The sequence below is a fragment of the Pararcticibacter amylolyticus genome (genome assembly GCF_003130405.1).
In the GTDB taxonomy this organism is placed as follows: Bacteria; Bacteroidota; Bacteroidia; order Sphingobacteriales; family Sphingobacteriaceae; genus Arcticibacter; species Arcticibacter amylolyticus.
Genome location: NZ_QEAS01000011.1, coordinates 172,024 through 229,297 on the forward strand (window position 1 = coordinate 172,024; position 57,274 = coordinate 229,297).

Sequence of the window (57,274 nt, forward strand, 5' to 3'; positions counted from 1 at the left end):
CGGTGGCAGGTCCGTTAGAGAGGATACCACTACCACAAGCAACAAATAATGAATACAGATCCAATAGCAGATTATCTTACAAGAGTAAGGAATGCCATTAAGGCCAACCACAGGGTTGTGGAAATTCCTGCATCAAACCTCAAAAAGGAAATCACGAAAGTACTTTTTGATAAAGGTTACATCGCGAACTATAAGTTTGAGGACAACAGTGCACAAGGTACTATCAAGATTGCATTGAAATATCATCCTGTAACTAGAGTTCCTGCTATTCGCACTCTTACACGTGTGAGTAAGCCTGGTTTGAGAAAATATGCAGGTGTAGACAGTATGCCACGTGTACTAAACGGTTTAGGAATTGCTATCATTTCTACTTCAAGAGGAGTAATGACTGATAAGGAAGCCCGCAACCTGAATATTGGTGGCGAAGTATTATGTTATGTACATTAATCAGGAGGATTAAAACATGTCAAGAGTAGGAAAAGCCCCAATAGCAATCCCCGCTGGAGTTACCGTTACTGTATCTGCAGAGAATGTAGTAACAGTTAAGGGTCCAAAGGGAGAATTAACACAGAAATTAGAAGGAGACATCACTATTGCCCAGGAAGACGGCAAAGTAGTTGTTAACCGTCCTTCAGAACAAAAACGTCACAAGGCTCTTCATGGCCTTTACCGTGCACTTATCAATAACATGGTAAAAGGGGTAACAGAAGGGTACAAATTAGAGCAGGAATTAGTTGGGGTAGGTTATCGTGCCTCAAATACCGGTAATACGCTGGATCTTGTGTTAGGATATTCTCACCACTATGTGTTTGAATTACCTAAAGAAATTAAAGTAGCTACAACTGCAGAGAAGGGTAAGAACCCGACAATCATTCTGGAAAGCATTGACAAGCAATTATTAGGACAAGTTGCGGCAAAAATACGTTCACTGCGTGCTCCGGAACCTTACAAAGGAAAGGGTATTAAGTTCGTAGGTGAAGTGTTAAGAAGAAAAGCAGGTAAATCAGCAGCTAAAAAATAATAAGTCATGGCAGGAAGTAAGTTATCTCGCAGAGAGCGAATTAAAAAAGGCATCAGACGTAGGTTGGCTGGTTCTACTGAGCGCCCACGTTTGTCAGTATACAGAAGCAATAAGGGCATTTATGCTCAGGTTATTGATGACACTACAGGTAAAACTCTTGTGGCTGCATCTTCCTTATCAAAGGAGTTTTCAGCAACAGGAAATAAAGTTGAGCAGTCTAAAGCTGTTGGTAAACTTGTAGCAGAAAAGGCTGTTGCTGCCGGTATCACTCAGGTGGTATTTGATAGAAATGGTTATTTGTATCACGGACGCGTTAAATCCCTTGCAGAAGGTGCACGTGAAGGTGGTCTGAATTTTTAATCTGAAGAAATAGATGTCAACGATCAATATAAAAAGAGTAAAATCAAGCGAAATTGAATTAAAAGATCGCTTAGTTAGCATACAACGCGTTGCGAAGGTTACCAAAGGGGGCCGTACATTCAGTTTCTCGGCTATCGTTGTAGTTGGTGATGAAAATGGAGTAGTGGGTTACGGACTTGGAAAGGCTAAAGAAGTAACTGAAGCAATTGCGAAGGGCATTGATGATGCTAAGAAGAACCTGGTAAAAGTTCCTGTAATCAACGGAACAGTACCTCATGAACAATACGGAAAATTTTCAGGTGGTTTTGTGCTTATCAAACCTGCTTCAAACGGTACCGGAGTTATCGCCGGTGGTGCGATGCGTGCAGTACTTGAAAGCGCCGGCGTTCATAACGTGTTAGCAAAATCTAAAGGATCATCTAACCCTCACAACGTAGTGAAGGCAACAGTTGCAGCATTGGCTCAGATGCGTGACGCTTATACTGTAGCTCAGCAGCGTGGTGTGGATCTTAGTAAAGTTTTTAACGGATAAGTATCATGGCGAAAATTAAGATCACTCAGATTAAAAGCGTTATCGACAGAAGCGAGCGCCAGAAGAGAACTATGCAGGCTCTTGGTTTAGGTAAGATAAACCAGGCTGTAGAAGTTGAAGCTACCCCGTCTATAGTCGGGATGGTAAGGAAAGTTAATCATCTAGTAGCAGTAGAAAGTATTTAATCATGAACTTAAGTAATTTGAAACCTGCAGAAGGTTCAACAAAAAATAAGAAACGTATAGGAAGAGGTACCGGTTCGGGCCGTGGTGGTACTTCAACCCGCGGTCATAAAGGTGCGGGTTCACGCTCAGGTACTTCTTCAAAAGTGGGTTTTGAAGGTGGTCAGATGCCTTTACAGCGTCGTGTTCCTAAGGTTGGATTTAAGAATATCAATCGTGTGGAGTATGTGGGTATCAACCTGGATGTTCTGCAAACCCTTGCCGAGAAGTTTAGCCTGACCAGTATCGACTTCAGTACACTCAGAGAACACGGCCTGGTTTCTAAAAATGATCTGGTTAAGATCCTTGGAAGAGGCGAAGTAACAAGTAAACTCGAAGTTACAGCCCATGCTTTTACAGCTTCTGCACAGAAAGCTATTGAAGCTGCTGGTGGTGCTGTTGTTAAAATGTAATTAATGAAGAAGTTATTCACTACCCTTTCCAATATCTGGAAAATTGAAGACTTAAGAGTGCGTATTTTAAACACACTCTTATTTCTTTTAGTTTACCGCGTGGGATCCTTTATTACACTTCCGGGTGTAAATGCAAATGTGCTGGACAACAATGCAAGAGAAGGACTCCTTGGTTTATTAAACATGTTTGCGGGCGGATCTTTCTCGAGGGCTTCTATTTTTGCCCTCGGAGTGATGCCATATATCTCAGCATCTATCGTTGTTCAGCTTTTGGGTATTGCAGTACCAACCTTCCAGAAGATGCAGAAGGAAGGAGAGAGCGGTAGAAAGAAACTGAATCAGATAACGAGATATCTGACGGTAGCCATAACCCTGCTACAGGGGGTTGGATATGTACGGACTCAGATACCTCACGACGCTCAGATGCTGAGCGAACCTCTGTTTTCAATTTCTTCTATGTTCATTCTTACTGCGGGTACACTGTTTGTAATGTGGTTGGGGGAAAAGATAACTGATAAGGGAATTGGAAACGGAATATCACTGATCATCATGGTGGGCATCATCGCCCAGCTTCCGGGTGCTTTTATAGCTGAGCTGGACTCACGTCTTGCGGGCGCCGGAATTATTCCTTTCATTGTTGAATTAATAGCTTTATTCTTCGTTGTAATTTTTACAATTCTTATTGTACAGGGGGTGAGAAAGATTCCGGTGCAATACGCGAAGAAGATTGTTGGAAATAAACAATACGGAGGTGTCAGACAGTATATTCCGTTAAAAGTTAATGCGGCCGGCGTTATGCCGATCATCTTTGCACAGGCGCTCATGTTTATCCCAATGAGTATAGGCCAGTTTTTCCCCGGAGCACAGGGGCCTGTCCTTGCAGCATTGACGAATTACACGTCGCCTGCTTATAACATAACTTTTGCCGTTCTGATTATTGCATTTACATTCTTCTACACGGCAATTACTGTAAATCCGGTTCAAATGTCGGATGATATGAAGAAGAATGGAGGATTTGTTCCCGGGATCAAGCCGGGTAAGGTGACTGGCGATTACATTGATGCTGTTATTTCGAAGATAACACTGCCAGGTTCAATATTTCTTGCAATCATCGCTATCATGCCTTCGCTTGCGATTGTACTGGGAGTGAATAGTAATTTTGCCCATTTTTACGGAGGGACATCGTTGCTTATTCTTGTCGGTGTTGTGCTTGATACATTGCAACAGATTGAGAGTCATTTATTGATGCGTCACTACGACGGATTAATGAAAACCGGCAGGTTGAGAGGACGCACTCCTGTTTCCGGCGGTACTACAGGTCCTGTACTTTAATATTAACATGTCAAAGGTAAATTTTAAGACAGAAGAGGAGATTGGGCTTATAGGGGCCAGTGCTTCACTTCTTTCACAAACCCTGGGCGAATTAGCAAAACTAATTCGCCCAGGTATAAAAACCATAGAAATTAATAACCTGGCGGATACCTATATCAGAGATCATGGCGGTATTCCTGCTTTTCTTAATTTCAATGGTTTTCCTTATTCTGTATGTATTTCAACTAACGACCGGATTGTTCATGGCTTTCCGGGAGACGATGAGCTGAAAGAGGGAGATATCATTTCGGTTGACTGCGGTGTTAAGCTGAATAATTTTGTTAGCGATTCGGCATTTACTTTTGCAGTCGGTGAAATTGCTCCGGAAGTAGCACAACTTTTGAAAGTTACACGTGAGTGCCTTGACCGTGGTGTTGCGAAAGCAGTAGTGGGGATGCGCATTGGCGATATTGCCTATGCTGTTCAGGAGCATGCTGAAAAACATGGTTACGGGGTTGTAAAGGAACTTGTTGGTCATGGTGTGGGATATTCTATCCACGAGAAGCCGGAGGTTCCTAATTATGGTAAAAGAGGCACTGGCATGAAGCTGGAAGAAGGAATGGTGATAGCTATTGAGCCAATGATAAATCTTGGCAGAGCGGGTGTTAAATTCTGGAAGGATGGCTGGACGGTCAGTACGGTTGACGGTAAGCCTTCTGCACATTTTGAGCATACCGTGGCCGTAAGAAAAGGGCAGCCTGAAGTGCTTTCAACTTTCGAGCATATTGACGCAGTATTGAATTCTGCTACTTAATATGCAAATTATCAGAAAAATACGGAAAGAAGATATAAATTAAAATTTTTTATTTAATTTTGCAACCCCAAATGTTGGGGGATAATTAAATAGAAATCAATAAAATATGGCTAAACAAGCCTCTATTGAACAAGACGGTATCATAAAGGAAGCGTTGTCTAATGCAATGTTCAGAGTAGAACTTGAAAACGGGCATGAAATTATTGCTCACATTTCAGGTAAAATGCGGATGCATTATATTAAGATCTTACCTGGTGACAAAGTGAAACTCGAGATGTCTCCTTATGATCTGACCAAAGGCAGAATTACTTACAGATATAAATAAGATGAAAGTTAGAGCATCCATAAAGAAGCGTAGCGCTGATTGCAAAATAATTCGCCGTAAGGGGAAACTTTATGTAATTAACAAGAAGAACCCTAAGTATAAGCAGCGCCAGGGGTAAAATTATTATTGAGGGCTTGCGGTAGCCGTCGTGGAGACAGCCTTCCGCATGTCGGTCAATGAATCAACATTAATTAAAATATGGCAAGAATAGCAGGTATTGATTTACCAAGAAACAAAAGAGGAGAGATCGGCCTTACTTACATTTACGGTGTCGGAAGAGCTACTGCGCAGAGCATATTAGATCAAGCCGGTATCGGATACGATGTGAAAGTACAAGAGTGGACCGATGATCAATTAGCAGCGATCCGTACAATAATCAACGATCAGATCAAGGTTGAAGGTGCATTACGTTCTGAAGTTCAGTTAAACATTAAGCGTTTAATGGATATCGGATGTTATCGTGGTCTTCGTCATCGTAAGGGTTTACCTGTACGCGGACAGAGAACTAAGAACAACACCCGTACCCGTAAAGGAAAACGTAAGACTGTTGCTAACAAGAAGAAGGCTACTAAATAATACCAGATAAGTAATGGCTAAGACTAAAAAAGTAACTAAGAAGCGTATAGTAGTAATCGAGCCGGTAGGTCAGGCGCATATTAACGCAACTTTTAATAATATTATTGTAACTTTAACTAACTCTCAGGGACAGGCGATTTCCTGGTCTTCTGCGGGGAAAATGGGTTTCAAAGGATCAAAGAAGAATACTCCCTATGCTGCATCACAGGCTGCTGCAGATTGTGGAAAGGTTGCCTTTGATTTGGGACTTCGTAAAGTTGAAGTTTTTGTGAAGGGTCCTGGTGCAGGTCGTGAATCTGCGATCCGTACTCTTCAGACTACAGGAATTGAAGTAACTACTATTAAAGATATTACTCCGCTTCCTCACAACGGCTGCCGTCCTCCAAAGAGACGGAGAGTCTAATTAGAAAGCCTAAGGGTTAAAGCTGAGGGCCTTTAAGGCTGATGCTGAAGTCGGTCTATCAGACAGACCACAAAGAAATTAATTATTAAAGATAAGATTCGGCAGCTGAAGGCTGTCTGATACTTTAAAACAGACAACAATGGCAAGATATACTGGCCCAAAATCCAAGATTGCACGTAAGTTCAGGGAACCAATTTTTGGTCCCGATAAAGCATTAGAAAGAAAAAATTATCCTCCCGGAATGCACGGTGTTTCAAAACGTCGTGGAAAACAGTCTGAATATGCTGTTCAGCTCCAGGAGAAACAGAAGGTTAAATATACATACGGGGTTCTTGAGCGTCAGTTCCAGAATTTATTCGACCGCGCTTCCTCTAAGGAAGGTATCACAGGTGAAAACCTTTTGAAATTGCTCGAAGCCCGTTTGGATAATACAGTTTACCGTTTAGGAATTGCTCCAACACGTTCTGCTGCGCGTCAGTTGGTAAGCCATAAGCATATTACCGTTAACGGTGAAGTTGTAAACATTCCTTCTTATTCTTTGCGTGCAGGAGATGTTGTTGCTGTTCGTGAACGTTCTCAGTCACTTGAGGCTGTAACCAATTCTGTTGCTGGCCGCAAGGTGAACAAGTATGCATGGTTAGAGTGGAATGCCGGTGATTTTACAGGTAAGTTCCTTAATTACCCTAACCGTGATGAGATTCCTGAGAACATCAAGGAAAACCTGATCGTCGAGTTATACTCTAAATAATATTTTTACCTGCCAGACTTTGGTCGTCTGGCAGCTTTTACAGTTTAAAAAACTTAACTGAATATAAATGGCAATTTTAGCATTCCAGAAACCTGATAAAGTTATCATGCAGAAATCTACTGATTTCGACGGTACGTTTGAGTTCCGTCCGTTGGAACCAGGTTTCGGTGTTACCATAGGTAATGCTTTACGTCGTATTTTGTTGTCATCCCTGGAGGGTTATGCAATTACGTCAATACGCTTTTCCGGGGTGTCTCATGAGTTTTCTACTATCAGAGGGGTAGTTGAAGACGTAACTGAGATTATCCTTAATCTTAAGCAGGTTCGTTTTAAGAAGACCGGGGAGTCAGGTGATTCGGAGAAGATTTATATAATGATTAACGGTCAGGAACAGTTTAAAGCCGGAGATATTACCAGGTTTTCTACCAACTTTACCGTATTAAATCCTGATATGGTTCTGTGTAATATGGAGCCAACAGTTACGCTGGAAGTGGAACTTACAGTAAATAAGGGTAGGGGATATGTTGCTGCTGAGGAGAACAAGAATCCGGATGCAAATGTAGGTGTCATTGCAATTGATTCTATTTATACTCCGATTAAGAACGTTAAGTATACTATTGAGAACTATCGTGTAGAACAGAAAACGGACTACGAGAAACTCGTTCTTGATATTTCAACTGACGGATCTATACATCCGGAAGATGCACTAAAGGAAGCTGCAAAGATCCTTATTCATCACTTCCTGCTATTCTCTGATGAGAATATCATGCTTGAAGCGCAGGCTAAGGAAGAGACCAAAGAGGTTGATGAAGAGATCCTTCACATGCGTAAGATTTTGAAGACTGAACTTGTAGATCTTGATTTATCTGTTCGTGCCCTCAACTGTCTTAAAGCAGCTGATATCCGCACGCTTGCTGATTTGGTTTCTTACGATGTAGCAGATATGCTGAAGTTCAGGAACTTTGGTAAGAAGTCATTAACCGAAATTCAGGATCTCGTGAAGTCAAAAGGACTTTCATTCGGAATGAACCTGACAAAATACAAACTCGAAGAAGAATAAGCCGCGAGGTTTAAAATAAAAGTAAGCGACATGTTTATAAATCCTCCGCTATTTTAATGGAACGGTATAAGCATGTAAAACAACAACAGAAATGCGACACGGAAAAAAAATCAATCATTTAGGCCGTACTGACAGCCATCGTAAAGCGATGATGGCTAATATGGCTTCTTCGCTTATTAAGCACAAACGTATCACTACTACATTAGCGAAGGCGAAAGCTTTACGTACTTATGTAGAACCTTTGATTACAAAGGCTAAAAATGATACAACTCATTCAAGAAGGACTGTTTTCAGTTACCTTCAAGACAAGGAAATTATCACCGAGCTTTTCAGGGATATTGCAGCTAAAGTTGCTAATCGTCCAGGTGGTTATACCCGTATCATTAAGTTAGTTAATCGTGCTGGTGATAATGCTGAGATGGCTCTTATTGAGCTTGTAGATTATAATACTACTTACAAAGCTGATGCTCCGGCTCAGCCAGAGAAGAAGGCTACACGCAGACGGGGTTCCGGTAAGGCTAAGAAAGCTGATGCAGCTCCTGCTGAGGAAGCTGTAACTTCTGAGACAGCTGTTGCTGAAGAAGCAACTGAGACTGCTGCTCCTGAAACTGAAGAAAAAGAGAAGGGCGAATAATAATCGTCATTTATCCTAATAAAAAAGGCTGTTCTTTCGGGAGCAGCCTTTTTTTATTTAGCTTTTACCAGAGCTTGGACGGATATGTTCCGTTTTCGATCAGATCAGCGAGGCTTTTCTGAACAATTGGCTTATCTTCTTTGTAGGTAACTCCAAACCATTTAGACGATGTCGGGATTACTTTGAAGTTGGCCTGACGTGTTTTTACGAGTTCTTCTGCCATCAAAGGAATGAAGAATTCTGCTTTAGGGTTATTTTCATTTGCCTCAACAAAACGGGTAAACATGGGCTTAGCCTGCTGGAAGATGGCAGGAGTGAAGCCCCAGAAGTTCATAGATGCACGGGCGTCTTCATGAAGCGGGGTAGTAGTTCCGTTCTCATCTTCGTAAACGATCTGTCCGTCTTTTGCATACACTTTTGTACGCTCATTAATCTCCTGTAGGTTGCCTTCCTCATTGACACGGCAAATACCTCTTGATACCGAGCCGTAGTCGGATAAAGTCTTATCGACTTCGTAACCCATAAGTGAGTAGTTATCGTCTCTTACCTCATTGTTAAGAAAGTCGGCCATTTTCTGAAATGCGTCGTAGCCATAGAAGTCGTCAGCATTGATTACACAGAAAGGTTCGTTGATCTGGCCGGCAGCTTCAAGCACTGCGTGTCCGGTTCCCCATGGCTTCTGCCGCTCGATAGTTTTAGTTATTCCGTATTTAGAAAGATCGTAGCTTTGGAAGACGAAGTCGATATCTACTTTACCTTTTAATTTTGGTTCGAAGATAGACTTGAAGCTGTCAAGAAACTCTTCTCTGATAATGAAACTCACTTTCCCAAATCCCGCCCTAATTGCATCATAAATAGAGTAATCAATAATAGTCTCATTATTCGGTCCAAACCCGTCGACCTGTTTCATGCTTCCATAGCGGCTGGCCATGCCTGCGGCTAGAATAAGTAATGTTGGTTTCATGCGGCTAAAATATATAATATGGTATCAAGTAACAACAATTCATCAGTATCCGCTCAGGATTCTTGTTAAAGCGACAATCCATAGGGAGGATTGTTTTACTTTGGGGTAAGTGCACGTTTAAATTCTGCGATAGCACGTTGTCTTGCGAAGGCATGATCCACGATTGGCCTGGGGTAGTTGAGAGAGCCGGCGAATTCAGGCACCCATTTTTTGATATAAACAAGTGCAGGGTCAAACTTCTTTGTTTGCAGTATAGGGTTAAATATCCGGAAATACGGTACAGCATCGTTTCCTGAGCTGGCAGCCCATTGCCAACCTCCGACATTGCTGGCCATATCATAATCAAGCAGAAGCCGTGCGAAATAAGCTTCTCCCCATCGCCAGTCTATCAGTAAATGCTTTGTGAGGAAACTTGCCGTAATCATCCTGAGGCGATTGTGCATCCATCCCGTAGAATTTAGCTGCCGCATGCCTGCATCTACCAGCGGGTAGCCGGTCTTTCCCTGGCACCATGCGCGGAATTCCTCTTCGTTATTCCTCCAGCGGATCTCATCGTAGTTCTTTTTGAATGAGGATTGGGCTGTATGCGGAAAATGCCAAAGGATCATAGCGTAGAAGTCCCTCCAGATCAGTTCATTCAGCCATGTACGGTCTTCCTGTGTGATGCCGTTCCTGGCCAGATCACGAATACTCAGTGTGCCGAAACGGAGATGCACGCCTATTTCTGAAGTACCAGGTATGGACGGAATATCTCTGGTTTTTGAGTAGTTCTTTAATACACCCAGGTATTCTTTATCAGGAAAAGTCAGCTTGTTTTCGGTAAATCCGATCTCTTCCAGAGAAGGTTGAATGACGGGCCTGATGTGGCTAAATTTATTATAGTACTTTTCTGTTGGATAAGACTTTAAGTGAAAAGACCGTATTTTTTCATACCATTTCCTCTGATAGGCCGAGTAAACTGAGTAAGGCTGTCCGTCTTCTTTCACAATCTCACTTTTCTCAAAAATTACATGATCCTTAAAGGAAGAAAAGGATATGTTTTTTTTCGCCAGTAATAAAGAGACTTCAGCATCGCGTTGCGTGGCATATGGTTCATAATCGTTGTTTGTAAATACAGATTTAATGTTGAAGTCCTCTGTCAGAAGTTCCCAGACATCTAAAGGCTTCCCGTGTTTTATGACGAGAGAAGAACCGTGGTTCTCCAGTTCGCTGTTGAGTTCCAAAAGGGACCGGTAAATGAATGTAACACGGGCATCATCTCTGTCAGGGAGCTTGCCGAGTATGGTAGTATCAAAAATAAAAAGTGGAAGTACGGGGAGTCCGGATCTTAATGCGTGGTAGAGACCTGCATTATCATGAAGCCTGAGATCTCTTCTAAACCAAAATATGCTTACCGGGATGGTTTTATCCATAAATATCTTTGAGTGCATCATCAAGGCTACTAAAATTATATTTAAAGCCAGAAAAGGAAATTTTCTCTGAGGAGGTATTGGTGCTGTTCAGAACTACCGCTTTCATCTCACCCAGCAGAATCTGTAAAAACAGCACGGGAACGGAAGGAAGCCATAGCGGCTTCTTTAGGCGGCGCGCAACAGCCGTGACTAATTCTTTGTTGCGCACGGGAGATGGGGCTGCCATATTATATGTTCCTTTACACTGTTCGTTTTTCAATACATGTATGTACATCTGCACTGCATCCTCTATATGGATCCACGGCATCCATTGTTTGCCTGAGCCCAATGCTGCACCAATTCCTAATTTTACAGGTTTGGCGAGCTGAGGCAAAGCCCCTCCGCAGGAACTTAACACAACTCCGGTACGAAGTTTCACCACTCTCAGACCCAGGGTTTCTCCCTCATTGACCGCATTTTCCCAGGCAATGCATGTTTGTGCCAGGAAATCATTGCCTGGCCGACTTTGTTCTGTCAACAACTCGTCTCCACGGTGACCGTAATAACCTACCCCGGATGCCGAAATAATAGTCTTCACCCTGGACGAACTATTATTCCTAATAAGCTTATAGACGAGTTTAATAGATTCGGTGCGGCTCTTAATGATCTTTTGCTTCTGAGCCTTAGTCCAGGGTTTTGCAGTTATAGCTTCCCCCGCAAGGTGGATGACCGCCACTGCGTCATGGATGCAGTTTCTATCTATGATACCTTTTTCAGGATCCCACTGAAAGAATTTAATCCCATCTCTTTCATCGTTTTCACTTCTGCTCAGCGCATGAACGGTATATCCGCCGTCTTGGAGCTGACGGCAGAGAGGTCTTCCTATAAGGCCGCTTGCGCCTGTAATGAGCACTATTCCGGGCATTTTTACTGATTCTGATAATTGTTAACCTGATAATTGTACCTTTGTTTTTATATGCTATACACAAAACATCTATTTATCTGTACCAATCAGCGTCCCGAGGGGAGCCGGGTAAGCTGCGGTGAAGGACACGGGCTTGCTCTCGTCGCTGCTTTTAAAAAAGCTATTAAGGATAAGGGCTTAAATACAGAGATAAGAGCACAAAAAACCGGCTGCATGGAAACATGCGAACTTGGCCCCAGTGTTGTGGTCTATCCGGAAGGGGTATTTTACGGACACGTCCAAGTTGAAGACGTCGAAGAAATCGTATCTGAACATCTTGAGAACAACCGTGTAGTAGAACGTCTTGTTATGGATTTTGACCTGCTTCGCGCTTTGAAAAAGTAGCCTGTTTAGCTGCTAATGTAGCTTTCCAATTGCTTGATGGTCTCTTTCTGAACCTCTATAATAGACTTTACAACGTCTCCGATTGAAACCATGCCAATTACTTTTCCCTGGTCGGTGACCGGCAGGTGCCTGATATGTTTATCAGTCATGAGGTTCATACAGAGATCGATTTCGTTCTTAAGACTTACAGTGACAGGATCTGCTGTCATTACTTCCATTATCAGTGTTTCTTTTGAGGACTTTCCTTTCAGGATTACTTTTCTCGCATAATCTCTTTCTGTGAAAATTCCCAGAAGATGGTCATCTTCCATGATCAGCAGGGCACTGATGTTTTTTTCCATCATTACATTTAACGCTTCAAAAACTGATGTTTCCTTGCCTACTGAATATACAACCGCAGGCTTGTTCTGCAAAATATACCTTACTGTTTTCATAATGGGTCGTTTAAGTATAAAGTTAGGATAAATTCGGAAAGTATAAAGAAAAAGGTTGCTTTCTTACTGAATAGTCCATTGAAGCGGTTGTTGTAACAGCAATATATAAACGTCAGAATTTTGTTGAAATGTTGTAAATATTATGTTGTTCAGTAGTTTAGAAGTGAGTTGGTAATGTGTTTTTGACTATATTGGCCGTTTTAGGTTTGTAATTAAAATGAACGAGAAAACCATATTAATTTGGTTTCGGAACGATTTAAGAATACGTGATAATGAAATTTTAATTGAAGCTGTAAAGCGGGCCCGGAAAGTAGTACCGGTTTACTGTTTTGATCCACGCTATTTCTCAGAAACAAAATTCGGGACTCAGAAGACAGGTGTGTTAAGAACCAGATTTTTGATTGAGAGCGTCAGAAACCTTCGGGAGTCGCTCTGCAGTTTGGGGGGAGGTTTGATTGTGAAGATCGGCAAGCCAGAAGAAATACTGCCTGAAATTTGCGCTCTTTATAATGTTAGTGAGGTTTATCATCACCGGGAGGTAGGAGCTGAGGAAACGAGTATTTCCGCGAAAGTGGAGGCTGCCTTATGGAAACAGCAGATCAACCTGAAACATTTCATTGGCCATACCCTGTATCACAAAGAAGACCTGCCTTTTCCCATTCGCAACATTCCCGATAATTTTTCAGTATTTCGGAAAAAGGCTGAGAAGGATAGCAGTGTCAGGACGAGTTTTGAATCACCCGATCATATTGAGATACCAGGCGGAGTTTTACAGGAAAGCCTTCCGGGGCTTACAGATCTGGGCTTTCCTGCTGCAAATGAGCAGGAAGAGGAGCACCCTGTTTTTGCAGGAGGGGAAGATGAAGGCCTAAGGCGTTTAATGGAGTTTATCCATGAAGGGAGCAATAGCAGGAATAAGAATTACAGATTTATATCTTCCCGCTTGTCGGCGTGGCTTTCTCTGGGATGCATTTCTTCCCGTGAGGTCTATTGGCTGGTGGATGAATACAGGAAGCTGCTCCCTGATCTCAGCTCAAAAGTTATATCAGAACTCCAGTTGCGCGACTATTTCAGGTTCATGTTAAAGAAGCATGGTCATATTATCCATCATCATGAGGACGGGCTAAAAGAGCTGTCAAAGAGAGAACGAAATGCTTTTGAAAAATGGAAAAATGGAAATTCCGGCAACCGGGTGGTTGATGCCTGTATTAAAGAGCTTAATTCTACCGGCTATATCAGTGAACTATCCCGTCAGTACGCCGCAAATTTCCTGGTGAACAAACTCCGGGTCAACTGGCGGGCAGGGGCTGCCTATTTTGAAGAAAAACTGATTGATTTCTCACCTGCTGGTAACACGGGTACATGGGCTGCAGTGCTGGAAGGGAAAATTATATCGCCAAATAAGAATATAAGTCCTAAATTTGATGAAGTGGAGCAGGAGGAGGAGATCAGGAAGTGGTTAGTGGACCAGAATAATACATCGGCAGCATAGATCGTTTTAAATAATCAAAACATTTTTTGACATAAAAAACTTAATTATTATAAGGTTAAACTTTTATTTTTGACCTTTCATAAGAATTGATATTTCATGGACAATTTGTCATACCTTAGTAATGCAGACTCATCTTATATTGATTCTCTTTACCAATTATACCAGCAAGACCCTGAAGCGGTAGACTTCGGGTGGCAGAAGTTTTTTGAAGGTTTTGATTTTGGAAGAGGATCCGGGGGAGATACAGCAGGAAGCCAGACTCCTGAGCACTTTCTAAAAGAAATGAAAGTGATGGGCATGATTTACGGATACCGTCAGAGAGGGCATTTGTTTACAAAAACAAACCCTGTCAGGGAACGCCGTAAATACTATCCGGGGAAAGAACTTGAAACATTCGGACTAAGTGAATCTGATCTGGATACTGTATTCAACGCAGGTGCGGAAGTAGGGCTGGGGCCTGCAAAATTGCGTGACATCAGACAGCTTCTTGAACAAACGTACTGTCAGTCGATCGGTGCAGAGTACGTATACATACGTAATCCCGATAAGTTGAAGTGGTTTAGAGAAAGGATGGAAAGGGAGCGCAATACTCCGAACCTTTCACTTGACACTAAAAAGAGAATTTTAAAGAAACTGAACGAGGCTGTTGTTTTTGAAAACTTCCTTGGGACAAAGTTTTTAGGACAAAAGCGCTTTTCGCTGGAAGGTGCAGAAAGCCTGATCCCGGCTCTTGACTTTGTAATCAACAGGGGAGCCGATCTGGGTATTGAGGAGTTTGTGATTGGTATGGCACACCGGGGACGTCTGAACGTCCTGGCGAATATTATGAACAAAACCTATAAAGATATTTTTGCGGAGTTTGAAGGCAAGGCTTTTGATGAGTCGAAGCCATACGGCGGTGACGTAAAATATCACCTGGGATTTTCTACAGATGTTGAAACTGATTCAGGAAAAAAAGTTCATTTAAGCCTGTGTCCGAATCCATCGCACCTTGAGGCTGTAGATCCTGTGGTAGAAGGAATAAGCCGTTCAAAGATAGATTTCAAGTATCAGGGGGATCATAGCCGACTCGCTCCGATTCTTATTCACGGAGATGCCTCAGTAGCTGCTCAGGGTATCGTCTATGAGGTTTTGCAAATGGCAAAGCTTGATGGCTATAAAACAGGTGGAACCATTCACCTGGTAATCAATAACCAGGTCGGATTTACGACCAATTTTAAGGATGCCCGTTCATCCACCTATTGTACAGATATTGCGAAGGTGACGTTGTCGCCCGTATTCCATGTGAACGGAGATGATGTGGAGGCACTGGTGTATGCTATCAATATGGCAATCGAATACCGGCAGAAATATCATAATGATGTGTTTATTGATATTTTGTGTTACCGTCGTTACGGACATAATGAATCGGACGAGCCGAAATTTACACAGCCCGTGCTTTATAAAGCCATTGAACAACATCCTAATCCCCGTGAGATCTATAACAAGAAGTTACTTGAGCAGGGCAGCGTAGATGCCAACCTTGCGAAGGAAATGGAGAAAGATTTCAGGGCCTTGCTTCAGGAGCGGTTGAACGAATCGAAGGAAAGTAATACTTACGAACCAAATCCGATGTTCTCCGGTGCCTGGAATGGACTCAGAATGGCTACTCCTGAAGATTTTGAAGAAAAATCACAAACTGCTGTGCAGGAAGATGTGCTGGTTGGCATTGCAGATAAGATTACATCTCTGCCTTCGGATAAAAAGTTCTTTAAAAAGATCGAGAAGCTGTTCGAAGACAGAAAGAACATGGTGAAGAACCGGACCTTTGACTGGGCGATGGGCGAGCTCTTAGCTTATGGAACACTGCTCAATGAAGGATTCAGGGTCAGGATCAGTGGGCAGGATGTTGAGCGAGGTACATTTTCACATCGTCACGCCGTTGTAAAAGTAGAGGATTCGGAGGAAGAATTTGTTCCTCTTACACTAATAAAGAAGGACGGCGAGAATTCCAACAATAAGTTCGATATCTATAATTCTCACTTGTCTGAATATGGCGTACTTGGCTTTGAGTATGGGTATGCTCTTGCAAATCCACAATCCTTGACAATTTGGGAAGCACAGTTCGGCGACTTTGTAAACGGAGCACAGACTATACTCGACCAGTTCCTGGTGAGTGCTGAAACAAAATGGCAGCGTTCAAACGGTATTGTTGTGTTGCTCCCGCATGGATACGAAGGCCAGGGGCCAGAGCACTCTTCAGCCAGAATCGAGAGATTCCTGGAACAGTGTGCTGAATTCAATATCCAGGTAGCAAACTGTACTAATCCGGCGAATTATTTCCATCTTCTTAGAAGACAGTTAAAGCGTGACTTCCGCAAGCCGCTTGTGGTATTTACACCAAAAAGCCTTCTCCGTCACCCGCTCTGTGTAAGCAAACTGGAGGAATTTTCCGACGGGCATTTCAGGGAGGTTATTGACGATAGTTACGTGAAACCGGAAAAGGTAAAGCGTGTTTTATTCTGTACCGGGAAGGTTTATTACGATCTTCTTGAAAAACAACAAGCCGACAAGCGGTCAGATGTGGCAATAGTCAGGGTTGAACAGGTTTATCCGATCCCTTACACCCAGCTGAAAGAGGTTAAGGAGAAATATAACAAGGCCGGTGAATTTATCTGGGTACAGGAAGAGCCGGAAAACATGGGAGCATGGCCATTTATTTGCCGCAAGTTCAGGAATTCAAGCTTCAATCTTGACGTGATCTCCAGAAAGGAAAGCAGCAGTACTGCCACCGGATATTCGAAACAACATATATCCCAGCAATTGTATATAGTAGGAAAAGCTTTTGAAGATACCGCTGGAAATGAGGTTAAGAAGGCTGTGGTAAAGACAACAAAGAAAGTTGTGAACGTGGATTAAGGGGAGTTGTAAGCGGGGAGTTTCAAGTTCAAAGTGGAAAGTTCAAAGAGGGGATTGTATGTTGGGTTTGAGATTTCCAGATTGAATTTGAGGGGAAAGATGAAGTGTTGAGTTAGGAAGAGATTTGAAAACAGTATATAAAATAAATCAATATGAGTTTAGAGATCAAAGTTCCGCCGGTAGGCGAATCGATTTCAGAAGTAACTTTGTCTAAATGGATAAAAAAGGATGGGGAGTATGTTGAGATGGATGAGGTTATTGCTGAACTTGAGTCTGATAAGGCAACTTTTGAATTAACAGCAGAAGCGGCAGGAACTTTAAAAACTATAGCATCAGAGGGCGATACTTTAGAGATCGGGGCAGTTGTTTGCTCTATCGAAGCCGGAGCTGGCGGTGCTAAACCCGAAGCTGATGCTGCTAACGAAACCATCGAAGAATCAAGTGCTCCTTCAGCGCCTTCAAGCGGTGGCACAGAGAGCCTTGAAATTAAAGTACCAGCTGTAGGCGAATCCATCACTGAAGTGACTTTGTCACGCTGGCTGAAAAACGAGGGTGATCATGTTGAAATGGATGAGCAGATTGCCGAACTGGAATCAGATAAAGCTACGTTCGAACTGACAGCGGAAGCTGCCGGCACTTTAAGACAGATAGCAAAAGAGGGAGATACCCTCGAAATAGGTGCTGCTGTATGTAAAATCGAAAAGGGATCAGCGGGTTCCTCTCCTAAATCAGCAGAGGCATCTCCGGCACAGCCTCCCGCTCAAAGTGTATCAGACCGTTCTTCTTCTTACGCCGCAGGCACTCCGTCTCCCTCTGCTGCCAAAATATTAGCTGAAAAGGGAGTAGAGCCTTCATCTGTGAGCGGAACAGGAGTGGGGGGACGCATTACTAAGGAGGATGCCCAGAAGGCGGAAGCCGGCAAGCAAAAGACCGAAAGCACTAAACCAGCGGGAGCTAAGCCCGAGGTCAAGTCAGCTCCGGCAGCACCTGCTCAGGCTGGAAACCGTCAGGAGCGCCGTGAAAAGCTTTCAGCACTGAGAAAAACAGTTGCAAGGCGCCTTGTCTCGGTTAAGAACGAAACAGCCATGCTGACTACTTTCAACGAGGTAGATATGAAGCCGGTGATGGATCTCAGGGCTAAGTATAAAGATAAATTCAAGGAGAAGCATGGAGTTGGTCTGGGCTTTATGTCTTTCTTTACGAAAGCTGTATGTGAAGCTTTACGGGAATTCCCAGCTGTAAATGCGAGAATCGATAATGAGGAGGTTGTTTACAGCGATTTTGCTGATGTTTCTATCGCGGTATCAGCTCCTAAAGGCCTGGTCGTTCCGGTTATCCGCAACGCAGAGTCTATGAGCCTGGCAGAGATTGAAAAGGCGGTACTGGCACTTGCTACTAAAGCACGTGACAATAAACTGAGTATCGAGGAAATGACAGGAGGAACGTTTACCATCACAAATGGCGGCGTATTTGGCTCAATGATGTCAACTCCGATTATCAATGCTCCGCAATCTGCCATACTGGGGATGCACAATATAGTGGAACGCCCCGTTGCATTGAACGGCGAGGTTGTTATCCGCCCTATGATGTATGTAGCTTTGTCTTATGATCACAGGATCATTGACGGCCGTGAATCTGTAAGCTTCCTGGTAAGGGTTAAACAGTTACTGGAAGATCCGGCACGCCTGCTCCTGGGTGTATAAAATACTAAAGAGGTAAAAGCCTCAGGCTTTTACCTCTTTTTTCTACCGCTAATCACATTATTCTTAATAGCTTTCACTCTAAAGCTCAAATTCTTCAGATCATGTTTACATTACCTGTACTTACCCGTATTGTCACAATACTGCTGGTTATTGCTCCTTTCATTTCCGTATTAGCTCAAACCACGACAGAACAGACGGGATGGCTCGCCTGGTTTAACAGTTATAAGTTATCTCCGCGCTGGGGTGTTCACCTGGATGTACAGGCGAGGTCTGCAGACGACTGGCGTTATGTGAGGAACCTGCTCATCCGCCCGGGGCTTACTTATCATTTCAATGGCCGCCATAACGTCACCGCGGGTTATGCTTTGATACAAACGTATGCAGATGATGCGGTTGCCGGGAGTAAGGACCTTACTGAGCATAGAATATGGCAACAATATATTTTCGCACATAAAATTAAAAGCCTTCCTTTAACACACCGTTTCAGGCTGGAGCAAAGGTTTATTGAGAGGGCGTCGGATGATCTGTTCTCACAAAGGATCAGATATTTTGCGCGGTTGATCGTTCCTCTCGCAAAGTCGGGTGACGGTTTTTCAAAGGGGCCTTTCGCTGCCCTTCAGAATGAAATATTTCTTAATCTTCAGAATAAAAGTAAGTTAAATAACAGTGTTTTTGATCAGAACAGAGGGTATGGCGCTTTGGGCTACCGGTTTAGTTCAAAGTTTGATATAGAAGCAGGTTATTTGAATCAGTATGTTAACGGAGCGACACAAAATACCAGCAATAATGTAGTTCAACTCGCTCTCTATACTCGGTTCTGATATCACATCCGGCTGTAAATAAGAAACTCCGGACCGCACCGTCCGGAGTCATCTTGATATAAAAAGTGTATGTAGCTGCATGTTAAATACGAGAGATTCTTCCCGAACCACTCTTTGACTGCCTTACTGCGGGATTGCCTGAGTAAAATACATCTCCAGATCCGCTCACCACTGCGTTCAGTGATTTATCGGCATGTATATAGGCATTCCCAGATCCGCTCACCTTGATATTGGAGTCGGAGGTCTTTAGTTCCTTTCCCGAAAATTCGCCGGAACCACTGATAGCGATATCTGCTGAACCCGCAGATCCTGAAGCCTTAATTTTCCCGGAACCACTGATGGAAGCATTTAATGTGCTGACAGCGGCAGTGAAACGGATATTCCCCGAACCACTTACTTTTGTGTTCAGTTTAGTGCTTCTGACTGTTCCCGTAACTTCCATATTTCCGGATCCGCTTAATGCAAGCCCCTCTATGCTTCTAGCAGTAATGTAAACGCTTACTCGTTTGTTGTTCCATCCCCTGAAGTTTATACCTCTTTTGTACGAGATCTTCAATATTCCATTCTCAACTTCAGTCTCAATTTTGCTGATCTGCTCTTCATCCCCTTCCAGCCGGAGGTTTTCTGTAGTCCCCATTTTAATGTAAACATCAAAAGCTCCTGCGGAGTGCACTGCATTGAATCCGCGAACCTGACGTTCTTCAGGCCTGAATTCCGAATGCGCGGCAGGGCTTAAAATAGTTGTAGTTCCTGCGAAACCCAGAAATGGCAGCAGGAGCAGGATCCAACCGAAAGATGCGAATAACTTTTTCATGGCCTAATATCTTTTAACGAGAATACTACCGTTTAGTACCTATATTCAGATAGACGCCAGGTAACGGAAAACGTTACATTTTTTTTCAAAAAGTTTTGCGGCAACAGCAACGCTTTCGTTCGCCTGCCGCCTGACCCCGGAACAAACCCTATTTCACAACAGGTAATATAATACCTGATGCATTGGTAGTATCATGATAAATACGCTGGGTTGCCTTTTGGAAGTCCTTTTCGTCTGCATGGTAAATATCTGTAAACGTTTGCGGGTTGCGATCTACAAGAGGGAACCACGAGTTCTGCACCTGTACCATGATCCTGTGGCCTGCCTTGAAGGTGTGGGCTACATCGGGAAGGGTATATTTTACAGTTGTAATTTCCCCGGGGATAAAGGGCTCCGGCTTTTCAAAACTGTTCCGGAATTTGCCTCTCATAACCTCTCCTCTGACGAGCATCTGATAGCCTCCCATCTGCACATTTGCCGGGTTCGGCTGATTGTTCGGATAGTCATCGGGAAATACATCAATCAGTTTGACCACGAAATCAGCATCTGTGCCTGTAGTGGCGATCACGAGGTCGGCAATGACAGGCCCGGCAAGCGTTACATCCGCAGTTAGCGCCTCGGTCTGGTATACCATCACATCAGGGCGCCGTGATGCAAACCGCTGATCAGCTATCATATATTCTCTTGTCCTCTGGGCGTGTACGCCGGCGGTATAGGGAACAGGCCTGGAGGGATCACTGATATATTCATCGTAGCTCTCCGTTTCCGACGGACGGCTGAATGCGAGTTTACTGCCTTTCTGGAAGTATAACTTTTGTTCCTGTATGTCTTTAGGCGGCCAGGTTTGATAGCTTTTCCATTGATTCGATCCCGTTTCAAACATCAGCGCTTCGGGTAATTCAGGCGCTGGCTGGCCCTTCAGGTAGTGCTGGAAAAACGGAAATTCTACTTTTTCCTGGTACCAGAGGCTCGTTGCCTGACCAAATTTTATGTCTCCGAACATGTCTCCCGCAGACCTGGCCCAGCCACCGTGAAACCAGGGACCCATCACCAATGTATTTTTATTGTTTTTGTTTTGTTTCTCAAGTGCCTGATAAGTGGCGAAAGCGCCATAACAGTCTTCTGCATCAAAGAAGCCACCTACAACCAGCGTTGCTGTATGGACTTTTTTCAGGTGCGGTGTTATAAGACGGGACTTCCAGAAGTCATCATAAGTACCATGCGTAACAAGATCATTCCAAAACCTGATAGAGTCACCGAAATACCGGGTCTTTACATTCTTCAGAGGTCCGAGATCAAGGAAGAACTTATAATGATCATTTGCGGAGTAATTCACCCTTTTTCCCCCTTGTTCCGGAGTAACAGGTTTGGGCCTTGGTACTCCAAACGAAGAATAGAAAGAAAAGCCATCAGACAGGAAAAGAGCGCCGTTATGATGAAAGTCATCGCCTCTAAACCAGTCCGTCACCGGGGCCTGTGGCGAAGCTGCTTTAAGCGCAGGGTGTGCACCCGGAAGTGCCGCTGTCGAGTAAAAGCCCGGATATGAAATTCCGTAAATGCCGGCCTTGCCGTTATTTCCCTTGATGTTCTTAATTAGCCAGTCGATCGTATCATAGGTGTCGGTACTTTCGTCTATGTCCTTTTTACTCTTTCTGTTCGCCGCATGCGGCCTAATGTCTTCGTAGGTTCCTTCACTCATCCACTTCCCTCTGACGTCCTGGTAAACAAAGATGTAGCCCTCTCTCGCAAAAAGCATGGAAGGCCCAAGTGTTTTCTTATAATTGTCTGCTCCGTATGGTGCTACTGTGTAAGGAGTACGGTTGAGGAGCAGGGGGTATTTTTTACTTTGATCTTTTGGTACATAAATCGATGTAAAAAGGCGTACGCCATCACGCATGGTAATGTATTTCTCAATTTTCTGATAGTTATCACGTACGTAAGCTGAGTCCGTATCGGTTTGAGCCTTTAATTGTAAGGTAAATGTTAAAAATAGCAGGATAACGTATCTTTTCATGAATTAAAATATGTAATGATGCTAATTTAGAAAAACAGTAATAGCTTTGGCGTCGTTTATTAAAATTTCTTACATCTTTAATGAGATTAACAGAAGTAGACAGTCAACGGCTTGCCCGTGAGTTCCTGGAAATTCCCGGAATGATATATCGCGGCGATCCCCAATATATCAGGCCCTTGGATGATGATGTAGCCAGTGTATTTAATAAAGAGACAAACAAATACTTTGAAGACGATAAATGTATCCGCTGGATATTAAAGGATAAATCAGGAAATGGTATCGGGCGTATTGCAGCATTTATAAATCCTGCGACAGCCTATACCTTTGATCAGCCGACAGGCGGGATCGGGTTTTTTGAGTGCATCAACAATAGAGAAGCCGCCTTTATGCTTTTTGACGCTGCCCGTGAATGGCTTCAGAAGCATGATATGGAAGCAATGGATGGACCGGTTAATTTAGGAAGCAGGGAGAGATGGTGGGGCTTGCTTGTTGATGGCTTTCATCCTCCGTGTTACTGCTGTAACTATAATCATCCCTGGTACCAGAAGTTCTTCGAGGATTATGGGTTTAAAGTTTTTTTTAAGCAGTATACCTATCTGAGGAAAGTGAAAGAGCCTCTGAGGAAAGTTTATTATGATGTGGCGGAAAGGATATTCCGGAATCCCGACTACTCTTTCCGGAATGTTGAGAAGAGGATCCTTGATAAGTATGTTCAGGATTTCAGGACCGTTTATAATAAAGCATGGGTAAATCATGAGGGAGTAGGAGAAATGACCTTTGATGCCGCTAAAAAGCTCATAGGCAGCCTGGCGCCGGTCATAGACCAGCGTATAGCCTGGTTTGCCTATTATAAAGGCGAGCCGGTGGGTTTTTTTCTGAGCATTCCGGAGCTCAACGAGCTTTTCGTGAGATATGCGCGGGGGAAGTTAAATCTGGTGAGCAAGCTAAGGCTGGTGGTAAATAAATGGTTGGGTAAGTGCAGGACCATGTACGGCCTTGTCTTTGGGATAATCCCCGAACAGCAAAAGAAAGGTGTGGAGATAGCCATGATCGTTGCCGCAGCGAATGCTCTTTTAGAGAATAAAGCGTATGACGAGGTTCAGATGAACTGGATCGGTGATTTCAACCCCAGGATGATGCATATTGCAGAACAGATAGGGGCAAGGGTGTATAAAACTCATCATACCTACAGATATTTGTTCGACAGAGCAGCAGAATTTAAAAGGCACCCTGAAATTTAATTTTATTGACAGATAGTTTACCTAAGTTTGCATAAATGCAATTTATCTAAGATTAAGACCAACAATTTATGAACATGCAATATGATGTAACAGTTATTGGCAGCGGACCGGGTGGATATGTTGCCGCTATCCGTTGTGCCCAGTTAGGATTAAAGACTGCCATTATCGAGAAGTATAATACCTTCGGCGGAACCTGCCTTAATGTAGGGTGTATTCCGTCCAAAGCTCTTCTTGATTCATCCGAGCATTATTACAATGCTTCCCACACATTTAAAACGCATGGTATTGCTCTTAAAGATCTTAAAGTAGACCTTGTTCAGATGATGGCACGGAAAGCGCAGGTAGTACAGGAAAATACTGCCGGGATCTCTTACCTGATTAAAAAGAACAAGATAACACCGTATACGGGAGTGGGGTCTTTTCAGGATAAGAATACCATCAGGATTAAAAAGGCAGATGGTGCGGAAGAAACGATCACTACGGATAAAGTCATCATAGCTACGGGTTCGAAACCTACAGCACTGCCATTCCTTCCTGTGGATAAGAAACGGATCATTACTTCGACGGAGGCTTTAAGCCTGACGGAGGTTCCAAAGCATCTGATCGTTATCGGCGGTGGTGTAATCGGACTGGAGTTAGGATCTGTTTATGCACGGTTGGGAGCGAGAGTAACAGTAGTAGAATTTCTTGATTCCATTATCGCAACTATGGACAAAACCATGGGTAAGGAATTGCAGAAATCCTTAAGTAAGCTCGGCTTCGAGTTTTTACTGGGACATAAGGTAACGGGTGCGGTTGTTAAAGGCAAAAAAGTAACCGTCAGTGCAGATAGTCCGAAAGGAGAGAAAGTGACTCTGGAAGGCGACTATTGCATTGTGGCTGTGGGTCGCAGCGCGTACTCGGCAGATCTTGGCCTGGAAAACATTGGTATTAAGCTGGAAGAAAGGGGTAAGAAAATTCCGGTGAACGAACATCTTGAAACGCCGGTTAAAGGGGTTTATGCCATAGGGGACGTGATTAACGGAGCTATGCTGGCTCATAAAGCTGAAGAAGAAGGGGTGTTTGTAGCCGAAACAATTGCTGGCCAGAAACCTCATATCAATTATAATTTAATTCCTGGAGTAGTTTATACCTGGCCGGAAGTTGCGAGTGTCGGACTGACCGAAGAACAGCTGAAAGAGCAGGGAAAGAAGTACAAAACGGGAACCTTCCCCTTTAAAGCAAGCGGAAGAGCCAGAGCGAGTATGGACACAGACGGACTGGTGAAAGTGCTTGCCGATGCTCAGACTGATGAGGTTCTGGGGGTTCATATGATCGGGCCCCGTGCTGCCGATATGATCGCAGAAGCAGTGGTTGCAATGGAATTCAGGGCTTCAGCAGAGGATATCGGAAGAATTTGTCATGCGCACCCAACGTATACAGAGGCCTTTAAAGAGGCTGCACTTGCTGCTACGGAGAACAGGGCGATACATATATAATTAGAGGGTTGCCATTGCCATCAGCGGTCAGCTATCGGTTATCAGCTCACGGTAATACTTTTACGAGGCTGAGTGAAAAGATGAGGAAAGTGCAGGATTATAAGGAATCATGGCAGAGGCTGGCTCGTAGTCGAATAGTCTTTTTTTATTATGAAAGTCTAAATAGAAAGCCTCGGTATTGCTTAATACTGAGGCTTTCTATTGACTGAATTGCCTGCTGCTTGTTTCGCAATTCAAAAATGACATTTTTTATTCCGGGTCAGCTGTTTTATCTTCCGATAGCATACTGAATGCCACCGAGTAGATGTTTCAGAAACAGAGGATCGCTATAGCTTTCTTTGGTGTGACCGAGACCTGTATAGAAGGCTCTGCCTCCATCGAACTCGTGGTACCAGGCAATGGGGTGGTTATTGCCGTTCCCGCCGCCTTCATAGCTTGTTTCGTCCAGAGAGCCCAGCACCTTGATATCCGGGTTGATGTCTTTGAAGTTATACCATTCATCCGTATGCTCCCACACATCGGGAAGGTGACTGGTTGAAGGATGGTTCTTGTTAACGATATTGATCTTGGCTTTCTGGACTTTCGGGTGATTCGTGAAGTAGGCGCCTACAAGCTTATTGTACCAGGGCCATTCATATTCCGTATCCGTTGCTGCATGTACCCCGACAAAGCCCTTTCCAGACCTGATATATTTCTCGAAAGCTGCTTGCTGTTTGTCGTCAAGCACCTCATGAGTGGTATTAAGAAACACGACAGCATCATATTTCCTGAGGTTTTTTTCGGTGAACAGACCAGCGTTTTTCGTGGTGTCTGCACTGAATCCATTTTCTTGTCCCAGTTTTTGAATAGCAGACATCCCGTCTGGAATAGATTCATGGTAATATCCTCCTGTCTTACAAAAGATAAGTATCCTTGGTTTTACAGCATGAGTTTCGGGTTTATCATTGCAGGATGCAAGGCTCGCAGAGGCAACAGAAAAAAGCGTCATTAAAAGATAGATCATTGTTTTATTGGTTATACATTGTTGGTTTATGCGAATATAAAGGTTTTGCCGTTAAAGAAGGAATCAAAAAAGGGGCTTTCGCCCCCTTTCATTTATAGTGTTTAATCAAGTACTATTTATTTCTCGTACTGCATCATCTCGTATTCGTCGTCATCTATTTCACCTGTGTAGGGTTCCGTCATTTGTGCGTCGATATCTACCCCATGCTTATTCCAGCCAAGGCGGTTCATAATCGAATCAAATGCTTCATAGATTACCGGTACAATCACGAGTGTCAGGAATAACGAACTTGTCAGACCGCCTATCACTACCCAGGCAAGACCATTTTTCCATTCAGCACCTGCACCTTTTGCAAGAGCAATCGGAAGCATCCCGATAACCATTGCAATAGTTGTCATCAGGATCGGACGCAAACGTGCATGGTTGGCCAGGATAAGTGCTTCACGGGTACTCTTGCCTTCGGCCTTTTGCTGATTGGTAAAGTCAACCAGGATAATCGCATTCTTGGCAACAAGACCGATCAGCATGATCAAGCCCAGGATGGTAAATATATTGAGCGAATTATTGGTAAGTGCCAGTGCAAGCAGAGCTCCGATAACGGATAGTGGTATGGAGAACATTACCACAAACGGATAGATATAGTTGTCGTAGAGCGCAACCATGATGAGGTATACCAGGACAATAGACATCAGGAGCGCGATCCCGAGGGTACCGAATCCTTCTGACTGGTTTTCCATATCCCCGCCAAACACATAGCTTACGCCAGCCGGTCTGGGCAGGTCTTTTATCAGCTGTTCAAGCTCGCTGAAAATCGTACCGGAAGGACGTCCCACCACCTGTGACTGAACAGAGATCTTGGTGCTCTTGTCCTGGCGTTCCAGCTGGCTCGGGCCTGAACTTTCGGTTACTGTGGCAAACTGATCAAGGTGAACCTGATGTCCCTCGCTATTGATGAAGGTCAGGTTTTTTACATCCTCCACACTTTGCCTGTTAAAATTATCCAGGCGTATATTAATATCATATTCATATTCACCCTGACGGAACTTGCTGTCCGTATTGCCGCTGAAAGCCGTTTGCATGGTTGCACCCACCGTTTGCAGGCTCAATCCCAGCGATGACATCTTGTCCCGGTCAACTTCCACTTTTACCTCGGGATTCCCTTCTTCCACCGACAGCTTTACTTCAGTTGCTCCCGGTATTTTTGCGAGTTTGTTTTTCACCACCTCTGCAAAACGGGCCACACTGTCGAGCTCTGAACCCATCACCACAACTTCAACCGGTGCTTGTTCAGCAGTTCCTAAAATGCTCACAGGGGTGGTTGTAACCTTTGTTCCCACAAGCAGGGGAGCCAGTTCTCTTTTAATTTTGGCAGCGTATACATCAGAAGGGTCGTTACGATTTTCGCGCCCGACCAGCTGAACGTTTACTTCAGCCTTATAAGCTGTAGCCTGCGCGCCTCCATTTCCGTCACTGGTTTGCCCCACAGTGGTGATCAGGCGTGTTACCTCCGGCTTTTTGCTTAAGAATGCTTCTGCTTTACTTGTTATAAGATTGGTCTGCTCTACTGATGCATCTTTCGGCATTTCCAGCTGGACTATGAATTCCCCTCTGTCACTTTGTGCGAAGAATTCTCCTCCGATGAAGCCAGTCGCAACAAGTCCGAAGGACGCCACCAATAACAACAATGTTAGCCCCAGCACTGTTTTCTTATGACCAAGCGACCATTCCAGAATAGATGTTATCCATGCAGTGAATTTATCAAGGCCTTTTTCAAACCTCAAAATGATGCGGCCGAAAAAGTTCTTTCCTTCGATATGTTCCAGCTTACCAAACCTCGACGAAAGAAGCGGCACGATGGTGAAGGACGCCAGCAAACTGAGCATCGTCGCGATAATCACCACCACACAAAATTCTCTCAGGATATCAGATACAAGTCCTGTACTGATGGCAATAGGGAAGAACACCACGACGATTACCAGTGTGATAGAGGTAACGGTGAACCCAATTTCTTTCGTCGCATCGTATGCGGCACGAACCCGGTTTTTACCCATCTCCATATGCCGGTAGATATTCTCCAATACCACGATCGCATCGTCCACCAGGATCCCGACCACCAGCGACAGCCCGAGGAGCGACATCAGGTTAAGAGTAAAGCCCGCGAGGTTAATTCCTATGAATGTTGCTATAAGCGACGCTGGTATCGAAACCATTACAATTGCCGCATTTCGCAAACTGTGCAGGAAGAAAAGCATCACGAACGCTACCAGTAATACAGCAAGCAGGAGGTCATGGATAACCGCATCTGCTGACTCCAGCGTATATACAGAACTGTCTGAAGCTATGGAAAGGTTCAGTTTGATATTCTTATAATCATTGTTCATGGAAGCTATGATACCCTGTATGCCTTTACTAACTTCCACCGCATTGGCGTCTGTTTGCTTCAGCACCTGGAGGGCAATAGCTGCTTTCCGGTTTACCCTGGCTATCTTTTCAACGTCTTTCTGCGCATCCTGAACATCGGCGACGTCCCTCAGCCTTACCTGGATGCCGTTCTTATCCGAAACTACCAGGTTGCGAAGTTGTTCCACGCTGGCATATTTCCCTGAAAGACGGATGAGGATATCCCTGTCTACAGTTTTGATACTACCTGTAGGGAAATCGAGGTTGGATGTCTGGATAGCCTGTTGTACAGACAATAATGAAAGTCCATAACCCTGCAATTTATTTTCATCCAGGTTTACCTGTATTTCTCTTTCGCGTCCACCGACAATATTTACCTGTGCTACTCCGCTGACACGGGAGATCCTTGGAGCCAGGCGGTTGTCAATCAGGTCATAAAATGCCGCATCATCGAGGTTCGAAGTTGCGGATAAGGTAACGATGGGAAGATCGTCCAGTGAGAATTTATTCAGCGAAGGAGCTTCTACGTCATCGGGTAATTGTGAAAGAATGGCATTTACCTTTCTTTGTGCATCATTTAGTGCGTAATCTGCATCCCCGTCGCTTGTGAGCTGAATCGTAACAATCGACAAACTTTCATAAGAGACAGCATTTAACTTCTTGATATTCTCCATCGAAGCCACCGCATCTTCAATTTTTTTCGTCACAGTATTCTCCACCTCGGTAGGTGATGCTCCCGGATAGATCGTCGCAACGGAAACTACTCCCGGACTAAACTTAGGGAGCATTTCGTAGTTGAGCGATAAGTAGCTTACAATACCCAGCAAGCTTAATACTGTAAACAGTACGACAACAATGGTGGGTCTTTTTATTGATATTTCAGCTATTTTCATTTTCTTTCTTCATTGACGGCCATCTTCCGGCCGAAGGCTTTCGTTTATTTTACTGCCTGTACCTGGGCTCCATCTACCAGGTTCACCTGGCCACTGATAATCACTATATCACCCTCGTTCAATCCATTCAGGATTTCTACCCTGTCAGAGATGATTCGGCCAGGAGTGACCTTATGTTCCTGAGCTGTATTTCCTTTAAGCAGGTAAACTTTATTACTGTTCACACTTCCGACGAAAGCAGATCTGGGTACAGTAATGAGAGGCTTTTGTGCCGGAAGATCAAAAGTAGCAGTTCCATACATTCCGGCTTTCAGCTGGTTTCCTGAGTTATTGGATATCTGTACTTCTACAGGGAAATTCAGATTGGCATCCGCCTTTGCCGCGATGAAGCTGATTTTGCCGGTGAATGATTTGTCTGGGAATACATTGGATGTTATTTTTACCTGATCGCCTACTTTAAGATTTACAACCTGCGCTTCATTGGCTGTTACCTTTAGTTTGAGTTTTGAGAGGTCTACAATCTCAAATAATTGCGTCCCTGGAGATACATACGATCCTTTTTCAATAAATCGTTTGTTTACGATTCCGGAAATCGGTGCTTTTATATCTGCGTCATTTGCTTTACGTTTTGCAGTTTGCAGGCGGGCCTGCGCATTTCTAAGGTTGAGGCGCTGAGCGTCTACCTGCTGCTGGGTTACCCCACCTGTTTTGAAAGAGCTTTCATAGCGTTCTACATCTCTCAAAGCTGTTTGATAATTTGCCTGTGCCGCTTGTGTTTCTACAGCAAGAAGCTCATCGTCTATTCTGGCAACCACCTGGCCTCTCGAAACGTGGTCTCCTTCGTCAACAGCGATACGGGTTACTCGTCCTGAGTTTTCAGCGGAGAGAGTGAGGTCCTGATTCGCTTCAAAGGTTCCGTTGGCAGTGAAATCAAGTTCTATATTGCTCTCCTTTGCCGTTTCCGTTTTCACTGCTACAGCTCCTGAATTTCCTGCAGCCACGACAGCCGTCTTTTCCTCGTTTTTCTTTTTATTGTTTTGCAAAATCCAGCCAATCAGGACAAATACTGCAATAACAGCTATGATGGTTATGATAGTTCCTTTTTTCATTAGTTTAATAGTGATTTGATATTACCGTTAGATTTTAATAGTTGTATTTCAGCAATCTTATAATTGAGTAAAGCCTGATTATAGCTGTTTTTAGCATCCGTTAAGGAATTTTCAGCATCAAGAAGATCTGTGAGCGGGGCAAGCCCGTTCCTGTAGTTATTCTGAGTGCTGTTGTATACATCCTGAGCTAAACTTACATTTTCTCTTTGCCTGTTTATTGTACTTAAGCTATTCTTTATTTGAGTTTTGGCATTTTCATTAGCCAGATTTAAACTCTGAATAATGTCTCTTTCGTTTTCTTTGTTTTCAAGGATATCTACCCGTGCCTGCCTGAGGCGCGAGCGTGTTGCAAATCCGTTAAAGATTGGAATCCGAAGGGTAAGCCCGATGGATGCTGCTTCATACCAGAAAGCATCTCCCCCCGATTTGTAAAGATCGAACTTGTCACTCATCCCGGTATAGCTATATTCGGTGAACATCGCAAGGGTTGGGTAGTACTCCGATTTGTAAGCTTTCTCCTGTAACCTTAAAAGGTCGCCCTGTTTTCGTACAAGCAAATATTCGAGACGGGTGTTATAATTTACGCTATCTGAAACCGCTGCAGTCGCTTTAAGATTAGCGATCTCCACATTCGGAATAGCCAGCTGATTCCTGACCGGCATCCCCATATAATATTTTAACTGATTTTCCTGCAGATTGATGGAGTTAGACATCTGTTCATATGAAGATCTGTAATTTGTCAGGCTCACCCGCACTCTGTCAAGGTCGATTTTTCTTGCAAGACCATTCTTGTATTGGTCGGAGATGATCTGCTCAATGCGTGTTGTGTTTTTGATGTTTGTATCAATAACCGACAAGGCTTCCCTGTTCACCAGAATTTGATAATAGAGGCCTGACACCTGTTCGATCACCTGCTCCTCTGTCAGATCAACATTGAGATTATAATAGGCTTCACTTGCTTCAGCAGCTTTCAGCCCCGTAAAAACCTGCTGGTTGAAAAGTTGCTGCTGCAACTGGACGGCTATTGATGAATTCCATGGCCGCCCCATCTGGAAGACAAGGGTATCCACAACCAGTTGTCCCACTATCGGACTGTAAGATAGATTGCCGGTTCCGTTAATTTGTGGTAAGGCTTGTGCTCTTACTTCCTGTGTCTTATAGCGTCCTCTTTCAGCGGCCAGGCGTGCCTTTTTTGTATTGATATTATTTTTAACCGCATAGTTCAACGCATCTTTAAGTGATAGCTGAACCGGCTGGGCTTGTGTTATTCCTGCTGATGATAACACAAGTGTTACGATAATTGGTAAGAGCTTATTTCTTATTGGGTTCATTACAGTGTTCTTGTATAATATTGTTTTATGTGTATGATGGAACGCACTGCTGCGCTTTTTGTTACACTTTGCAAGTGCTTCTGTCCTTATATTTCAGGCTTTTAAGAAATATTTCTGCCAGCTCCCTTTGTCTTGCAACCATTGCATCCCAATGTTTGCTTTCAGGAAATATGTTTTTTTGATTTTTAGAAATGATCCACATGCATAAACCTGTTAGTGAATCCAGGTAAATTGCACTTACATTCTCCGCATCTATTTCTGCTATTTCACCTTTCTCTATAGCAGAATTAAGGATGCCTGCGACAATCTTAATCTCTCTCAGACGGCTTTCCTGAAGTATTTCATCACAATTGTCCCGTATAATAGCATCGGCAGAGGAATCAGTGAGGTGCATCATGAAGAATTTCTTTACAAAATTCCTTCTGAATTCAATTATCTGAAAGAAAATATCCTTCAGGCACTCTGTTTCTGCAAGGATCTTTTCCAGCTCTTCGAAATAATCATTTGATACCTTTTCTACCACAGCCACTATGATTGAGGTCTTGTCAGGAAAATAATAATATAGGGACGGTTGGGATACGGCTATATCATCAGCTATTTCGTTCATTGTAGTTTTTTGAACACCAAAGTGAGAAAACCGTCTGATTGCGCTTTCAATAATCTGTTCTCTTTTCTTATCAATTTCGGCCATTCTATCTTTTGACTTTTTTAATAGTTTGGTCAAAAATACGGCCAAAAAAGCTATCACGCAAAAAAAAGTACAAAATAGTCTTTGCTAAATAATAGATTTAGTGGTGGTTGTAGCTTATGAAGCCAGTTTTAAACCATTTAAGAATATTTCACCTAGTTTTTTCTGGCGTTTCAATATCGTGTCAAATTGTTCTTTCTCCGGAAAAAATGGCCGGGAATTGGCTTTCAATACACTAAATACAATACCCCCCAAAGCTTCCATCAGTAAGACGGCAATCTCTTCACTGTCAAATGTTTGTAGCTCTTTTCGCTCTATTCCCTTATTCAATATAGTAGTAAGGATTGTAATTTCAGATTGCTTCGCCTTTCTAAACATGGTGGCAAGCTCCTCAGGTAGATCAGAGCCGGTAATTTTTGTGAAGTCGAGCAGGTTATAATATTTACTGATAAATTCTTGTCTTTTATTCAGGAACAGCTCCAGGGCCTCGTGACTACTTGATACATTGCCGACCCCTTTCTTCAGCTCCTTGTCCATTAATCCTATGATGTGTCCCAGAACCGCAGAATAGAGGCTTATTTTATCGGGAAAGTAATAATACAGTAATGCTTTGGATAACGACAGGTCATTGGCGATCTCTGTCATGGTTGTTTTCGATAATCCGAAATGGGCAAAACGTTTTAAGGCAGCATCAATTATAAGTTCTTTCTTTTTGTCCTGATTTTCCACTAGTCAAAAATATAGTTTTATTTTCTTTTCTGCCTCGTTAAATTAATCAATGTGCTGTTCTGTTTTAATTTTATTACATATACTTCGATTTTAATCCGAAATTCGGCTCAGAAAAATACTAAAGATGTTGCAGGTTGCAGAGAATGTATCGTTAAAAGAGTTTAACACTTTCGGAGTTGATGTAAAAGCACGGTGGTTTGTTGTGGTCAATTCGGAAGATGAATTAAAACAATTATTTTCAGAGGATAAATGGATGCAGGTCCCAAGGCTGATCCTGGGAGGCGGAAGTAATATTTTATTCACACAAGATTTCGACGGACTCGTTGTTAAGATCAATATAAGGGGAATAGAATCAGAAGTGAACGGAACGGAGGTTTTCGTCAAAGCCGGCGCAGGGGAGGTATGGAATACTTTCGTGTTGTTCTGTGTTGCACATGGCTTTGCGGGGGTAGAAAATCTTAGCCTCATCCCCGGATCTGTTGGCGCCTCACCCGTGCAGAATATAGGTGCTTATGGGGTTGAAGTGAAAGATGTTTTTTATTCGTGCAGGGCTTTCAATATCGAAAGCGGACAGTTTTCGGTGTTTTATAAGGAGGATTGCAACTTTGCTTACCGCGACAGCATATTTAAAAAAGAACTTAAAGGTAAAGTAATTATTACAGAGGTTTGTTTTAAACTTTCCACCCAGGCTCATATCAATACAAGTTATGGAGCGATAAGCCAGGAACTGCAAAGGAGAGGAATTGAGCAGCCCGGGATAAGTGATATTTCCAAGGTCGTTTCCGAAATACGGGTAAACAAGCTGCCGGATCCTTCTACCATCGGGAATGCAGGCAGTTTTTTTAAAAATCCTGTAGTGGGGGTAGACGAATTCAGACAGCTACAGTCTAGTTTTCCAGACATAGTACACTACTGTCTACCAAATAGTACAGTTAAGCTTGCTGCAGGATGGCTGATTGAAAAATGCGGGTGGAAGGGACGAAAAATAAATAACAGCGGTACCTGGAAAAATCAGGCACTCGTATTGGTTAATTTTGGAAATGCCACAGGATCAGAAGTTTATCAGCTTTCTGAAGCTATAATTGAGGATGTAAAACAGCAGTTCGGCATCACACTGGAGCGGGAAGTAAATATTTTATAGCTTCCTCAGGGTGTTAAATCTGTATTAATTTTTAGCTTTTATAGTATCGTTCTTAGTCATTCGGGCCTTTTAGCATAGTTGTTGTATTGTTAGTAGCAAGTTCGTTTATTGAAAACAAACTGATTGCTTAAACAAATAATGTAACAATCACCCTTAAAATCCTTTAAAGATGACTAAGATCGAATTCAACACAATGGTTATGCGTCAGGCAAGTTCACTGAAGATGTATGCACTACACTTTACTCACGATGCAGATGATGCAAATGATCTGGTTCAGGATACTTTGCTAAAAGCGATTACTTATTATAATAAGTTTAAAGAGGGGACTAATCTCAAAGGATGGTTGTATACAATTATGAAAAACACTTTCATTAACAACTACCGCCGCTTTGTGAAGATCAGTTCGTTCGTGACAAAATCAGATGAAATTTCCTCTGCTAATCTTGTATTCAGTTCCACTAAAAACCAGGGAGAGTCAAAATTCGTAATGGATGATATTAAACTCGCCCTTAGTAAGTTACCTGAAGAATACTATGTGCCTTTCAGCATGTATTTCGAAGGCCATAAATACCACGAAATTGCAGATTATCTCGCTATTCCGATTGGAACAGTTAAGACGCGTATTCACGTTGCCCGTAAGTTACTCAAGAAGAGTCTTAAGCCTTACGACAACGGAGTGAAAAAGCCTGTGTACGCAGAGCTTGATTAATACCGCCCCTTTTCTAAACTCATCATACTTAATTCCCGGGTGCCCGCCCGGGATTTTTTTTTGTAGGGCTATCAGCTATCAGCTTTCACCTTTTCCATACTTGGAATTTTTGAATTATGTTTGCAGCAGGGGCAGTAAAAATGTCTCAGATACTGCTTAACGTAATTCATGCTGAAGCTTGACGAGATAAAAAGACCAATAGAGAAGGAACTTGATGATTTCGAGGGAAAGTTTAAATCCTCCATGAAGAGTTCCGTACCGTTACTTGACCGCATTACGCATTATATAGTAAAGAGAAAAGGGAAGCAGATAAGGCCGATGTTCGTGTTTTTTTCCGCAAGCCTTTGCGGAGGGATCACAGAAGCTACTTATCGTGCGGCCACGTTTGTGGAATTGATTCACACCGCAACACTCGTACACGATGATGTGGTCGATAATTCATACGAACGAAGGGGCTTCTTTTCGGTTAACGCCCTTTGGAAAAATAAAGTTGCTGTTCTGGTTGGAGACTATCTTCTTGCAACCGGGATGCTGCTGGCTTTGAATAATGACGATTTCAATTTGCTGAAGATCATTTCTGACACCATGAAAGAGATGAGTGAAGGTGAACTGCTGCAAATGGAAAAAGCCAGACGGCTTGATATCAGTGAAGATATCTATTATGAAGTGATCAGGCAAAAAACAGCTACTCTGATAGCATCCTGCTGCGCATGCGGAGCAGCATCAGCCGGCGCAGATGCTGCTACAGTGGCTAAGATGCGGCTGTTCGGAGAGAAAACAGGAATGGCTTTTCAGATTAAAGACGATCTCTTTGATTTTGGTACCGACGATGTTGGAAAGCCGCTTGGCATAGACATAAAAGAGAAGAAAATTACACTCCCTCTTATTTACACATTAAATAAAGTTTCTACTAAAGAAAAACATCATATCATCAATCTGGTTAAGAATCATAATGAGGACAGCAGCAAGGTTGCTGAAGTGATTCATTTTGTCAGGAATAACGGGGGACTCGCATATGCAGAGATGCAGATGCTGAGATTTCAGGATGAGGCTTTTGAAATTCTTAACACGTTTCCCGAGAATGAAGCCCGCACAGGGCTTGAACGACTGGTAAGGTTTACTACTGAACGAAAAAAATAGCATGTCAAGCGAAATCATATTTTTTGGAGGATTTATACTTTTTATCGTCCTGATGCTGTCCATTGATCTGGGACTTTTCAATAAGAAGGATCATGCGGTAAGTTTAAAGGAAGCAGCGGTTATGAGTGCCATCTGGGTATCTTTCGCAATCGGATTTTACTTTTTACTGCTGGCAGAAGGGCATAAACTGCACGGCATCGAAAGCTTCGATCAACTGGCAGTAGTCACCAAAAAGCATCTTCATAATATTCAGCTTAATCCGCTTGATTTCTCGGGAAGTATGCAGGTCTACAGGCAGAACCTTGCCCTGGAGTTCCTCACCGGATATGTAATAGAATATGCACTTTCAGTTGATAACATATTTGTCATGGTTTTGATCTTCAGTGCTTTTTCTGTGGAGCCTAAGTATTATCACCGTGTTTTGTTCTGGGGTATCGTAGGAGCAGTGCTCATGCGTTTCCTGTTTATCTTCCTTGGTGCTACTTTAATCAACCAGTTCGGCTGGATCCTGTATCTGTTTGGAGCATTCCTGGTCTATACTGGGATTATGATGTTTGTTAACAGGAACCAGGAGGAAAAGATAGACCCTCAGAATCATAAGGTAGTTAAGTTTGCTTCCAGATATTTCTCTATTTATCCGCACTATTCAGGTAATAAATTCTTTATCAAAAAAGAGGGAAAGAAGTACGTAACCCCGCTTTTCCTGGTATTGCTCATCATTGAGTTCACTGATCTGATATTTGCCGTAGATTCTATTCCTGCAATATTTGCTGTTACGAAAGATCCGTATATCGTGTTCTTTTCAAATATCTTCGCCATCCTGGGTTTACGGTCCATGTTCTTTTTGCTGGTAAACATTATCCATAAGTTCCACTACCTGAAGGTCGGACTGGCTTTTCTCCTTGTTTTCATCGGAATAAAAATGCTGGCACATGGCTGGCTGAAGGAATGGGGATTCACTACAGCCCATTCCCTTTTAGTAATCGTAACCATCCTCACAACCAGTGTTGTGGCATCTCTCATTTTTCCAAAGAAACGCCTGAAACACGGATTGCCTGAAGAGCATTAAAGGCTAAAAGATCTTCTTTTTTAGTTGGAGTGAATCATATCAAGGATCTGCTCTACGTACTGCCTTTCATTTGCCAGTCGCGGAACTTTATGCTGTCCGCCCAGTTTGCCGCGCCCTTTAAGCCAGTTATAGAAGGTTCCCTGCGGTGCCAGGTGTACCAGGGGTCTTCTCAGCGCCATATCTTTGAACCGCTTTGCATCATAATCAGAATTGAGCTCCCTGAGCGTATTATCCAGAACGTCGGTAAACTGGTCTGCATTGCCGGGATGCTGCTCAAACTCAATGATCCATTCGTGTCCCCCCGCTTCGTCCCCGCTGAAGTAAATCGGGCATGCGGTATAGTCCCGTATGATAGCGCCGGTTTCAGAGCAGGCTTTGGTTAAAGCCTGTTCAGCATTGTCCACGATAAGTTCTTCTCCAAAGGCATTGATAAAATGCTTTGTCCTTCCCGTAATCTGGATCCGGTAAGGAGAGAGGCTGGTAAATTTGATCGTATCTCCTATCATATAGCGCCAGAGCCCTCCGTTAGTGGAAATGATCAGTGCATAGTTTTTATGGAGTTCCACTTCCTGCAGTCCAAGCGTTTTCGGGTTTTCCTCCCCTATATGCTCCATGGGCAGGAATTCATAGAAAATGCCATAATCCAGCATCAGGAGCATTTCTTCCGAATCGGAAAGATCCTGAATCCCGAAAAATCCTTCTGAAGCGTTATACGTTTCCAGGTAGTACATAGAATCCGAAGGAATAAGCTTTTTAAATTGTTCCCGGTAGGGGGTAAATTTAACAGCTCCATGAATATAGAGTTCCAGGTTGGGCCATACCTCAAGCAGGTTGTCCTTGCCGGTCAGCTCAAGCAGTTTTTTTGCCAAAACGACTGTCCAGGTGGGTACCCCCGATATATTGGTGACGTTTACATTAGCAGTTGCCAGTGCCATTTGCTCGATCTTCTGCTCATAATTATCCATCAATGTAATCGACATATCAGGAGTGCGGTAGAACTCTGCCCAGAAGGGCAGGTTTTTGATGAGCACCGCAGACAAATCGCCGTAGTTAATGTTTTCGTTCAGCTGGTTTACCTGGTGGCTGCCTCCGAGTGCCAGCGATTTTCCTGTGAATATTAAAGAGTCAGGACGATTGTTGCAGTAGATCGACAACATATCTTTCCCTCCCTTAAAGTGACACTCCTCAAGCGATTCGAAGCTCACCGGGATAAACTTACTTCTATCGCTGGTTGTACCCGATGATTTTGCAAACCAGTTGATCTCTGTGCTCCATAGAATGTTCTGCTCTCCTTTCATCATCCGTTCGATATAGGGTTTGAGCGTTTCATACGTTTGCACAGGAACATTCTGCTTAAATTGCTCCTGGTTAAAAATGGCATCGTAATTATAACGCTTTCCCCACTCTGTGTTACGGGCAGAAGCTATCAGGTTCCGAAAAACCTCGTCCTGCACGTCATGCGGATATTTGATAAATAATTCTATCTGGTGCATACGTTTCTTCATGAACCAGGTGAAAATTGAGTTTACAAATGTCATGATGTTGTAGTGTTGCCGAATTTCTTCCTCCGGAGCTCAAAATGCTGGCCGAGATAGAATTTTCTCGCCATTTCATTTCCTGCAATTTCCTGAGGGGTGCCAGTCAGCATAATTTTTCCTTCGGTAAGTAAATAGGCTCTGTCGGTGATAGACAGGGTTTCCTGTACATTATGGTCAGTTATCAGAATACCAATATTCCGGTTTTTTAATTTTGCTACTATTGATTGAATCTCTTCTACCGCTATCGGGTCTACTCCGGCAAAAGGTTCGTCAAGAAGGATAAAATTGGGGTTTGCCGCAAGTGCCCTGGCAATCTCTGTTCTCCTTCTTTCGCCTCCCGAAAGCAGGTCCCCCCGGTTTTTTCTAACACGGTGGAGGCTGAACTCGGTTAGCAATTCTTCCAGTTTTTCTTTCTGCTGAGCCCTGTTGAGCTTAGTCATCTCGAGTACAGCAAGAATGTTATCTTCTACAGTCAGTTTTCTGAATACAGAGGCCTCCTGCGCAAGATATCCGATCCCTTTTTGAGCCCTCCGGTACATCGGATCGTTGGTGATGTCTTCAGATTCCAGGAATACATGTCCCTCATTTGGTTTGATCAATCCCACTATCATGTAGAAAGACGTGGTCTTTCCGGCTCCGTTAGGCCCGAGAAGCCCGACAATTTCACCTTGTTCCACGTGAAATGATACGTCGTTTACTACTGTACGCTGTTTGTATTTCTTTACTAAATTTTCTGCTCTGAGTATCATCTTAATCACTCTTATGACGCCTGGCGTATTCCTTTAATATTAAGCTGAATACAGCGCTTATCCTTCCATACATTTTCTTCAATCGTATAGCATATATCAAAAGGCAAGCCTTTCTTTACCAGAGGGAGGTACTCACCCAATCCAAAGCCTATACAATCAAATGCTGAAGATCCTTCCTGTTTCACTGTCATCTTTATATGATTATTTCCAACAACGGAAGCCTGCCCACAAACATATACGTTTTTACTTAAAAAAACAGGAGTTTGGTTCATCGGTCCGAAAGGAGAGAACTGGCCGAGAATTCTAAAAAACTTCCCGTTGATCTTCTCAAGCTGAAGAGTTGCATCAATAGAGATCTCCTGTATCAGGAGCTGATCGGGGATGGTTTGAGAAACGATATCCTCGAACCGCTGCTGTAATGCTGTAACATTTTCAGGCTTAAGCGTCAGACCGGCGGCGTATTTATGTCCACCAAACTGTTCAAGCAGATCGCTGCAGCCGCAAAGGGCCTCATACAGATCAAACCCGATAACCGAGCGTGCAGATCCTGCAATATGGCCGTTTGAGTGCGTTAAAACAATAGTTGGCCGGTAGTATTTTTCTGTTAACCGCGATGCTACGATACCTATGACCCCTTTGTGCCATCCCTCGTTGTAAACCACCGTAGTTTTTCGGTTAATCAGGGAAGGGTCGGCTTCTATCATCGCCAGTGCCTGCTCGGTAATCGAGGTATCATGCTCTTTCCTTTCCGCATTCTTCAGGTCAATCAGCAAACTCTGATTCCTGGCGGTTTCCCTGTTTGCTGCCAGGAGCAGGCATACAGAGTGCCTGGCATTGTCTATTCTGCCAGCGGCATTGATACGCGGACCGATCGTGAATACGATATCCGAAATAGAATATTGTTTTTTTCCGGAAATCTCCATCAGGGCCGAGAGCCCGTGACAGGGAGACTCGTTTAAACGTTTTAATCCATACCAGGCCAGGATGCGGTTTTCCCCGGTGACGGGTACAATATCGGAGGCTATGCTGACGGCCACCAGGTCGAGATAACAGGATATTGAATCGAAAGGGATGTCATTCCGCAAGGCGAAAGCCTGCACCAGTTTGAAGCCTATTCCGCAGCCAGAAAGCTCTTTATACGGATACATACACTCTGGCTGCTTTGGGTCGAGAACTGCTGCTGCATCAGGGATCTGATCCCCGGGCAGGTGGTGGTCGCAAATGATAAAATCAATACCCAGGCTATTGGCGTACTCAACTTTGTCGGCTGATTTGATGCCGCAATCAAGGGCTATAATGAGGCTGAATCCTTGCGCTGCGGCGTAGTCAATCCCCTCTTTCGATATGCCATAGCCTTCTTTATATCTGTCGGGAATGTAGTACTCTATTGAATAATGAAAAGTGCTGAAAAAATGATATACTAATGTTACTGCCGTGGTGCCATCCACATCGTAATCTCCGTAAATCAGGATCCGCTCTTTATTCCTAAGCGCCTTTTCAATTCTTTGGATGGCAACATCCATATCTTTCATCAGAAAGGGATCGTGGAGGTGGCTTAATTCAGGCCTGAAAAAACGGCGTGCAGAGTCAAAAGAAGTAACGCCCCGCTTCACTAATAGTAAAGCAAGTACCTCATCTATATTTAACAGACGTTTCAGATCCTCAACAAGTGCGAGGTCTGCTACTTCGTTTTCTACCCACCTTTTTTGCATATCTTTGTTTAGGCTAAAGGGTAAAGATAGTATTTAATCTGCTATTTACCCTGTTGATGTTTGTAAGTAGTTTATTATCAGTATATAGTTTTTGACGTGAAAGTATTTCCATTATATGAGGGTTCGTATTCGGTAGATAAATCTAAAAAATTCCTTCCGTTCGACCCAGCCATCCATGACCCAAAAGACAGGCCTGCCTCTCTTTTTGTATTTGTACAGCCATTTTTGGTTGAAACTTCCAGTGAGCTTCTGGTCCTTGATACCGGCCTTGGGTTTAAAGACGAGCAAGGCATGCTGATCATTCACGAAAATATCAGGAAAGCGGGCTATGATCCCGCAGATGTCAGCAAAGTGCTGATGTCTCACCTGCATTTTGATCACTCTGCAGGTATGATATGGGAGAATGACGGCACCATGCAGTTATCTTTTCCCAATGCTGAATATGTGATAAACCGTAACGAGTGGGAAACAGCCTACAGCAGTCAGTCGGCCTCTTACCATATAGACATATTTGATGTCGTTCAGAGAAGCGGAAGCATTCACTTTATTGAAGGGAATGGACAGCTTGATGAACACATCAGTTATGAAGTGACCGGCGGGCATTGTCAGTATCACCAGGTTTTCCTTATCAAGGAAGGAGAAGAGAAAATCTTTTTCGGAGGAGACGTTCTACCCGAGCCTGAACAATTGCTGAGAAGGTTTAAAGCAAAATATGACTTCGACGGGGCCCGGTCTATGGAGCTAAGGGAAGAGTTTGGCAACCTGGCTGCGAAAGAGAACTGGCTTTGCCTTTTCTATCATGCTAAAAGCGAAGCGATGGCAAGAGTTGAGGTGGTTGACGGGGCGTTCAGGATTGTAAAGTAAATGATGGTTGTGAGTGATGGGATACAAGCGGACGGAGAGCGGGAAGCGAAAGTTTAGCCTGATTCCCGTTTTACTCCTGAGTGAGAAACACAATTTTATTAAAGCAATATTCAACGTTTTTGGGGTGCTGTTGAGGCCCTCGTGCGGAACGCGCCGGGACCGCTGGTGAGCTTGTTCGACACTCGGCCGACCCCTGGTCGGGACACCTTCGGGAAAAAGGTAGAAAAGTGCACCTCTTGGAGAGATGAGAGGGTATTCCAAGGTACACCACAATATACAATGCAGGTCATAAGTTACAAGCACATCAGAGTATTTAATGAATAATCTGTTGCCCGTAACTTACAACCTGCATTCTTAACCTACTTCTTTGCCGCCAGATTGATCGAAAGGAGGAATTCGTCTTCAATCGCCTTGTCTCCCAGACTTCCGAAAAAGCTGTTTGAGCGGTATTTGATGTCGTATTTGGTTCTGTCGATCTTAACATTTTTTGCAACCGCAACCACCGCATTTCCCTGTCTTTTTACAACCGCAGGAAAGGTAACGGATTGGGTGATCCCTTTGATTGTCAGATCGCCGGTTATATTCACCTGACCGGTTCCCGCCGGGCTCACTTTTGTGATCTTAAACTGGGAAGACGGATGCTTGTCGACAGCAAAGAAATCATCATTCTTAAGATGTCCTATCAGTTTTTGCGACATATCTCCCTGGATATCAGTCACTGTAATGCTGGTCATGTCAGCAGTAAAAGCCCCCCCTGCCAGGGAATTACCATTAAACAGAAGACTGCCTGCAGAAAGTTTAACAGTACCGTTATGCTTTCCTGTAACCTTGCTGGCGGTCCATTCAATGGATGATCTTTCCGTATCAATTGTAAAGGTCTCCGTTTTAGCTGAAGGTTTGAAGGCGAGTAATGTGGCAACTACGGCCATCGTGAAAAGTGATTTCATATTATTTGTTTCGTTTTGTTTGTGCATTAATCCATTCTCCAGGCTGGATATCATTGTTTTATTCACTGTTGACTTACATCTCAAAAATACAGGAAAAGCATATAAGTTGGTGTTTAAACAAATATTTAACCTATTTATTACAATCAAAAAAGCTGACTGGGAAAACTTCTTCTTGCTGTTAGCTGTTTTTCTGTATAAGGGTGATGAAATATCTAACGGGCACTAAACAGCGTATGGCAACTAAAACCAATCCAGTTTTCTGGTCTTTCCTTTTGATTTTCACTGTTCTGTTATCCTGCAAAGAAGAACGACAGATAAAACGCGAATCGCCTGGCGATTTATTTCCGGGTTTATTTGAGGCCGTGCAGTCAGCGGGCATTTTCCCGGATAGTAAAACCTTTACCGATTGTGTGCCTAAAAGGGATCCGCACAAGATTCTCGAAGATTTTAAGAAAGAAAAGGGTAAGCCCGGGTTTGATCTTAAGAAGTTTGCAGAGAAGAATTTTGAGCTGCCGGAGCACGCCGGCGAAGAATATAAGACGAATATAAAAGCCGGAGTAGAACCGCATATAAATGAGTTGTGGAATGTTCTTACCAGGAAGCCGGACAAGTATGTGCAATATTCGTCGCTGATCAGCCTTCCGTATTCCTATGTTGTGCCGGGAGGACGTTTCCGGGAGGTTTACTACTGGGATTCTTATTTCACTATGCTGGGGCTCGAGGAGAGCCGGCGCATAGATCTCGTAGAAAATATGGTGAACAATTTTGCTTACCTGATCCGGACTTACGGTTTTATTCCTAACGGTAACCGCACTTATTACCTGACGCGCTCACAGCCTCCTTATTTTTCGCTTATGCTGCAATTGCTGATGAATAATAAGGCTGGCAAGGCAGATTCCGTTCTTATTGCCAACCGGGATGTACTTGAAAAGGAATATCATTTCTGGATGAATACGGTAAATGAAAAAGACACTGCATCCGCACACGTGGTACGGCTGCAGGACAGTGTTGTTTTAAACCGTTATTTCGATGCCGGAGACTGGCCCCGGGAAGAAGCATATCATGAGGATATCACAACAGCGGCACAAAGCACGGGCTCAAAAGCAGATGCTTACAGGCAATTGCGCTCAGGAGCGGAGTCGGGCTGGGATTTCAGCAGCAGGTGGTTTGCCGACGCAAGTAATCTCCGTACCATCCGTACCACCGATATTATTCCTGTTGATCTCAACTGCCTTCTCTATAATCTTGAAATGACACTGGTCAAGGCGTATAACAGGGAGGGAGATAAAAAAGCCAGAGAGCACATGCAAAGACAGGCAGACAGAAGAAAGAGAGCCGTGATACAGTATTGCTGGGATAATAAAACCGGATGGTTCAGAGACTATAACTGGCGCAAGCAACAGCAAACCGGGATTTTGAGCCTTGCGGGGGTGTATCCTCTGTATTTTGGATTAGCGTCTGAGGGACAGGCAGCGCGTGTAGCTGTAATGCTGAACAGTCAGTTTTTAAAAGCAGGCGGGCTTGTTTCGACACTTCAGAATACAGGTCAGCAATGGGATGCGCCGAATGGTTGGGCTCCCCTGCAATGGATGGCTATCAAAGGGCTCATGGAATATAAAAAGAATGCACTTGCCGCAGAGATAGCAGACCGCTGGAGCAGGCAGAACATCAGGGTTTTCAATAAAACCGGGAAACTGCTGGAAAAATACAATGTAACCGATACAACACTAATTGCGGGTGGAGGTGAATACCCGAATCAGGACGGCTTTGGCTGGACGAACGGAGTGTTATTGAAGATACTCCGGATGGACTTGCAGAAGAAGTAAACTATGAAGACAGAATTGCAAAAAATGCTCGACGGGGAGCTTTATGAAGCCTGGGACTCCGAGCTTGTCAGCATGAGAACAAAGGCGAAAATCCTTCTGGAACAGTACAACCAAAGTCTGGCTTCTTCTCCGGAACAAAAGAAGGCCTTATTAACCACATTGCTGGGAAAATGCAGTACTGTAGATATCCAGGCGCCATTCTATTGTGATTACGGAGTACACATTCTGGCCGGGGATAATCTCTTTATGAATTTCAACTGTGTAATTCTGGATTGTGCCCTGGTTACGATAGGTGACAATGTGCAGATGGGGCCATGTGTGCAGGTATATGCCGCTTACCATCCCTTGCAGGCGTCTGAAAGGATCAAAGGTCCGGAACTTGCTGCTCCTGTAACCATCGGTAATAACGTGTGGATTGGCGGCGGGGCAATTATATGTCCGGGCGTAACAATCGGAGATAATACAACAATCGGAGCAGGCAGTGTAGTGACGAGAAGTATTCCTGGCAATGTCTTCGCTGCCGGAAATCCCTGCAGGGTAATAAAAAGTATAGAATAAAAAAGGGTGATCCGCAAGGATCACCCTTAAAGATCAGCAAATGCTGTTAGTCTTCTTCGTGAAAAGGATACCTGTAGTCTTTTGCCGGACTAAGAGTTTCTTTGATCGTCCTTGGAGACACCCAGCGGAGCAGGTTGATCATAGATCCTGCTTTATCATTCGTGCCTGATCCCCTGGCACCTCCGAATGGTTGCTGGCCTACCACGGCTCCTGTACATTTATCGTTAATATAGAAGTTTCCAGCTGAATTTCTTAATGCATAGGTGGCCTTTTCAATGATGTAGCGGTCATTGGCAATAACAGCTCCTGTAAGGGCATATATAGATGTCTTGTCTATTGTGCTGAGTATCGTATCAAACTCATTGTCGTCATAAATATATATTGTCAGGAAAGGTCCAAACAACTCTTCACACATGGTGACATAGTTCGGATCTTTGGTAACGACCACGGTAGGTTCAATGAAATATCCCTTAGACTTATCATAGTTGCCGCCCGCTATCACCTCAACGTTGCTGTCAGCTTTTGCCGCATCAATCGCTTTAGTGAGCTTTTCGAATGATTTTTCATCAATCACAGCATTTATAAAGTTGCTGAAGTCCTCTACCGGGCCGATCTTGAAGGTACTGAGCTCTGTTTGCATCATTTCTTTCAACTCGGGCCATATTGATTTTGCAATATAAACCCGGGATGCTGCCGAACATTTTTGTCCCTGGTATTCAAATGCTCCTCTTATGATTGCTGTATTAGCTACTTTCAGGTCGGCAGACTGGTGTACGAGAATATAATCCTTTCCGCCGGTCTCACCAACAATACGGGGATAGCTTTTATATTTGTGTATGTTATTTCCAATGGTTCTCCAGATGTCCTGGAATACCGAGGTTGATCCGGTGAAATGAATGCCGGAGAAATCCGGATGGTTGAAGATAACTTCTCCCGCATCAGGTCCCGAAACATATACCAGGTTAATGACGCCAGCCGGAAGTCCGGCCTCCATAAACACCTCCATAATCACTCTTGCTGCATAGATCTGTGCGTTTGATGGTTTCCATACAACAACATTTCCCATTAATGCCGCAGAAGCAGGGAGATTTCCCGAAATTGCGGTAAAGTTGAAAGGTGTTAAAGCGAAGACAAAACCTTCAAGAGGACGTTGTTCAAGGCGGTTCCAGCTTCCTGAAGGAGAAACAGGCGGTTGTTGTGCATAAATTTCCGCCATGTATTTTACATTAAACCTGAGGAAGTCGATAAGTTCGCAGGCTGAATCAATTTCCGCCTGGTAAGCGTTCTTAGACTGCCCGATCATGGTTGCTGCATTGATCTTATAACGGTAAGGGCCGGCAATCAGATCTGCTGCTTTAAGAAAAATAGCCGCCCTTTGTTCCCATGCCAGCGCTTCCCACGATTCTTTTGCCGACAGCGCAGCGTCAATCGCCAGCTGTACATGACTTTTATCTCCCTGACTATAGGTAGCCACAACATGTTGCAGATTGTGAGGGGGCCTTATCTCTACTTTTTTATCAGTTCTTATTTCCTTTCCCCCGATATACATGGGTATATCTATACGGGATGAATAAGCGGCAGTAATAGCTTCTTTTAATAAGGAGCGTTCCCGGCTTCCGGGAGCATAAGACAGGACCGGCTCATTTACCGGTGTTGGTATATTAAAAAATCCCTTTGTCATAAATCAAAGAATTAAGTTGCAAAGATAGCCATTTACAGTTGCACGGGAGGGTAACGGCCATGTCAACTTTGGTACTAAAGTGATCAAAATACTTCACTTATTGTAAATCCGATCTGGTTAAAGGTCACTGTGTCACCACTTTTATGCCCGGCCAATGCCTTTGCCACCGGAGAGGCCGCAGAAATTACATTAAACTGTATCCCATCTGAATATAGCAGGCCCAAGCCTGCAGCGATAAAGAAGTTTCCCCTGTCTGTAAACACCAGGCTGCCCGACCCGGCACTGACGGATCTGACTGCAGGATTGATCAAACTCAGAGCGTGTCTGAGTTTTTTCGCTTCAAATAATTGCCTTTCATTAAGTTGTATTTCCTGCTGCATCATCTCTCTGGCTGTTTCATATTTGTCGCCTGCGCTGCTTTTGGTTTCGTTCCCGGCAGCTTCTCTGGCTGACAGAATAGCCTGCCCTGCAATCTGTATCCGTTCATCGATATACTCCAGGCACGCCCTATAGAGCTTTTGCTTTATTTCACACATAACGCAAATAAAGGAATTTACCTCGTAAGGGTACACATTTAAAACCCGGATAAGTTTGAATCTGAAAAATAATTTCCATTCAATAAAACGATTTAGTAGATTTGGTTTGCCGGTGATCAAATTGCCTGCTCCTTTAACGAATCCATTATAAACTAAATACACATGCAATCATATTCAATTAGTACTACGGGAGAAGCCGTGTCCGCAGGCACAAGCTCCGGCAGTTATTCCATTCGTATTTCTCTTATAGCCGCTTTGGGTGGTTTTCTTTTTGGTTTCGAAACGGCAGTGATTTCGGGAGCCGAAAAAACGATACAGGGCTTATGGTCTCTGAACTCTTTCTGGCAGGGCTTTACCGTGGCAGCAAGCTTAATCGGAACCGTCATTGGCTCTGTAGCGGCTGGCGTTCCGGCTCAAAGGTTTGGCAGAAAGAAGGTGCTGATGCTTATTGCTGTCATGTATCTCCTGTCGGCAATAGGATGTGCTGTTGCTTCCGAATGGCTTCTTTTTGTTGTTTTCCGGATTGTCGGAGGACTGGCTGTAGGCGCTTCTTCCGTTGTAGGGCCTATGTACATATCGGAAGTCTCGCCTGCTCATCTGAGAGGGCGGCTGGCCGGTTCCTTTCAGCTTATGATTGTAGGCGGTATCTTCATCGCTTATCTCACGAATTTTTTGTTTGCCGGAATGGGAGAGGAGAGCTGGCGCTGGATGCTCGGTATTATGGTCATCCCTGCTCTTATTTTTGTTATTCTGCTCAGGTTTATTCCTGAAAGTCCGAGATGGCTGGTTCTGAATAACAGAGCTGCGGAAGCAGAGCGGATTTTTGCTAAAACAGGAGAAAGCAACGCCGTGGAGCTTGTCCGGCAGGAACAGGAAAGGCAGGGGCACGGGTTAAAGGAAAGTCTGTTTAACGGGAAATATAACAAACCTATTCTGTATGCAGTGATCCTGGCCATGTTTAATCAGCTATCGGGCATTAATGCCATCCTTTACTATGCTCCCAGGATATTTGAGTTAGCCGGATTTGAAAAGTCAGAAGCTTATCTTCAACCAGTATATATAGGAGCTGCTAACCTCTTATTTACACTTCTGGCAATGACAGTCATCGACAGATTCGGGAGAAAGAAGCTTTTGCTTACCGGCTGTATTGGAATGATTGTGTTTCTGGGCTTAACGGCAAATGCCTTTGGTTCAGATGGCGGTGCAAACAGCAATGTGCTGATTTACCTGATCGGATTTATTGCTTTTTTTGCGTTTTCACAGGGGGCGGTTATCTGGGTTTTCATTTCCGAGATCTTTCCTAATTCGGTACGGGCCCAGGGCGGATCGCTGGGAAGTTTTACACACTGGATCATGGCTGCAATTATTTCGTGGACATTTCCTATTATTGTAGAAGGAAGTCCCGAAGGAGGCTTTTACTCTTTTGTGTTTTATAGCATCATGATGATTGCTTCTTTTGTGTTTATCTGGCGTGTAATGCCTGAAACTAAAGGCAAGTCGCTGGAACAGATACAAAAGGAACTGGGAATAAAATAAGAGGGCAGGCCGGTATAAGTGTAAGAACTTTTAAACTTCCGCGGGACATTTGTTGTTTACTAAAAAGAAAGGAAGCGGCATCTTATGTCACACTCTGATGTTTTAATTGTCGGAGCCGGTATATCCGGGCTCGCGGCGGCTCGTTCATTAACGAAAGCTTATCATCATGTCCGGATCCTGGAGGCTTCGGATAAGCCCGGAGGACGGATCTCGGATGTTCACGATCCGCAGTTCCCCCAGCCTGTCATGCTTGGAGCTGAGTTTATTCACGGAAAATTACCTCTTACAATTGCCCTGCTCAGGGAGGCCGGTATTGCCTACTTCCCGGTCAGCGGGAAAAGTATCCGCATGTTCAGAGGGACGGAGGATATTTCAGGGGATAAGGATGTAGACTGGCCTTTAATTATAGAAAGGCTGAAGAGCCTGCGGGACGATATGAGCCTGAGCGATTTCCTGGAACAGTACTTTGGAGATGAGAGAGACCGGGAGCTGAGGAATTCCGTTAAGAATTTCGCAAAAGGCTTTGATGCCGCGGATCCTGATAAGGCGAGTGCGATGTCGCTTCTGAAGGAATGGGAGATGGAGGAAGATGAGCAATACAGGGTGGAAGGCGGTTACGGCAGGCTGGTAGACTTTATGGTAAACGAATGCTTGCTTTATGGATGCGAGATCCATTTCAGCACTGTTGTAAATACCATCAACTGGCGGGAAGGTTATGTGGAAGTGATATCGGCAGAAGGAGAACGCTTTACAGCAGAGAAAGTGATCATCACTGTACCTGCCGGTGTTCTCAGAGTGAAAGACGCGGCTTCTTCGATCACTTTTAATCCACCCCTGACGGAGAAGATGAGGCTTATGGATTCTATTGGGGTAGGATCGGTAGTAAAGATTATCCTGTCATTCAATGAGGCTTTCTGGGAGTCAAAAACAGGAGCCGGAGCCGGGTTTATATTTTCAGATGAGGCGTTTCCTACCTGGTGGACTCAATCTCCGCATTCTTATCCTGTTCTTACGGGCTGGATGGGAGGCCCGGAAGCAGAAAGGCAGGCAGAAACATCAGATGAAGACTTGCTGAGGCTTGCTCTTGAATCGTTAAGCTCCATATTTGCTCTTCCTTTAGAAGAACTGCGGGCAAAGCTTCTTGCCTGGAAGGTTTCCAACTGGGGGGCTAACCCCTTTTCGTACGGGGCTTATACTTATCCGACAGTAGAGGTGCCCGAGCCTTACAGGCTACTTGCCCGCCCGGTTGAGGACACTATATACTTTGCCGGAGAAGCTGTTTACAACGGACAATACGGGGGAACGGTAGAAGCTGCACTGGCCAGTACATCGTATCTCGCGGAAGACTTTCTGCATTTACAGGTATCGGGAAGCTAATTCTGATAATTTTGCGTTTTTTATCTAAGTTTACCGCATGCAATACCTGCGGTTGATATTATTGCCTTTTTCCTGGCTGTATGGTCTGATAATTATTTTCAGAAATATCGCCTATGACAAAGGCTGGTTTGCATCCCGCCGCTTTCGTATTCCTGTCGTGAGCGTCGGAAACCTTGCTGTAGGCGGCGCAGGTAAAAGTCCGCTGACAGAGTATATTATCAGGCTTTTAAAAGATCATGTAAGAGTTGCCGTGCTGAGCAGGGGATATGGACGAAGTACCAAAGGGTTCAGATATGTGAGCACGCAGGATACTGCTGATCTGAGCGGAGATGAGCCGTTGCAGTTCAGGCGTAAATTCGATCAGATCACCGTGGCTGTTTCTGAAAAGAGGGTTACAGGGATTGAACATCTTCAGGAGGATCATGATGTTGTTATCCTCGACGACGCTTATCAGCACCGGGCAGTGAATCCAGGTTTAAGCCTTCTTCTTTTTGATTATACCGCATTAAGCAATTTCAGGCTGCTGCTGCCTGCGGGGAATATGCGCGAGCCTTTTGCCGGCAGGAAGCGTGCTGATGTATTGGTTGTAACCAAGACTCCCGAAATCCTTCCTCAGGATGAAAGAAGCAGGTTGATCAGCAAGCTGAGTCCCTTTCCGTATCAGAAGGTTTTTTTTTCCTATCTTGACTACGGAAACCTGGTTCCTGTTTATTCAGGGGAGGAAGTGGCCTTAAGTGAGGCTCTGAAGTCGCAATTCATGATTTTTCTGCTGACAGGAATTGCAAATCCCCGGCCACTTGTGCATAAACTTGAAAGCGGAGGAGGGGAAATAAAGCATTACGATTACCCTGATCACCATCCTTTCAGCCCAAAAAATATTAGTAAACTTGCACAGGATTTCAGGCAGGAAAAGATGGCTGCTAAGGTGATCGTTACCACCGAAAAAGATGCGCAGCGGCTTAGAAGCGATTCTCTTGCCGAACTGTTATCGGGATTGCCGGTTTATTACCTGCCTGTTCAGGCAAGGATCCACGAGCCTGATAAAGAGAATTTTGATCATTTAATAGAAAAATATGTTTCAGAACATTTACAGCACGGCTGAATATATAAAAAAACGTATCGGCGACTTTGAACCAGAAGTTGGAATTATTCTTGGAACCGGGCTCGGTGGTTTGGTCAACGATATTGAGGTGCATACCAAGTTATTGTATGCCAATATTCCTGACTTTCCGGTTTCAACAGTAGAATTTCATTCCGGAAGGTTAATTTTCGGTATGCTGCAAGGTAAGAGAGTTGTCGCCATGCAGGGCAGGCTCCACTATTATGAGGGATACGATATGAAACAGATCACCTTCCCCGTGAGGGTCATGAAGGTTCTTGGGATCAGGCATTTATTTGTGTCAAATGCAAGCGGCTCCCTGAACCCCGACTTCGCGAAAGGAGACCTGATGATCATAGAGGATCATATCAATCTTCAGCCGGATAATCCTCTGCGCGGAAGGAATTACGACGAATTCGGTCCCCGTTTCCCGGATATGAGTTATCCGTATGATATGGCGCTTGTGAAAAAAGCAAAGGAAATAGCTCAGGCGAATAACATCAGGTGCCATCAGGGCGTTTACGTATCTGTAACCGGACCCAATCTCGAGACCCGGGCGGAATACAGGTATCTCCGGAATATTGGCGGCGATGCAGTCGGCATGAGTACAGTGCCGGAAGTAATTGTTGCAAATCATATGGGAATCCCGGTGTTTGCTGTTTCCGTTATCACTGATGAAGGGTTTCATTCCAGCCCGGAACCGGTTTCCGTTGAAGAGATTGTGAAGGTTGCTGAAGATGCAGAACCGAAGATGACGCTTGTATTGAAAGAGCTGCTGGCTTCTTTATAGTGAAAATTGATTAATGAAATATCTTTTAGTTGTACTTGCTGCAGTACTTTTCCTGGTTTCTGAGAATAGTTATGCGCAGACTCCAACTCCTGAACGTGAGCAGGGGTCTGAACTTGATTCCCTTCGCAAGCTTGAAGAGGCAAGCAGGGATACAATTATTTTTAACTCGAAGTATATCCGGTATACTACCCTGGATCTATTAAAGGACAGAACTCAGACAAGGCCGATTGATACAACATTAAACCGGATTCATAATTATAATCCGCTGATTCAGCCTGAGAGACCCACCATTGGCCTTGGTAACCTGGGCTTACCATACAGGGAGCTGCTTTTTAACCCCAATAAGAGCATTGGCTTTGATCCCGGATTCCATTCCATGGATATTTACAGGCTCACCCAGGATTCTCTCCGGTATTACCGTGCCAGGACTCCTTTTACCTCGCTATATTACGTAAACGGAACAAGGGCTGAGCAAATCCTCAGGATCGTTCACAGCCAGAATATTAAGCCGAACTGGAACGTAGGCGGGAACTATTTCAGGATCGGAGCACGAGGAATTTACAACAGTCAGAATGCGGATCACTTAAATGCCTCCCTTTTCACATGGTATGAATCGCCCAAAAAACGATATAATATCCTGGTAAACGGGCTCTTTAATACGTTTAAGTTCGAAGAAAACGGATCATTGCTTAATGACACTGTTTTTACGTCGAAAAGCACGTTAGGGCCGGGAGAGGAAACTGTAAGGCTCGGTCCGGAGAATGATCCTGTAAGACAGACATGGAAGCAAAAGAACTTTTTTCTTAAACAGTTTTATTATATCGGGCGGATAGACAGCCTGGCGAAAGATTCTGCTTCGGGAGTATTACCTACACAGCGTTTCTCTCACGCTCTCAGCTATTCTTCAGACTCATACCGGTTCTACAAGAATACCAATGACCCGTATAACGTTTTTCCGGATATCCCGGATGACAGGAATAGGGTGATTGATTCTACCCACGTCAAGAACCTCCGTAATGAATTTATGTACAGCTTTTACCTCCGGGGACGGGCTGTGAGCTTTATAAAGAACGAACTTAAGCTGGATGTCGGCCTGCAGCATGACCTGTACCGCTTTGATCAGATGGGATATAAGCTCAACTTTCAGAATATCACATTCAAAGGCAACCTGGGATACCGGTTTAGCGACCGCGTGAGTGTGAATGGAAATATTCAGCAGATCTTTCAGGGGCGCAATGCCGGTGATTTCTTATATGAAGCTCAGATGCAATTCTTGCTGAGTAAATCAGTAGGCAGAATATTATTGAGTGCTTATACACAAAATCGTTCTCCTGAGCAATTATATGACCGGTCTAATTATACCTATCATAACTGGGACTATGATTTCGATAAGACAAAGGTGAATAACCTTTCTTTTGCTTATCTCAACGCGAAGTTCGGCTTTAATGTTAAGGCTGAGTACTTTTTGCTTACCAACTATTTGTATCTGGCAGAAACAGCATTTCCTGCCGAAATAGTGCCGCAGCAACAGGGAGGAGATATCAGTATGTTAAAACTGACTTTGGGCAAGCGTTTCAGAATGGGCAAATTTAACCTCGAAAGTTTTGCTGTATATCAGAAGACCGATTACAAAGAGTTGCTGAGGGTCCCCGAGTTTTATACCTATAACAGCTTTTATTATGGAAACAGCTTTTTTAAGAAAGCGCTCACAGCTAATCTCGGTTTTGATGTAAGAATGAACACTACTTATACAGCGCCGTCTTATGCCGTAAACATCAGTCAGTTTTACAACGGCTATTCTGCCAAATACTCATCATACCCTATCGTGGATCTCTGGGCCAGATTTGCGTTAAGGCGGGCAAATATCTTTGTCAGGTACGATTACGCAAACCAGGGTCTTTTCTCCAAAGGTTATTATACAGTCAACCGGTACCCGATGCCCAGCACCTTGCTGAAGTATGGGGTTATATGGAACTTCTACGATTAATCCTCCTGTCTGATAGTGTTTACTTATGTTTTTTGTTTTTTCTTCTTAGCCGCAGGAAACAACACGTTATTCAGGATCAGCCTGTAACCTGCCGAATTGGGGTGTAGGCTTAGGTCAGTGGGAGGGTCGCCAACCGCATGCTGGTAATCTTCCGGATCGTGACCGCCATAAAAGGTCCATTGTCCTTTCCCAAATTCTCCGTGAATGTAGCGGGCCTCGTCTGCTGTTTTAGTTTCTCCCATTACCAGCACGTCTGGTTTCAGCAGGCTTTTTTTAAAGGCTGTTGTCTGCCCCATAAAGCCTTTAATTACATTGTCGTGGTCCTGGGTCAGGATGGTTGGAATAATGTCCCATTTGGCAGAGAACTCAAATAAAGTGAAAAAATCTTCTGCTTGCGGCAAATTCCTTACCGGGGTCATATCAATATTCGAAAACTCATAATTATAAGGGTTCACGTCAAGCCGGAAGTTCTGGAAAGCAAAAGTTTTGCTGAAGTCAAGTTTGGATTGAGCTTCCGGATCGGCGCCATCTCCGTCAAACATGCTTTCGCATATGTCGGTTCCTTCCGCAGCGAGGGCAATATCAAAACTGTCGGTGCCCGAGCACATAGCGAAAAGGAATCCACCTCCGGCACAGAAGTTTCTGATCGTTTTGGCAACTGCCAGCTTCATTTGAGATACCTTTTTGTATCCAAGTTTTTTGGCTGTTGCTTCCTGTATTCTCACATCCTCAATATACCAGGAGGCTGTCCGGTAAGCCGACCAGAACCGGCCATACTGGCCTGTAAAATCTTCATGATGGAGGTGGAGCCAGTCGTATTTTGCAAGATCGCCCTTCAGAACTTCTTCGTCGTATACAATGTCATAAGGGATTTCTGCGTAGGTAAGCACCAGTGTCACGGCATCATCCCAGGGCAATTTATTCTTCGGGCTGTACACAGCAATTTTGGGTGCTTTTTCCAGTTTTACGATCTCCATATTCACTTCCGGATCCTGTATCTCCGAGAGTATGGCATTTACCTTAGCGTCCGCTATAACCTCGTATGATACCCCTCTTATTTTGCATTCACTTTCAGCTTTTTGGGAGTAAGCCATCAGAAAGCTTCCCCCGCGGTAGTTGAGCAGCCAGTTTGCTTCCATTCCGTTCTTCAGCACCCAATACGTCATTCCATACGCTTTCAGATGGTTTTTTTGATCTTCATCCATTGGGATCAGGATGGAAGCGGCATTGACCCTGAGGGACAGTAAAAGGAGAATGATAGAAGCGTAAACCTTTAGCATGTAATGATAACGACGTGAATGTATTCAAAAGTACGTGCATTTGTTCATAGTTTAAAAGAGAGATTAAAGCCTGGGTTTAAGCCCGGCGTTAAAAAAACGCATTTCAGGAGGAGAGATAAGGTTGCAGGATTTGTATTCTGATTGCACGCAGCCATTACCCAAATAATTGCTAACTTTGCGGGCTCAAAGCAAAGATCATGAGTAAAGCGATTCTAAGAACAGAAAAAGGAGACATGACTATCGAATTTTACGATAAGGATGCTCCTAATACAGTAGCAAACTTTCTGAAGCTGGCTAAAGAAGGATTCTACGATGGTGTCACTTTTCACCGCGTAATTCCTGATTTTGTTATACAGGGAGGTGATCCTACCGGAACAGGTGCAGGAGGCTCAGGTACGCGTATTAAATGTGAACTTACCGGCGATAACCAATATCACGATCGTGGAGTATTATCTATGGCTCATGCAGGCAGAGATACAGGCAGTTCCCAGTTTTTTATCTGCCACAGCCGGAAAAATACCTCTCACCTTGACCGTAATCATACCTGTTTTGGTAAGGTTGTGGAGAATGTGGATGTAGTGGATGACATTCGTCAGGGAGATAAGATTTTAGGGATCGATATAATAGAAGAATAAAGCATTGAGAATGCGTGGAGATATATGACTGAAGTATTCTTATATCTCGTTACTCACGTCTCATATCCAGGTTAGCTATGAATTTAAGAGGAATTGTTTCGGTTTCGGGTAAGCCGGGACTTTATAAAGTAATCGGGCAAAATAAGTCTGGTTTTGTAATTGAGGGGCTGGATGCCCAAAAGTTGAAACTGGTAGTTAATTTGTCAACATCTAAGCTGGCTTCGCTGGAAGACATTACTGTTTTCGGCGAAGACGAAGATCTGAAACTCGTGGATATCTTTGGCCGGATGAAAGAAGGTGCTAATGTGCCTGACGCTAAAGCCGATGGAAAGGCATTAAGGGCTTATTTCCGGGATGTTGCTCCCGGACATGACGAGGACAAGGTCTATGCTTCAGACATGAAGAAGATCATCAATTGGTATAATATCCTTAAAGACCTTCCCGTCTTTGAAGAAGAGGCGCCTGCCGTAGCTTCAGAAGAGGGAAAAGAATAATTTTGTAAATCTTTGCCTGTGCAGGCACAGGCAAAGATCTTTTGCTTTATCAAAAGAGATAAACAATTCCGGCACCTATCAGTATTCCCAGGACCAGGAAGATCCAGAAGTATTTTTGTTCTGTACCGGTGTTTCCTCCCTTAAACCTGTAGTTTCTGGTATAATTTTTTGGATCAATCTGCATAATCTACTAACGTAATTTTTATTCGTGATGGTATGGTTCTCCTTTTAAAATAGTAAAGGCCCTGTAAAGCTGTTCGGTAAAAAACAGGCGTACCATCTGATGTGAAAAGGTCATTTTCGAAAGAGATATCTTACTGGCAGCCTCATTGTAAATTCCCGGATCAAACCCATAAGGACCGCCAACGATAAACACGAGGTTTTGTACGCTGCCAAGCATTTTCTTATTCAGGAATCCGGAAAACTGGGATGAGGTATACTCGTCTCCCTTTTCATCCAGGAGGATCAAATGATCT

57 protein-coding genes (1 of these 57 cut by a window edge) are annotated in these 57,274 nt (G+C 43.9%); 36 read left to right on the forward strand and 21 right to left on the reverse strand.

Going from position 1 to position 57,274, the window contains the following annotated elements; translation table 11 throughout:
- Positions 1-48 precede the first annotated feature (48 nt).
- The 15 genes from rpsH to rplQ all read left to right on the forward strand — a co-directional run bounded on the left by rpsH (position 49) and on the right by rplQ (position 8,418).
- Positions 49-447: a 30S ribosomal protein S8 gene (gene rpsH, locus DDR33_RS14510; protein ID WP_109416523.1), complete on the forward strand. Its 399-nt coding sequence runs from the start codon at positions 49-51 to the stop codon at positions 445-447.
- Positions 448-463: 16 nt separating this feature from the next.
- Complete coding sequence (rplF, locus tag DDR33_RS14515) at positions 464-1,021, forward strand: 50S ribosomal protein L6 (RefSeq protein ID WP_109416524.1); 558 nt, start codon at positions 464-466, stop codon at positions 1,019-1,021.
- 6 nt (positions 1,022-1,027) lie between these two features.
- Positions 1,028-1,381, forward strand: a complete 354-nt coding sequence (gene rplR / locus DDR33_RS14520) for a 50S ribosomal protein L18 (RefSeq protein WP_109416525.1) — start codon at positions 1,028-1,030, stop codon at positions 1,379-1,381.
- A gap of 13 nt (positions 1,382-1,394) precedes the next feature.
- Positions 1,395-1,913: a 30S ribosomal protein S5 gene (gene rpsE, locus DDR33_RS14525; protein WP_109416526.1), complete on the forward strand. Its 519-nt coding sequence runs from the start codon at positions 1,395-1,397 to the stop codon at positions 1,911-1,913.
- Between the two features lie 5 nt (positions 1,914-1,918).
- A complete protein-coding gene (gene rpmD, locus DDR33_RS14530; RefSeq protein WP_109416527.1) occupies positions 1,919-2,098 on the forward strand; it encodes a 50S ribosomal protein L30 in 180 nt (59 codons plus the stop codon).
- A gap of 2 nt (positions 2,099-2,100) precedes the next feature.
- Positions 2,101-2,547 (forward strand): 50S ribosomal protein L15, encoded by a 447-nt coding sequence (gene rplO / locus DDR33_RS14535; protein WP_109416528.1) that lies wholly within the window; start codon positions 2,101-2,103, stop codon positions 2,545-2,547.
- A 3-nt stretch (positions 2,548-2,550) separates the two neighbouring features.
- A complete protein-coding gene (secY, locus tag DDR33_RS14540; protein WP_109416529.1) occupies positions 2,551-3,879 on the forward strand; it encodes a preprotein translocase subunit SecY in 1,329 nt (442 codons plus the stop codon).
- Between the two features lie 7 nt (positions 3,880-3,886).
- Positions 3,887-4,672 (forward strand): type I methionyl aminopeptidase, encoded by a 786-nt coding sequence (gene map / locus DDR33_RS14545; RefSeq protein ID WP_109416530.1) that lies wholly within the window; start codon positions 3,887-3,889, stop codon positions 4,670-4,672.
- A 106-nt stretch (positions 4,673-4,778) separates the two neighbouring features.
- A complete protein-coding gene (gene infA / locus DDR33_RS14550) occupies positions 4,779-4,997 on the forward strand; it encodes a translation initiation factor IF-1 (RefSeq protein ID WP_021071231.1) in 219 nt (72 codons plus the stop codon).
- Position 4,998: 1 nt separating this feature from the next.
- Complete coding sequence (gene rpmJ / locus DDR33_RS14555) at positions 4,999-5,115, forward strand: 50S ribosomal protein L36 (RefSeq protein WP_008506259.1); 117 nt, start codon at positions 4,999-5,001, stop codon at positions 5,113-5,115.
- A gap of 80 nt (positions 5,116-5,195) precedes the next feature.
- The gene (gene rpsM, locus DDR33_RS14560) at positions 5,196-5,573 is read left to right on the forward strand and encodes a 30S ribosomal protein S13 (protein ID WP_109416531.1); all 378 of its coding nucleotides are present in this window, start codon (positions 5,196-5,198) and stop codon (positions 5,571-5,573) included.
- A gap of 13 nt (positions 5,574-5,586) precedes the next feature.
- Complete coding sequence (gene rpsK, locus DDR33_RS14565; RefSeq protein WP_109416532.1) at positions 5,587-5,976, forward strand: 30S ribosomal protein S11; 390 nt, start codon at positions 5,587-5,589, stop codon at positions 5,974-5,976.
- Positions 5,977-6,115: 139 nt separating this feature from the next.
- Complete coding sequence (gene rpsD / locus DDR33_RS14570; RefSeq protein ID WP_109416533.1) at positions 6,116-6,724, forward strand: 30S ribosomal protein S4; 609 nt, start codon at positions 6,116-6,118, stop codon at positions 6,722-6,724.
- Positions 6,725-6,791: 67 nt separating this feature from the next.
- Positions 6,792-7,784: a DNA-directed RNA polymerase subunit alpha gene (locus DDR33_RS14575; RefSeq protein WP_109416534.1), complete on the forward strand. Its 993-nt coding sequence runs from the start codon at positions 6,792-6,794 to the stop codon at positions 7,782-7,784.
- A gap of 91 nt (positions 7,785-7,875) precedes the next feature.
- The gene (gene rplQ, locus DDR33_RS14580) at positions 7,876-8,418 is read left to right on the forward strand and encodes a 50S ribosomal protein L17 (RefSeq protein ID WP_109416535.1); all 543 of its coding nucleotides are present in this window, start codon (positions 7,876-7,878) and stop codon (positions 8,416-8,418) included.
- A 64-nt stretch (positions 8,419-8,482) separates the two neighbouring features.
- Here rplQ and DDR33_RS14585 read toward each other — a convergent pair whose 3' ends face one another.
- The 3 genes from DDR33_RS14585 to DDR33_RS14595 all read right to left on the reverse strand — a co-directional run bounded on the left by DDR33_RS14585 (position 8,483) and on the right by DDR33_RS14595 (position 11,698).
- The gene (locus DDR33_RS14585; RefSeq protein ID WP_109416536.1) at positions 8,483-9,382 is read right to left on the reverse strand and encodes a nucleotidyltransferase family protein; all 900 of its coding nucleotides are present in this window, start codon (positions 9,380-9,382) and stop codon (positions 8,483-8,485) included.
- Between the two features lie 95 nt (positions 9,383-9,477).
- Positions 9,478-10,794 carry a cryptochrome/photolyase family protein gene (locus DDR33_RS14590; RefSeq protein ID WP_109416537.1) on the reverse strand — a complete coding sequence of 439 codons (1,317 nt, stop codon included), beginning with the start codon at positions 10,792-10,794 and terminating at the stop codon, positions 9,478-9,480.
- Positions 10,787-11,698 (reverse strand): TIGR01777 family oxidoreductase, encoded by a 912-nt coding sequence (locus tag DDR33_RS14595; protein WP_109416538.1) that lies wholly within the window; start codon positions 11,696-11,698, stop codon positions 10,787-10,789. The genes DDR33_RS14590 and DDR33_RS14595 overlap by 8 nt, the downstream gene beginning before the upstream one ends.
- 51 nt (positions 11,699-11,749) lie before the next feature.
- Between DDR33_RS14595 and DDR33_RS14600 the strand changes: the two genes are divergently transcribed.
- On the forward strand, positions 11,750-12,082 hold the full coding sequence (locus tag DDR33_RS14600) for a (2Fe-2S) ferredoxin domain-containing protein (RefSeq protein WP_109416539.1): 333 nt from the start codon (positions 11,750-11,752) through the stop codon (positions 12,080-12,082).
- A 5-nt stretch (positions 12,083-12,087) separates the two neighbouring features.
- Here DDR33_RS14600 and DDR33_RS14605 read toward each other — a convergent pair whose 3' ends face one another.
- Positions 12,088-12,516, reverse strand: a complete 429-nt coding sequence (locus DDR33_RS14605) for a CBS domain-containing protein (RefSeq protein WP_202913745.1) — start codon at positions 12,514-12,516, stop codon at positions 12,088-12,090.
- Positions 12,517-12,733: 217 nt separating this feature from the next.
- On the opposite strand from DDR33_RS14605, the gene DDR33_RS14610 reads away from it, so the two are divergent.
- The 4 genes from DDR33_RS14610 (at position 12,734) to DDR33_RS14625 (ending at position 19,430) form a co-directional block, all read left to right on the forward strand.
- Complete coding sequence (locus DDR33_RS14610; protein ID WP_109416540.1) at positions 12,734-14,008, forward strand: DASH family cryptochrome; 1,275 nt, start codon at positions 12,734-12,736, stop codon at positions 14,006-14,008.
- Positions 14,009-14,104: 96 nt separating this feature from the next.
- Complete coding sequence (locus DDR33_RS14615) at positions 14,105-16,906, forward strand: 2-oxoglutarate dehydrogenase E1 component (protein WP_109416541.1); 2,802 nt, start codon at positions 14,105-14,107, stop codon at positions 16,904-16,906.
- A gap of 152 nt (positions 16,907-17,058) precedes the next feature.
- A complete protein-coding gene (gene odhB, locus DDR33_RS14620; RefSeq protein WP_109416542.1) occupies positions 17,059-18,609 on the forward strand; it encodes a 2-oxoglutarate dehydrogenase complex dihydrolipoyllysine-residue succinyltransferase in 1,551 nt (516 codons plus the stop codon).
- Positions 18,610-18,710: 101 nt separating this feature from the next.
- Complete coding sequence (locus tag DDR33_RS14625; protein ID WP_109416543.1) at positions 18,711-19,430, forward strand: DUF2490 domain-containing protein; 720 nt, start codon at positions 18,711-18,713, stop codon at positions 19,428-19,430.
- An 82-nt stretch (positions 19,431-19,512) separates the two neighbouring features.
- Here the strand turns inward: DDR33_RS14625 and DDR33_RS14630 are convergent, their stop codons facing one another.
- Both DDR33_RS14630 and DDR33_RS14635 read right to left on the reverse strand, forming a co-directional pair.
- Positions 19,513-20,244: a head GIN domain-containing protein gene (locus DDR33_RS14630; protein ID WP_109416544.1), complete on the reverse strand. Its 732-nt coding sequence runs from the start codon at positions 20,242-20,244 to the stop codon at positions 19,513-19,515.
- Positions 20,245-20,392: 148 nt separating this feature from the next.
- A complete protein-coding gene (locus tag DDR33_RS14635; protein ID WP_109416545.1) occupies positions 20,393-22,258 on the reverse strand; it encodes a CocE/NonD family hydrolase in 1,866 nt (621 codons plus the stop codon).
- Positions 22,259-22,338: 80 nt separating this feature from the next.
- Here DDR33_RS14635 and DDR33_RS14640 point away from each other — a divergent pair, with 80 nt between their 5' ends.
- Both DDR33_RS14640 and lpdA read left to right on the forward strand, forming a co-directional pair.
- A complete protein-coding gene (locus DDR33_RS14640; RefSeq protein WP_109416546.1) occupies positions 22,339-23,499 on the forward strand; it encodes a hypothetical protein in 1,161 nt (386 codons plus the stop codon).
- Positions 23,500-23,573: 74 nt separating this feature from the next.
- Positions 23,574-24,977 (forward strand): dihydrolipoyl dehydrogenase, encoded by a 1,404-nt coding sequence (lpdA, locus tag DDR33_RS14645; RefSeq protein ID WP_109416592.1) that lies wholly within the window; start codon positions 23,574-23,576, stop codon positions 24,975-24,977.
- Between the two features lie 268 nt (positions 24,978-25,245).
- Here the strand turns inward: lpdA and DDR33_RS14650 are convergent, their stop codons facing one another.
- The 6 genes from DDR33_RS14650 to DDR33_RS14675 all read right to left on the reverse strand — a co-directional run bounded on the left by DDR33_RS14650 (position 25,246) and on the right by DDR33_RS14675 (position 33,130).
- Positions 25,246-25,980, reverse strand: coding sequence for a ThuA domain-containing protein (locus DDR33_RS14650; protein WP_109416547.1), 735 nt, complete (start codon positions 25,978-25,980; stop codon positions 25,246-25,248).
- A 116-nt stretch (positions 25,981-26,096) separates the two neighbouring features.
- Positions 26,097-29,273: an efflux RND transporter permease subunit gene (locus tag DDR33_RS14655; RefSeq protein ID WP_109416548.1), complete on the reverse strand. Its 3,177-nt coding sequence runs from the start codon at positions 29,271-29,273 to the stop codon at positions 26,097-26,099.
- Positions 29,274-29,317: 44 nt separating this feature from the next.
- A complete protein-coding gene (locus tag DDR33_RS14660) occupies positions 29,318-30,382 on the reverse strand; it encodes an efflux RND transporter periplasmic adaptor subunit (RefSeq protein ID WP_109416549.1) in 1,065 nt (354 codons plus the stop codon).
- The gene (locus tag DDR33_RS14665; protein ID WP_109416550.1) at positions 30,382-31,713 is read right to left on the reverse strand and encodes a TolC family protein; all 1,332 of its coding nucleotides are present in this window, start codon (positions 31,711-31,713) and stop codon (positions 30,382-30,384) included. Before DDR33_RS14665 ends, DDR33_RS14660 begins: the two co-directional genes overlap by 1 nt.
- Before the next feature lie 61 nt (positions 31,714-31,774).
- A complete protein-coding gene (locus DDR33_RS14670) occupies positions 31,775-32,404 on the reverse strand; it encodes a TetR/AcrR family transcriptional regulator (RefSeq protein WP_109416551.1) in 630 nt (209 codons plus the stop codon).
- Positions 32,405-32,518: 114 nt separating this feature from the next.
- Complete coding sequence (locus tag DDR33_RS14675) at positions 32,519-33,130, reverse strand: TetR/AcrR family transcriptional regulator (protein ID WP_109416552.1); 612 nt, start codon at positions 33,128-33,130, stop codon at positions 32,519-32,521.
- A 124-nt stretch (positions 33,131-33,254) separates the two neighbouring features.
- On the opposite strand from DDR33_RS14675, the gene murB reads away from it, so the two are divergent.
- From murB to DDR33_RS14695, 4 genes are all read left to right on the forward strand, one after another.
- Entirely contained in the window at positions 33,255-34,271 is a 1,017-nt protein-coding gene (gene murB / locus DDR33_RS14680) for a UDP-N-acetylmuramate dehydrogenase (RefSeq protein WP_109416553.1), read from the forward strand.
- A 169-nt stretch (positions 34,272-34,440) separates the two neighbouring features.
- A complete protein-coding gene (locus DDR33_RS14685) occupies positions 34,441-34,980 on the forward strand; it encodes a sigma-70 family RNA polymerase sigma factor (protein WP_109416554.1) in 540 nt (179 codons plus the stop codon).
- 168 nt (positions 34,981-35,148) lie between these two features.
- Complete coding sequence (locus DDR33_RS14690; RefSeq protein ID WP_109416555.1) at positions 35,149-36,120, forward strand: polyprenyl synthetase family protein; 972 nt, start codon at positions 35,149-35,151, stop codon at positions 36,118-36,120.
- A 1-nt stretch (position 36,121) separates the two neighbouring features.
- Positions 36,122-37,189, forward strand: coding sequence for a TerC family protein (locus DDR33_RS14695; RefSeq protein WP_109416556.1), 1,068 nt, complete (start codon positions 36,122-36,124; stop codon positions 37,187-37,189).
- Positions 37,190-37,209: 20 nt separating this feature from the next.
- Here DDR33_RS14695 and DDR33_RS14700 read toward each other — a convergent pair whose 3' ends face one another.
- Genes DDR33_RS14700 through recJ form a run of 3 tightly spaced genes read right to left on the reverse strand, consistent with a single transcriptional unit; the run spans position 37,210 to position 41,188 of the window.
- Positions 37,210-38,727: a GH3 auxin-responsive promoter family protein gene (locus DDR33_RS14700; protein WP_109416557.1), complete on the reverse strand. Its 1,518-nt coding sequence runs from the start codon at positions 38,725-38,727 to the stop codon at positions 37,210-37,212.
- Positions 38,724-39,476 (reverse strand): LPS export ABC transporter ATP-binding protein, encoded by a 753-nt coding sequence (gene lptB / locus DDR33_RS14705; RefSeq protein WP_109416593.1) that lies wholly within the window; start codon positions 39,474-39,476, stop codon positions 38,724-38,726. Before lptB ends, DDR33_RS14700 begins: the two co-directional genes overlap by 4 nt.
- 11 nt (positions 39,477-39,487) lie before the next feature.
- Positions 39,488-41,188, reverse strand: coding sequence for a single-stranded-DNA-specific exonuclease RecJ (gene recJ / locus DDR33_RS14710; RefSeq protein WP_109416558.1), 1,701 nt, complete (start codon positions 41,186-41,188; stop codon positions 39,488-39,490).
- A gap of 96 nt (positions 41,189-41,284) precedes the next feature.
- Between recJ and DDR33_RS14715 the strand changes: the two genes are divergently transcribed.
- Positions 41,285-42,052 (forward strand): MBL fold metallo-hydrolase, encoded by a 768-nt coding sequence (locus DDR33_RS14715; RefSeq protein ID WP_109416559.1) that lies wholly within the window; start codon positions 41,285-41,287, stop codon positions 42,050-42,052.
- A gap of 359 nt (positions 42,053-42,411) precedes the next feature.
- On the opposite strand, the gene DDR33_RS14720 is transcribed toward DDR33_RS14715, so the two are convergent.
- Positions 42,412-42,999: a YceI family protein gene (locus DDR33_RS14720; RefSeq protein WP_109416594.1), complete on the reverse strand. Its 588-nt coding sequence runs from the start codon at positions 42,997-42,999 to the stop codon at positions 42,412-42,414.
- A 203-nt stretch (positions 43,000-43,202) separates the two neighbouring features.
- Here DDR33_RS14720 and treF point away from each other — a divergent pair, with 203 nt between their 5' ends.
- Together treF and DDR33_RS14730 are read left to right on the forward strand one after the other, a co-directional pair.
- Complete coding sequence (treF, locus tag DDR33_RS14725) at positions 43,203-44,825, forward strand: alpha,alpha-trehalase TreF (RefSeq protein WP_238387810.1); 1,623 nt, start codon at positions 43,203-43,205, stop codon at positions 44,823-44,825.
- A 3-nt stretch (positions 44,826-44,828) separates the two neighbouring features.
- On the forward strand, positions 44,829-45,383 hold the full coding sequence (locus DDR33_RS14730) for a sugar O-acetyltransferase (protein ID WP_109416560.1): 555 nt from the start codon (positions 44,829-44,831) through the stop codon (positions 45,381-45,383).
- 46 nt (positions 45,384-45,429) lie between these two features.
- Here the strand turns inward: DDR33_RS14730 and pruA are convergent, their stop codons facing one another.
- Together pruA and DDR33_RS14740 are read right to left on the reverse strand one after the other, a co-directional pair.
- The gene (pruA, locus tag DDR33_RS14735; RefSeq protein ID WP_109416561.1) at positions 45,430-47,064 is read right to left on the reverse strand and encodes an L-glutamate gamma-semialdehyde dehydrogenase; all 1,635 of its coding nucleotides are present in this window, start codon (positions 47,062-47,064) and stop codon (positions 45,430-45,432) included.
- Positions 47,065-47,147: 83 nt separating this feature from the next.
- Positions 47,148-47,600, reverse strand: a complete 453-nt coding sequence (locus DDR33_RS14740; protein ID WP_109416596.1) for a GreA/GreB family elongation factor — start codon at positions 47,598-47,600, stop codon at positions 47,148-47,150.
- Between the two features lie 162 nt (positions 47,601-47,762).
- Here DDR33_RS14740 and DDR33_RS14745 point away from each other — a divergent pair, with 162 nt between their 5' ends.
- The 5 genes from DDR33_RS14745 (at position 47,763) to DDR33_RS14765 (ending at position 54,389) form a co-directional block, all read left to right on the forward strand.
- Positions 47,763-49,136 carry a sugar porter family MFS transporter gene (locus DDR33_RS14745; RefSeq protein WP_109416562.1) on the forward strand — a complete coding sequence of 458 codons (1,374 nt, stop codon included), beginning with the start codon at positions 47,763-47,765 and terminating at the stop codon, positions 49,134-49,136.
- A gap of 84 nt (positions 49,137-49,220) precedes the next feature.
- On the forward strand, positions 49,221-50,513 hold the full coding sequence (locus DDR33_RS14750) for a flavin monoamine oxidase family protein (protein WP_109416563.1): 1,293 nt from the start codon (positions 49,221-49,223) through the stop codon (positions 50,511-50,513).
- A gap of 37 nt (positions 50,514-50,550) precedes the next feature.
- On the forward strand, positions 50,551-51,615 hold the full coding sequence (lpxK, locus tag DDR33_RS14755) for a tetraacyldisaccharide 4'-kinase (RefSeq protein WP_109416564.1): 1,065 nt from the start codon (positions 50,551-50,553) through the stop codon (positions 51,613-51,615).
- Positions 51,587-52,402 carry a purine-nucleoside phosphorylase gene (locus DDR33_RS14760; RefSeq protein WP_109416565.1) on the forward strand — a complete coding sequence of 272 codons (816 nt, stop codon included), beginning with the start codon at positions 51,587-51,589 and terminating at the stop codon, positions 52,400-52,402. The genes lpxK and DDR33_RS14760 overlap by 29 nt, the downstream gene beginning before the upstream one ends.
- 13 nt (positions 52,403-52,415) lie before the next feature.
- On the forward strand, positions 52,416-54,389 hold the full coding sequence (locus tag DDR33_RS14765) for a putative porin (RefSeq protein ID WP_109416566.1): 1,974 nt from the start codon (positions 52,416-52,418) through the stop codon (positions 54,387-54,389).
- Between the two features lie 23 nt (positions 54,390-54,412).
- Here the strand turns inward: DDR33_RS14765 and DDR33_RS14770 are convergent, their stop codons facing one another.
- Positions 54,413-55,594 carry an asparagine synthetase B gene (locus DDR33_RS14770; RefSeq protein ID WP_109416597.1) on the reverse strand — a complete coding sequence of 394 codons (1,182 nt, stop codon included), beginning with the start codon at positions 55,592-55,594 and terminating at the stop codon, positions 54,413-54,415.
- Positions 55,595-55,866: 272 nt separating this feature from the next.
- On the opposite strand from DDR33_RS14770, the gene DDR33_RS14775 reads away from it, so the two are divergent.
- Together DDR33_RS14775 and DDR33_RS14780 are read left to right on the forward strand one after the other, a co-directional pair.
- Positions 55,867-56,304 carry a peptidylprolyl isomerase gene (locus tag DDR33_RS14775; RefSeq protein ID WP_109416567.1) on the forward strand — a complete coding sequence of 146 codons (438 nt, stop codon included), beginning with the start codon at positions 55,867-55,869 and terminating at the stop codon, positions 56,302-56,304.
- A gap of 77 nt (positions 56,305-56,381) precedes the next feature.
- On the forward strand, positions 56,382-56,798 hold the full coding sequence (locus tag DDR33_RS14780) for a DUF5606 family protein (RefSeq protein ID WP_109416568.1): 417 nt from the start codon (positions 56,382-56,384) through the stop codon (positions 56,796-56,798).
- A gap of 49 nt (positions 56,799-56,847) precedes the next feature.
- Here DDR33_RS14780 and DDR33_RS26880 read toward each other — a convergent pair whose 3' ends face one another.
- Both DDR33_RS26880 and rlmH read right to left on the reverse strand, forming a co-directional pair.
- On the reverse strand, positions 56,848-56,982 hold the full coding sequence (locus DDR33_RS26880; protein ID WP_262509942.1) for a hypothetical protein: 135 nt from the start codon (positions 56,980-56,982) through the stop codon (positions 56,848-56,850).
- 18 nt (positions 56,983-57,000) lie between these two features.
- On the reverse strand, positions 57,001-57,274 hold the 3' portion of the coding sequence (gene rlmH, locus DDR33_RS14785; RefSeq protein ID WP_109416569.1) for a 23S rRNA (pseudouridine(1915)-N(3))-methyltransferase RlmH. It continues 200 nt past the right edge of the window; the window shows 274 of its 474 coding nt (coding positions 201-474); its start codon lies beyond the right edge, outside the window; its stop codon occupies positions 57,001-57,003.

Coding starts and splice junctions, on each gene's coding strand:
- DDR33_RS14635 (WP_109416545.1), bottom strand. CDS start 22,258: ATGAAAAGATACGTTATCCTGCTATTTTTAACATTTACCTTACAATTA.
- DDR33_RS14605 (WP_202913745.1), bottom strand. CDS start 12,516: ATGAAAACAGTAAGGTATATTTTGCAGAACAAGCCTGCGGTTGTATAT.
- rplQ (WP_109416535.1), top strand. CDS start 7,876: ATGCGACACGGAAAAAAAATCAATCATTTAGGCCGTACTGACAGCCAT.
- murB (WP_109416553.1), top strand. CDS start 33,255: ATGTTGCAGGTTGCAGAGAATGTATCGTTAAAAGAGTTTAACACTTTC.
- treF (WP_238387810.1), top strand. CDS start 43,203: ATGAAATATCTAACGGGCACTAAACAGCGTATGGCAACTAAAACCAAT.
- DDR33_RS14700 (WP_109416557.1), bottom strand. CDS start 38,727: ATGACATTTGTAAACTCAATTTTCACCTGGTTCATGAAGAAACGTATG.
- DDR33_RS14720 (WP_109416594.1), bottom strand. CDS start 42,999: ATGAAATCACTTTTCACGATGGCCGTAGTTGCCACATTACTCGCCTTC.
- rpmJ (WP_008506259.1), top strand. CDS start 4,999: ATGAAAGTTAGAGCATCCATAAAGAAGCGTAGCGCTGATTGCAAAATA.
- lptB (WP_109416593.1), bottom strand. CDS start 39,476: ATGATACTCAGAGCAGAAAATTTAGTAAAGAAATACAAACAGCGTACA.
- rplF (WP_109416524.1), top strand. CDS start 464: ATGTCAAGAGTAGGAAAAGCCCCAATAGCAATCCCCGCTGGAGTTACC.
- DDR33_RS14760 (WP_109416565.1), top strand. CDS start 51,587: ATGTTTCAGAACATTTACAGCACGGCTGAATATATAAAAAAACGTATC.
- lpxK (WP_109416564.1), top strand. CDS start 50,551: ATGCAATACCTGCGGTTGATATTATTGCCTTTTTCCTGGCTGTATGGT.
- DDR33_RS14625 (WP_109416543.1), top strand. CDS start 18,711: ATGTTTACATTACCTGTACTTACCCGTATTGTCACAATACTGCTGGTT.
- secY (WP_109416529.1), top strand. CDS start 2,551: ATGAAGAAGTTATTCACTACCCTTTCCAATATCTGGAAAATTGAAGAC.
- DDR33_RS26880 (WP_262509942.1), bottom strand. CDS start 56,982: ATGCAGATTGATCCAAAAAATTATACCAGAAACTACAGGTTTAAGGGA.
- DDR33_RS14690 (WP_109416555.1), top strand. CDS start 35,149: ATGCTGAAGCTTGACGAGATAAAAAGACCAATAGAGAAGGAACTTGAT.
- recJ (WP_109416558.1), bottom strand. CDS start 41,188: ATGCAAAAAAGGTGGGTAGAAAACGAAGTAGCAGACCTCGCACTTGTT.
- DDR33_RS14600 (WP_109416539.1), top strand. CDS start 11,750: ATGCTATACACAAAACATCTATTTATCTGTACCAATCAGCGTCCCGAG.
- DDR33_RS14695 (WP_109416556.1), top strand. CDS start 36,122: ATGTCAAGCGAAATCATATTTTTTGGAGGATTTATACTTTTTATCGTC.
- rpsE (WP_109416526.1), top strand. CDS start 1,395: ATGTCAACGATCAATATAAAAAGAGTAAAATCAAGCGAAATTGAATTA.
- DDR33_RS14660 (WP_109416549.1), bottom strand. CDS start 30,382: ATGAAAAAAGGAACTATCATAACCATCATAGCTGTTATTGCAGTATTT.
- map (WP_109416530.1), top strand. CDS start 3,887: ATGTCAAAGGTAAATTTTAAGACAGAAGAGGAGATTGGGCTTATAGGG.
- DDR33_RS14655 (WP_109416548.1), bottom strand. CDS start 29,273: ATGAAAATAGCTGAAATATCAATAAAAAGACCCACCATTGTTGTCGTA.
- DDR33_RS14575 (WP_109416534.1), top strand. CDS start 6,792: ATGGCAATTTTAGCATTCCAGAAACCTGATAAAGTTATCATGCAGAAA.
- DDR33_RS14745 (WP_109416562.1), top strand. CDS start 47,763: ATGCAATCATATTCAATTAGTACTACGGGAGAAGCCGTGTCCGCAGGC.
- DDR33_RS14585 (WP_109416536.1), bottom strand. CDS start 9,382: ATGAAACCAACATTACTTATTCTAGCCGCAGGCATGGCCAGCCGCTAT.
- rpmD (WP_109416527.1), top strand. CDS start 1,919: ATGGCGAAAATTAAGATCACTCAGATTAAAAGCGTTATCGACAGAAGC.
- DDR33_RS14670 (WP_109416551.1), bottom strand. CDS start 32,404: ATGGCCGAAATTGATAAGAAAAGAGAACAGATTATTGAAAGCGCAATC.
- rpsM (WP_109416531.1), top strand. CDS start 5,196: ATGGCAAGAATAGCAGGTATTGATTTACCAAGAAACAAAAGAGGAGAG.
- DDR33_RS14630 (WP_109416544.1), bottom strand. CDS start 20,244: ATGAAAAAGTTATTCGCATCTTTCGGTTGGATCCTGCTCCTGCTGCCA.
- DDR33_RS14730 (WP_109416560.1), top strand. CDS start 44,829: ATGAAGACAGAATTGCAAAAAATGCTCGACGGGGAGCTTTATGAAGCC.
- lpdA (WP_109416592.1), top strand. CDS start 23,574: ATGCAATATGATGTAACAGTTATTGGCAGCGGACCGGGTGGATATGTT.
- DDR33_RS14650 (WP_109416547.1), bottom strand. CDS start 25,980: ATGATCTATCTTTTAATGACGCTTTTTTCTGTTGCCTCTGCGAGCCTT.
- rpsD (WP_109416533.1), top strand. CDS start 6,116: ATGGCAAGATATACTGGCCCAAAATCCAAGATTGCACGTAAGTTCAGG.
- DDR33_RS14685 (WP_109416554.1), top strand. CDS start 34,441: ATGACTAAGATCGAATTCAACACAATGGTTATGCGTCAGGCAAGTTCA.
- odhB (WP_109416542.1), top strand. CDS start 17,059: ATGAGTTTAGAGATCAAAGTTCCGCCGGTAGGCGAATCGATTTCAGAA.
- DDR33_RS14615 (WP_109416541.1), top strand. CDS start 14,105: ATGGACAATTTGTCATACCTTAGTAATGCAGACTCATCTTATATTGAT.
- DDR33_RS14750 (WP_109416563.1), top strand. CDS start 49,221: ATGTCACACTCTGATGTTTTAATTGTCGGAGCCGGTATATCCGGGCTC.
- rplO (WP_109416528.1), top strand. CDS start 2,101: ATGAACTTAAGTAATTTGAAACCTGCAGAAGGTTCAACAAAAAATAAG.
- DDR33_RS14590 (WP_109416537.1), bottom strand. CDS start 10,794: ATGGATAAAACCATCCCGGTAAGCATATTTTGGTTTAGAAGAGATCTC.
- DDR33_RS14775 (WP_109416567.1), top strand. CDS start 55,867: ATGAGTAAAGCGATTCTAAGAACAGAAAAAGGAGACATGACTATCGAA.
- DDR33_RS14640 (WP_109416546.1), top strand. CDS start 22,339: ATGAGATTAACAGAAGTAGACAGTCAACGGCTTGCCCGTGAGTTCCTG.
- rpsH (WP_109416523.1), top strand. CDS start 49: ATGAATACAGATCCAATAGCAGATTATCTTACAAGAGTAAGGAATGCC.
- DDR33_RS14780 (WP_109416568.1), top strand. CDS start 56,382: ATGAATTTAAGAGGAATTGTTTCGGTTTCGGGTAAGCCGGGACTTTAT.
- DDR33_RS14765 (WP_109416566.1), top strand. CDS start 52,416: ATGAAATATCTTTTAGTTGTACTTGCTGCAGTACTTTTCCTGGTTTCT.
- rpsK (WP_109416532.1), top strand. CDS start 5,587: ATGGCTAAGACTAAAAAAGTAACTAAGAAGCGTATAGTAGTAATCGAG.
- pruA (WP_109416561.1), bottom strand. CDS start 47,064: ATGACAAAGGGATTTTTTAATATACCAACACCGGTAAATGAGCCGGTC.
- infA (WP_021071231.1), top strand. CDS start 4,779: ATGGCTAAACAAGCCTCTATTGAACAAGACGGTATCATAAAGGAAGCG.
- rplR (WP_109416525.1), top strand. CDS start 1,028: ATGGCAGGAAGTAAGTTATCTCGCAGAGAGCGAATTAAAAAAGGCATC.
- DDR33_RS14610 (WP_109416540.1), top strand. CDS start 12,734: ATGAACGAGAAAACCATATTAATTTGGTTTCGGAACGATTTAAGAATA.
- DDR33_RS14665 (WP_109416550.1), bottom strand. CDS start 31,713: ATGAACCCAATAAGAAATAAGCTCTTACCAATTATCGTAACACTTGTG.
- DDR33_RS14595 (WP_109416538.1), bottom strand. CDS start 11,698: ATGCCCGGAATAGTGCTCATTACAGGCGCAAGCGGCCTTATAGGAAGA.
- DDR33_RS14770 (WP_109416597.1), bottom strand. CDS start 55,594: ATGGATGAAGATCAAAAAAACCATCTGAAAGCGTATGGAATGACGTAT.
- DDR33_RS14740 (WP_109416596.1), bottom strand. CDS start 47,600: ATGTGTGAAATAAAGCAAAAGCTCTATAGGGCGTGCCTGGAGTATATC.